This is a genomic window from Pseudoalteromonas sp. FUC4 (assembly GCF_008370255.1).
In the GTDB taxonomy this organism is placed as follows: Bacteria; Pseudomonadota; Gammaproteobacteria; order Enterobacterales; family Alteromonadaceae; genus Pseudoalteromonas.
In genome coordinates this window covers 519042-576712 of record NZ_SEUI01000001.1, presented here as the reverse complement: position 1 = coordinate 576712, position 57671 = coordinate 519042, and the positions used below count along the sequence as shown (strand labels likewise).

51 protein-coding genes and 1 pseudogene (2 of these 52 cut by a window edge) are annotated in these 57671 nt (G+C 39.1%); 24 read left to right on the top strand and 28 right to left on the bottom strand.

Going from position 1 to position 57671, the window contains the following annotated elements:
• The 7 genes from EU510_RS02635 to EU510_RS02605 all read right to left on the bottom strand — a co-directional run.
• A protein-coding gene (locus EU510_RS02635) for a molybdenum cofactor guanylyltransferase (RefSeq protein WP_149592133.1) crosses the window boundary here: on the bottom strand, positions 1 to 546 show its 5' portion. Its footprint begins 135 nt before the window's first position; only the first 546 of its 681 coding nucleotides appear in the window; the start codon lies at positions 544 to 546; its stop codon lies off the left edge, out of view.
• A gap of 1 nt (position 547) precedes the next feature.
• Complete coding sequence (gene moaA / locus EU510_RS02630; RefSeq protein WP_149592132.1) at positions 548 to 1519, bottom strand: GTP 3',8-cyclase MoaA; 972 nt, start codon at positions 1517 to 1519, stop codon at positions 548 to 550.
• 16 nt (positions 1520 to 1535) lie between these two features.
• Positions 1536 to 4232: a nitrate reductase gene (locus EU510_RS02625; RefSeq protein ID WP_149592131.1), complete on the bottom strand. Its 2697-nt coding sequence runs from the start codon at positions 4230 to 4232 to the stop codon at positions 1536 to 1538.
• A 29-nt stretch (positions 4233 to 4261) separates the two neighbouring features.
• The gene (locus EU510_RS02620; protein WP_149592130.1) at positions 4262 to 5785 is read right to left on the bottom strand and encodes an FAD-dependent oxidoreductase; all 1524 of its coding nucleotides are present in this window, start codon (positions 5783 to 5785) and stop codon (positions 4262 to 4264) included.
• A gap of 227 nt (positions 5786 to 6012) precedes the next feature.
• Entirely contained in the window at positions 6013 to 7206 is a 1194-nt protein-coding gene (locus EU510_RS02615) for an alginate export family protein (protein ID WP_149592129.1), read from the bottom strand.
• Between the two features lie 9 nt (positions 7207 to 7215).
• Positions 7216 to 8973, bottom strand: a complete 1758-nt coding sequence (locus tag EU510_RS02610; protein ID WP_149592128.1) for a bifunctional protein-serine/threonine kinase/phosphatase — start codon at positions 8971 to 8973, stop codon at positions 7216 to 7218.
• 13 nt (positions 8974 to 8986) lie between these two features.
• Positions 8987 to 10456, bottom strand: a complete 1470-nt coding sequence (locus tag EU510_RS02605) for a NarK family nitrate/nitrite MFS transporter (RefSeq protein ID WP_149592127.1) — start codon at positions 10454 to 10456, stop codon at positions 8987 to 8989.
• 288 nt (positions 10457 to 10744) lie between these two features.
• Here EU510_RS02605 and moeB point away from each other — a divergent pair, with 288 nt between their 5' ends.
• Complete coding sequence (moeB, locus tag EU510_RS02600) at positions 10745 to 11503, top strand: molybdopterin-synthase adenylyltransferase MoeB (protein ID WP_149592126.1); 759 nt, start codon at positions 10745 to 10747, stop codon at positions 11501 to 11503.
• Here the strand turns inward: moeB and EU510_RS02595 are convergent, their stop codons facing one another.
• Genes EU510_RS02595 through modA form a run of 3 tightly spaced genes read right to left on the bottom strand, consistent with a single transcriptional unit; the run spans position 11504 to position 13899 of the window.
• Positions 11504 to 12532, bottom strand: coding sequence for an ATP-binding cassette domain-containing protein (locus EU510_RS02595; protein WP_149592125.1), 1029 nt, complete (start codon positions 12530 to 12532; stop codon positions 11504 to 11506).
• Position 12533: 1 nt separating this feature from the next.
• Positions 12534 to 13211 carry a molybdate ABC transporter permease subunit gene (gene modB / locus EU510_RS02590; RefSeq protein ID WP_149592124.1) on the bottom strand — a complete coding sequence of 226 codons (678 nt, stop codon included), beginning with the start codon at positions 13209 to 13211 and terminating at the stop codon, positions 12534 to 12536.
• Entirely contained in the window at positions 13198 to 13899 is a 702-nt protein-coding gene (gene modA, locus EU510_RS02585) for a molybdate ABC transporter substrate-binding protein (RefSeq protein ID WP_149592123.1), read from the bottom strand. Before modA ends, modB begins: the two co-directional genes overlap by 14 nt.
• 96 nt (positions 13900 to 13995) lie before the next feature.
• Between modA and glp the strand changes: the two genes are divergently transcribed.
• Positions 13996 to 15213 (top strand): gephyrin-like molybdotransferase Glp, encoded by a 1218-nt coding sequence (glp, locus tag EU510_RS02580; protein WP_149592122.1) that lies wholly within the window; start codon positions 13996 to 13998, stop codon positions 15211 to 15213.
• Between the two features lie 54 nt (positions 15214 to 15267).
• Here glp and EU510_RS02575 read toward each other — a convergent pair whose 3' ends face one another.
• Complete coding sequence (locus tag EU510_RS02575) at positions 15268 to 15720, bottom strand: hypothetical protein (protein WP_149592121.1); 453 nt, start codon at positions 15718 to 15720, stop codon at positions 15268 to 15270.
• 111 nt (positions 15721 to 15831) lie between these two features.
• The gene (locus EU510_RS02570) at positions 15832 to 17256 is read right to left on the bottom strand and encodes a sodium-dependent transporter (RefSeq protein ID WP_149592120.1); all 1425 of its coding nucleotides are present in this window, start codon (positions 17254 to 17256) and stop codon (positions 15832 to 15834) included.
• A gap of 189 nt (positions 17257 to 17445) precedes the next feature.
• Between EU510_RS02570 and EU510_RS02565 the strand changes: the two genes are divergently transcribed.
• The 6 genes from EU510_RS02565 to EU510_RS02540 all read left to right on the top strand — a co-directional run bounded on the left by EU510_RS02565 (position 17446) and on the right by EU510_RS02540 (position 21773).
• On the top strand, positions 17446 to 17748 hold the full coding sequence (locus tag EU510_RS02565; RefSeq protein ID WP_039488129.1) for a YciI family protein: 303 nt from the start codon (positions 17446 to 17448) through the stop codon (positions 17746 to 17748).
• Positions 17749 to 17910: 162 nt separating this feature from the next.
• A complete protein-coding gene (locus tag EU510_RS02560; protein ID WP_149592119.1) occupies positions 17911 to 18168 on the top strand; it encodes a PepSY domain-containing protein in 258 nt (85 codons plus the stop codon).
• Between the two features lie 3 nt (positions 18169 to 18171).
• Positions 18172 to 18846, top strand: a complete 675-nt coding sequence (locus EU510_RS02555; protein WP_002959806.1) for a response regulator transcription factor — start codon at positions 18172 to 18174, stop codon at positions 18844 to 18846.
• A complete protein-coding gene (locus EU510_RS02550) occupies positions 18840 to 20177 on the top strand; it encodes an ATP-binding protein (protein ID WP_149592118.1) in 1338 nt (445 codons plus the stop codon). The genes EU510_RS02555 and EU510_RS02550 overlap by 7 nt, the downstream gene beginning before the upstream one ends.
• Positions 20164 to 20574, top strand: a complete 411-nt coding sequence (locus EU510_RS02545) for a hypothetical protein (protein WP_149592117.1) — start codon at positions 20164 to 20166, stop codon at positions 20572 to 20574. The genes EU510_RS02550 and EU510_RS02545 overlap by 14 nt, the downstream gene beginning before the upstream one ends.
• 119 nt (positions 20575 to 20693) lie before the next feature.
• Positions 20694 to 21773 (top strand): flavin monoamine oxidase family protein, encoded by a 1080-nt coding sequence (locus EU510_RS02540; protein WP_149592116.1) that lies wholly within the window; start codon positions 20694 to 20696, stop codon positions 21771 to 21773.
• A gap of 68 nt (positions 21774 to 21841) precedes the next feature.
• Here EU510_RS02540 and EU510_RS02535 read toward each other — a convergent pair whose 3' ends face one another.
• Positions 21842 to 22879 carry an AI-2E family transporter gene (locus EU510_RS02535; protein ID WP_149592115.1) on the bottom strand — a complete coding sequence of 346 codons (1038 nt, stop codon included), beginning with the start codon at positions 22877 to 22879 and terminating at the stop codon, positions 21842 to 21844.
• Positions 22880 to 23050: 171 nt separating this feature from the next.
• Between EU510_RS02535 and EU510_RS02530 the strand changes: the two genes are divergently transcribed.
• Together EU510_RS02530 and EU510_RS02525 are read left to right on the top strand one after the other, a co-directional pair.
• Positions 23051 to 23941 carry a TIGR01777 family oxidoreductase gene (locus EU510_RS02530; RefSeq protein WP_149592114.1) on the top strand — a complete coding sequence of 297 codons (891 nt, stop codon included), beginning with the start codon at positions 23051 to 23053 and terminating at the stop codon, positions 23939 to 23941.
• Between the two features lie 155 nt (positions 23942 to 24096).
• On the top strand, positions 24097 to 25260 hold the full coding sequence (locus tag EU510_RS02525) for a GGDEF domain-containing protein (protein ID WP_149592113.1): 1164 nt from the start codon (positions 24097 to 24099) through the stop codon (positions 25258 to 25260).
• Between the two features lie 87 nt (positions 25261 to 25347).
• Here EU510_RS02525 and EU510_RS02520 read toward each other — a convergent pair whose 3' ends face one another.
• Positions 25348 to 27900 carry a glycoside hydrolase family 3 protein gene (locus EU510_RS02520; RefSeq protein ID WP_149592112.1) on the bottom strand — a complete coding sequence of 851 codons (2553 nt, stop codon included), beginning with the start codon at positions 27898 to 27900 and terminating at the stop codon, positions 25348 to 25350.
• On the bottom strand, positions 27900 to 29174 hold the full coding sequence (locus EU510_RS02515) for a sugar MFS transporter (RefSeq protein WP_149592111.1): 1275 nt from the start codon (positions 29172 to 29174) through the stop codon (positions 27900 to 27902). Before EU510_RS02515 ends, EU510_RS02520 begins: the two co-directional genes overlap by 1 nt.
• A 268-nt stretch (positions 29175 to 29442) precedes the next feature.
• On the opposite strand from EU510_RS02515, the gene EU510_RS02510 reads away from it, so the two are divergent.
• The 3 genes from EU510_RS02510 (at position 29443) to EU510_RS02500 (ending at position 33207) form a co-directional block, all read left to right on the top strand.
• Positions 29443 to 30771, top strand: a complete 1329-nt coding sequence (locus tag EU510_RS02510) for a GH1 family beta-glucosidase (protein WP_149592110.1) — start codon at positions 29443 to 29445, stop codon at positions 30769 to 30771.
• Between the two features lie 46 nt (positions 30772 to 30817).
• Positions 30818 to 32140, top strand: a complete 1323-nt coding sequence (locus EU510_RS02505) for a glycoside-pentoside-hexuronide (GPH):cation symporter (protein WP_149592109.1) — start codon at positions 30818 to 30820, stop codon at positions 32138 to 32140.
• Between the two features lie 62 nt (positions 32141 to 32202).
• A complete protein-coding gene (locus tag EU510_RS02500) occupies positions 32203 to 33207 on the top strand; it encodes a LacI family DNA-binding transcriptional regulator (protein ID WP_149592108.1) in 1005 nt (334 codons plus the stop codon).
• A gap of 84 nt (positions 33208 to 33291) precedes the next feature.
• On the opposite strand, the gene EU510_RS02495 is transcribed toward EU510_RS02500, so the two are convergent.
• Entirely contained in the window at positions 33292 to 33960 is a 669-nt protein-coding gene (locus EU510_RS02495; protein ID WP_262501181.1) for a DUF2987 domain-containing protein, read from the bottom strand.
• Positions 33953 to 34759 (bottom strand): glucosaminidase domain-containing protein, encoded by an 807-nt coding sequence (locus EU510_RS02490; RefSeq protein ID WP_149592107.1) that lies wholly within the window; start codon positions 34757 to 34759, stop codon positions 33953 to 33955. The genes EU510_RS02495 and EU510_RS02490 overlap by 8 nt, the downstream gene beginning before the upstream one ends.
• 184 nt (positions 34760 to 34943) lie before the next feature.
• Here EU510_RS02490 and EU510_RS02485 point away from each other — a divergent pair, with 184 nt between their 5' ends.
• Positions 34944 to 36236: an anti-phage deoxyguanosine triphosphatase gene (locus EU510_RS02485; protein ID WP_149592106.1), complete on the top strand. Its 1293-nt coding sequence runs from the start codon at positions 34944 to 34946 to the stop codon at positions 36234 to 36236.
• A gap of 88 nt (positions 36237 to 36324) precedes the next feature.
• Here the strand turns inward: EU510_RS02485 and EU510_RS02480 are convergent, their stop codons facing one another.
• Positions 36325 to 38481 (bottom strand): prolyl oligopeptidase family serine peptidase, encoded by a 2157-nt coding sequence (locus tag EU510_RS02480; protein ID WP_149592105.1) that lies wholly within the window; start codon positions 38479 to 38481, stop codon positions 36325 to 36327.
• 163 nt (positions 38482 to 38644) lie between these two features.
• Here EU510_RS02480 and EU510_RS02475 point away from each other — a divergent pair, with 163 nt between their 5' ends.
• Both EU510_RS02475 and EU510_RS02470 read left to right on the top strand, forming a co-directional pair.
• Entirely contained in the window at positions 38645 to 38959 is a 315-nt protein-coding gene (locus tag EU510_RS02475; protein WP_149592104.1) for a DUF962 domain-containing protein, read from the top strand.
• A 715-nt stretch (positions 38960 to 39674) separates the two neighbouring features.
• Positions 39675 to 42245: a TonB-dependent receptor plug domain-containing protein gene (locus EU510_RS02470; RefSeq protein ID WP_149592103.1), complete on the top strand. Its 2571-nt coding sequence runs from the start codon at positions 39675 to 39677 to the stop codon at positions 42243 to 42245.
• A gap of 79 nt (positions 42246 to 42324) precedes the next feature.
• On the opposite strand, the gene EU510_RS02465 is transcribed toward EU510_RS02470, so the two are convergent.
• From EU510_RS02465 to EU510_RS02455, 3 genes are all read right to left on the bottom strand, one after another.
• Positions 42325 to 43326, bottom strand: coding sequence for a branched-chain amino acid aminotransferase (locus tag EU510_RS02465; protein ID WP_262501086.1), 1002 nt, complete (start codon positions 43324 to 43326; stop codon positions 42325 to 42327).
• A 191-nt stretch (positions 43327 to 43517) separates the two neighbouring features.
• Positions 43518 to 44570 carry a fatty acid desaturase family protein gene (locus EU510_RS02460; RefSeq protein ID WP_024595642.1) on the bottom strand — a complete coding sequence of 351 codons (1053 nt, stop codon included), beginning with the start codon at positions 44568 to 44570 and terminating at the stop codon, positions 43518 to 43520.
• Positions 44567 to 45610 carry a flavin reductase family protein gene (locus EU510_RS02455; RefSeq protein ID WP_149592101.1) on the bottom strand — a complete coding sequence of 348 codons (1044 nt, stop codon included), beginning with the start codon at positions 45608 to 45610 and terminating at the stop codon, positions 44567 to 44569. Before EU510_RS02455 ends, EU510_RS02460 begins: the two co-directional genes overlap by 4 nt.
• 266 nt (positions 45611 to 45876) lie before the next feature.
• Here EU510_RS02455 and EU510_RS02450 point away from each other — a divergent pair, with 266 nt between their 5' ends.
• From EU510_RS02450 to EU510_RS02415, 7 genes and pseudogenes are all read left to right on the top strand, one after another.
• On the top strand, positions 45877 to 47052 hold the full coding sequence (locus EU510_RS02450; RefSeq protein ID WP_149592100.1) for a PQQ-dependent sugar dehydrogenase: 1176 nt from the start codon (positions 45877 to 45879) through the stop codon (positions 47050 to 47052).
• Positions 47053 to 47210: 158 nt separating this feature from the next.
• Positions 47211 to 47390, top strand: a complete 180-nt coding sequence (locus EU510_RS02445) for a DUF6435 family protein (RefSeq protein WP_007375469.1) — start codon at positions 47211 to 47213, stop codon at positions 47388 to 47390.
• A 450-nt stretch (positions 47391 to 47840) separates the two neighbouring features.
• Positions 47841 to 49178: a HEPN domain-containing protein gene (locus tag EU510_RS02440; protein WP_149592099.1), complete on the top strand. Its 1338-nt coding sequence runs from the start codon at positions 47841 to 47843 to the stop codon at positions 49176 to 49178.
• A gap of 31 nt (positions 49179 to 49209) precedes the next feature.
• Complete coding sequence (locus tag EU510_RS02435) at positions 49210 to 49827, top strand: hypothetical protein (RefSeq protein WP_149592098.1); 618 nt, start codon at positions 49210 to 49212, stop codon at positions 49825 to 49827.
• Between the two features lie 55 nt (positions 49828 to 49882).
• Positions 49883 to 50694, top strand: a pseudogene (locus EU510_RS19995) (transposase).
• Positions 50695 to 51060: 366 nt separating this feature from the next.
• Positions 51061 to 51456, top strand: coding sequence for a DUF3465 domain-containing protein (locus EU510_RS02420; protein ID WP_149592097.1), 396 nt, complete (start codon positions 51061 to 51063; stop codon positions 51454 to 51456).
• A gap of 44 nt (positions 51457 to 51500) precedes the next feature.
• Entirely contained in the window at positions 51501 to 51839 is a 339-nt protein-coding gene (locus EU510_RS02415; protein WP_149592096.1) for a hypothetical protein, read from the top strand.
• Between the two features lie 106 nt (positions 51840 to 51945).
• Here EU510_RS02415 and EU510_RS02410 read toward each other — a convergent pair whose 3' ends face one another.
• From EU510_RS02410 to EU510_RS02380, 7 genes are all read right to left on the bottom strand, one after another.
• Complete coding sequence (locus EU510_RS02410; RefSeq protein ID WP_149592095.1) at positions 51946 to 52389, bottom strand: GNAT family N-acetyltransferase; 444 nt, start codon at positions 52387 to 52389, stop codon at positions 51946 to 51948.
• Between the two features lie 53 nt (positions 52390 to 52442).
• Positions 52443 to 53036, bottom strand: coding sequence for a DUF2238 domain-containing protein (locus tag EU510_RS02405; protein WP_149592094.1), 594 nt, complete (start codon positions 53034 to 53036; stop codon positions 52443 to 52445).
• Between the two features lie 61 nt (positions 53037 to 53097).
• Entirely contained in the window at positions 53098 to 53889 is a 792-nt protein-coding gene (locus EU510_RS02400) for an SDR family oxidoreductase (protein WP_149592093.1), read from the bottom strand.
• A gap of 59 nt (positions 53890 to 53948) precedes the next feature.
• Positions 53949 to 54452, bottom strand: a complete 504-nt coding sequence (locus EU510_RS02395; RefSeq protein ID WP_149592092.1) for a DUF962 domain-containing protein — start codon at positions 54450 to 54452, stop codon at positions 53949 to 53951.
• A gap of 84 nt (positions 54453 to 54536) precedes the next feature.
• Positions 54537 to 54944, bottom strand: coding sequence for a hypothetical protein (locus tag EU510_RS02390; protein ID WP_149592091.1), 408 nt, complete (start codon positions 54942 to 54944; stop codon positions 54537 to 54539).
• A 71-nt stretch (positions 54945 to 55015) separates the two neighbouring features.
• Positions 55016 to 55690, bottom strand: coding sequence for a Crp/Fnr family transcriptional regulator (locus tag EU510_RS02385; RefSeq protein WP_149592090.1), 675 nt, complete (start codon positions 55688 to 55690; stop codon positions 55016 to 55018).
• A 3-nt stretch (positions 55691 to 55693) separates the two neighbouring features.
• Positions 55694 to 56353: a hypothetical protein gene (locus EU510_RS02380; RefSeq protein ID WP_262501180.1), complete on the bottom strand. Its 660-nt coding sequence runs from the start codon at positions 56351 to 56353 to the stop codon at positions 55694 to 55696.
• A gap of 688 nt (positions 56354 to 57041) precedes the next feature.
• Here EU510_RS02380 and EU510_RS02370 point away from each other — a divergent pair.
• Positions 57042 to 57671, top strand: the 5' portion of a protein-coding gene (locus EU510_RS02370; protein WP_149592088.1) for a TonB-dependent receptor. Its footprint extends 2337 nt past the window's final position; the window shows 630 of its 2967 coding nt (coding positions 1-630); it begins with the start codon at positions 57042 to 57044; the stop codon falls past the right edge of the window.

The window sequence follows — 57671 nt, the reverse complement described above, 5'->3', positions numbered from 1 at the left end:
AAACTGTTTTATTGATTTGTGACTGTTTGCGTTTGTGAGTATGTGTTTTAAATGATTTTTTACACTGCTTGTATTACGAATATACAGCGGTAGCGGTTCATTTTCAAAGTGCCAAGCATGTATTTGTGACTGATTTAATTGATTGTTCATACTTTGTACGTTATTTGTCTGAGAAGCCAGCACTATTGTGCTTAACAAACTACTCGTAAGTAGTGGCATATCTACCGCAGTAATAAGTAAGTCGTGCTCAGTGGCTATTAATGTTGAGTAAATTCCGCCAAGGGGTCCACTATTTGGGTATATATCTTTAACGTACTTTTCTGAGGGATAATCGCTCGGCGAGTAATGGCTCGATGATTTGACTGAATTTGTAACGTTGCGGCTTATAAGTATGTTTTTAGCGCCTGCGTCTTTTAATAAATCACACGCACTGTGCAATAACGTTTTATTTTTTAAAACTAAATCGGCTTTGTCTGTGCCCATTCTTGATGACTTACCACCAGCAAGCACAACACCTGTAAAATATCGCTTAGCCTTTGCTTCCATTTTAGCCGCCTAACATAGCTAAGTGAGTTGTCGCACCTGTTAGGCGCTTATCTAGCTCATGACTTATTTCTTTATTGCCCATAGCAGCTTGAATTGCCTTTACGGTCGCTGCAGTATCATCCTCGTTGAGTAGCTCGCGTAAATCTATACCTTGTTCGGCAAACAAGCATAAGTGTAATTTACCCAGCGCCGACACCCTTAAGCGATTACAACTTTTACAAAAATCTTTACTGTACGGCATTATTAAACCAATACGACCATCGTAATCAGGATGACAAAATTCTTCTGCAGGTCCATTTAATTTCCCCCTCACGACTTGTAACCAGCCTTGAGCTAAAAGCTGGGCTTTCACCGTTTGCCCACTTAAGTGATTTTCTTCAAAAAAGGTTGCGCCGTCACCGGTTTCCATTAATTCTATAAAGCGTACCGTAACTTTGTGGTGCTTTACCCACGCTAAAAAATCCTTCAATTGGTTTTTATTAAACTGCTTGGCAAGCACTGCATTTATTTTTATATCTTTTATGCCCAGCTCTACCGCGCGTTCAATCCCTTTTAAAATAAGGGTAAGTTTGTCGTGCCCTGTTATGAGTTTAAACATACTCGGATTTAAACTATCAATACTGACATTAAGCGCATCTAGCCCTGCTTCTGCAAATTCATCAATTTTCTTTAATAAATTAAAACCGTTGGTAGTAATGGCTACTTTTTCTATGCCTGGCGTATTTTTACAGAGTTTTATAATATCGGTTACGTCGTTTCGTAAGCATGGTTCGCCACCTGTAATGCGCACTTTTTTAGTACCTAGCTCTGCAAACGCATTTACCAGCGTGCTAATTTCGTTTTTATTTAAAAAATTACGAGGCGTATCGCACTGATACCCGTTTGGTAAACAATAACTACAACTAAAATTACATACGTCGGTTATTGAGAGGCGCAAATAGTTAAACTGCCGACCAAATTGATCATTAAGCATATGCTTCCTTTTTTCTTTACATTACAACCGCAACATCAATGCTGCTAAAACCTGCTTTGTAATGTTGTTTTATTAATTGGCTTAATTGTGTTTTACACGAACCACAGTTCGTTCCACATTTAAGTTCAGACCCCAGTTGCTCGACGGTGTTTGCACCGTTTTTAATGGCGTTTATAATTGGCTGCTCTCTTACTTTAAAGCAGCTACACACTTGCATGCCTTGGGTAAATTCTTCATCTGGGGTTGCATAAAGCAAAGACTGTAACTGTGTAAATGTCAGTAATGGCTCTGCAAATAAATGGTTTATCCACTCAAGTGATATTTCTTTTTGCTCGTTAGAAATAACACCAACGAACGCTAATTGATCGTTTTGAATACACTGCACATGCATGGCTTTTGCCGTATTCATAGCCGACCACTGCCCTTGTAAACCAGTTAAGGTTTGGCAGTAATACAGTAAATCACTTTGTGGCTCATTAAGCGCCAATTGGTAATTAAAGCAATTACTTGCATTAACTTTGAGCCAAAAATCACTGTTTATAACAAGTTCGTTTTTAGCAAACAGCTGCATATATTGCACAAAGGGTGCTTTAACTATATTAACGGCGCCATGTTTACACTCAGCCTGACCAGATAGAGGGTCAACTACCGATTGATACAACCCACTTACTGTAGCGGATGATGCAAATTGCTTATTCCAATGAATAGGCATAAAGCATTCACCTTTTCGCACGGCATCGGTTATTTTTGCATGCGCGGTAACGTGCCCTGTTTGGGCAATTGCATTTATTAAATCGTTTTGTTTAATTGCTAATTTACTGGCATCAAGCGGATTAATTTCAATATACGGCCGTGTAATATGCGATGAAAGCGCAGTGCTTTTACCCGTACGGCTCATCGTATGCCATTGGTCACGTATACGCCCTGAGTTCATTACAAACGGGTAATCACTTGATGTTTTTTGTACCGGTAATTGCGGTGTTATAGGTATAAAACGCGCCTTTTTATCAGCGGTGCTAAATTGGTTATTTGTAAAAACCTGACCATTTTTATAAGGCTCGTTTTTAACAACAGGCCACATAATGGGTTTTAAATTATCATACTGATCTTGTGTGAGCCCAACTAAACCAGAGAGGCTTAATAATCGGCTGCCATTATTTTCAAAGTCGGTTAATTGTGCCCATTCTTCAAAAATGCCACTTGGATCTGTAAAATCAAATCCTTCAAAGCCCATTTTTTTAGCAACATCGCACATAATTTGCCAATCGTTTTTAGCTCCCGAATAAGGCGCTACTAACGGGCGCTGCCTTGATATTCTGCGCTCTGAGTTAGTTACTGTGCCGTTTTTTTCGCCCCATCCGGTTGATGGAAAAGCAACATCGGCAAATTTTAACGTATCACTTTTTGCAATACAGTCAGATACAACCACCAGCTCGCAGGTCTCTAATGCTTTTTTAATAGCGGCGTTATTGGGCAAGCTCACCATTGGGTTTGTAGCCATAATCCACACTGCTTTTATTTTGCCTGCGGCTATGTCATCAAACATATCAATGGCATTACTACCTGCTTTTTTAGCGATCGTTGGCGAGAGCCAAAAGCGTTGTACAAGTGATTGATGCGCTTTGTTTTCAATATCTAAATGCGCCGCTAACTGATTAGCCAAGCCACCGACTTCGCGCCCGCCCATCGCATTGGGTTGCCCAGTAATCGAAAACGGACCACTGCCTGGCTTAAGTAATTTACCTGAGGCTAAATGTGCATTAATAATGGCGTTGCATTTATCTACACCCGAGCTTGACTGATTTATACCCATTGAATAAAAGCTAATCGCACTTGGGCTGTTAGCAAATAGCGTGTAAAACTCAGTGACTTGCTCAATTGCTATATCGCAAAAGTCGCTAACTGCCTCACAGCTCCACTTTTGTGCCTCTTGCAGTGCGCTTTCAAAGCCGTTTGTGTGCTGAGCAATAAATTGCGTATCGAGGTGGCTATGCTCATTTAAATAATTAAGTAAGCCGTTATAAAGTGCGGCGTCACTGCCTGGTTTTATATTTAAAAATGTGTCGGCAAGCTCAGCGGTGTCGGTTTTACGCGGATCAATAACCACTACTTTCATATTTGGGTTAAGCTGCTTTGCACGCTCCATTCGCTGATACAAAACCGGATGCGTCCATGCAGCATTTGAGCCAATTAAAATAAGTAGCTCAGTTTGCTCTAAATCCTCATAGGTACACGGCACTACGTCTTCACCAAAAGCACGTTTGTAACCTGCCACAGCAGATGACATACACAGGCGCGAATTTGTATCAATATTGCCTGAGCCTATGTAGCCTTTCATTAATTTATTCGCGATGTAGTAATCTTCAGTAAGTAACTGCCCTGACACATAAAATGCCACCGCATCAGGTCCGTGTTTTTGTATTACGTCGTTAAATTTATTGGCAACGTGGTCGGTTGCTTCATCCCACGTAACGGCTTGATTATTAATAAGAGGCGACGTTAAGCGATTATCACTGCCTGTTGTGTCGAGCAAATGAGTGCCTTTTACACATAAACGACCAAAGTTTGCGGGATGCTCTCGCATGCCTTCAAGCTTGGTTGGCACATTATTAAAAAGTGAAATATCAACACCACACCCTACACCACAGTAAGCACATGTTGTTTGTTTTAAACTCGTTTTATTTATAGTTGGTGACGTGTTTGCGGTTGTCATACTACTGCTCTCTTTTAGTGTGCTTTAATTTATGCAGGCTGTTTTACAGGCTCATTAAGGGTAACTACATTAATAGTGTTACTTGCTTTAGCGAGTGCGCTGCTTATTACATTTTGAACGAGTTTTTCACACCCTCCACAACCTGTACTGGCCTTAGTGCTTTGCTGCACACCTGCCAAATCTATAAAGCCTTTAGAAACTGATTGTTCAATGGTGTGTTTGGTTACTTTATGACACGCGCAAATAATGGCGTCATCAGGCAAGTCATCGGCCCTTAGCTCTGCTATGTCGCCGCCAAGAGGCATAATGAGCGCTTCGGGAACGGTGGTAAGTTCAATGTCGTTTAAATGATATTGCAGCAAATTATCGTAATCGCTGGTATCGCCAACAAGTACCGCGCCAATCAGCTTATTACTTTGTGAATTGGTGACTATTTTTTTATAAATACCATTGGGTAGATCTTCAAAATAATAGCTTATTGCGCCTTCGCTGCGTGCATGTGCATCGCCAATAGAGCCTACTTCAACACCCATTAATTTAAGCTTGGTGCTCATATCGGCACCACTAAATTCATCGGTTTTATTATCTGAGCCAGTACTTTGCAAAGTACCTTGCTGCGTATCTTGTAAAATATGCCCAACCGCTATTTTAGCCATGGCGTAACCAGGTGCTACTAAGCCAAAAATAAAATTATTCCACAGTGCACATTCACCAATAGCGTATATGTTTTTATCGCTCGTTTGGCAGTGATTATTAATTACAATACCGCCGCGCTCACCTATCTCTAAATTAAACTCGCGGGCTAAATTATCATAAGGGCGAATACCCGCCGAAAATACAATCATGTCGGTTTCAAGGGTTTTACCGCCTTTAAAACACATTTTGTAACGGCAGTTCTCACCCTCTACTATTTCCTCGGTTGCTACCGATGTATGCACAGTAACGCCCAAGTCTGTAATTTTGTTTTTTAGTAACCGACCGCCACCCGCATCAACTTGTACGCCCATAAGTTGCGGTGCAAATTCTATTACGTGAGTCTGTAAACCCAGTTGCTTTAATGCGTTTGCAGCTTCAAGCCCCAGTAAACCGCCACCAATTACCACGCCTACTTTACTGCCGTGGGCTGAGTTTTTTATTGCGTGTAAATCGTTAATGGTGCGATAAACAAGGCAATGCTCGCGATCTTTACCCGGTATAGGCGGTACAAATGGAAATGAACCTGTAGCAAGCACAAGCTTGTCGTATTCAAACAACTCCCCTTTAGCGGTCGTTACAGTTTGCGCATCACGATTTATATCAACCACTTTAGAATGAGTATGAAAGCGTACTTGCCAATCGTCATAGGTTTTATTACATGTAAGTGCGAGGTCGTCTGCGGTTTTGCCTTTAAAAAAAGACGATAGCTGCACGCGGTCATACGCTAAACGGTCTTCACCGCTAAGTACTGTAATTTCAAATTGCTCATCAGCTTGATTTTGAGAAACTAGCTGCTGCACAAAATGGTGCCCCACCATTCCGTTTCCTACTACTACAACACGCTGCTTGCTTAGCATTTACCCACCTTAAAATGATATCTACTTTAGTGATTGACTAAAGCTAACATCGAATAATTTGTTATAGGATTGTTATAGCAATATGTAAGCCAAATATATAAGCATTTAAAATCAGCAAGTTGCCTATATTGGTGCAGAGGTGAAAAGCATAAAGCCCCACAAGATGGTGCAATTGCACCATCTTGTGTCGCTATAAATTACAAGAGGATTTTAGAAGATAGTGAGGGTTAAAATTTAGCGCTCATCCATACCCACAATTTTTGAGTATCGACTTTATTAGCAGCAGTATCGCCCGCTGAGTAATCAGCGTATTTTACACCTACTGCATATTGTTTATTAATAGGTTTAACGTATTGTACGTTTAGTTCACTGCCTAAATCGTCAACCCCATTTGATTGCTCATTAGCATCAAAACTGTGATAAGCCACCAGCCATTTTCCGTCAAACGCTTTACCGTTTAAGCTTATATAAGTGTCGTCCAAGCCTTGTGCGGGTGTATTTAAAAACGTATCTGTCCAACCATTAAATTTATGTAACGTGGCAAGCGGTGTTGCAAACCCGTAATCGCCATTGTCTGAGCCAAGTGACTCTACGCCGACTTTTAATGTTACTGTTTTTATTCCCAACCCATTTAAATCGACAGCGCCTTCAAGTGCATAGTAATCGGCATCAAAATCACTCACGCCTGTTGAAGCAGACTGCGTTGCATACTCCGCTTTGTAATAAAATTTTATGTCGTTTAGGGTTTTATTACCGTTAAAAGAAACACCATAAGTGTCTAAACTGTCGTCTTGTAGTGCATCGTCACTTAATAAGTAACTGTATAAAACCACTTCACCGTAGTCTGTTTTAAAGCTTGCATTAATTAGATGATCGGACGATTTAATGTCTTTATCGTCAGCAAATATGCGGTTACGCTTATTTAAATAACTGTACTGTAAATCTATGTTATTAAATGCGTAATTAATGGTTGCTGCATCAAAGGTTTGTCTGTCTTGGCGCCAACCTACGTGACCAACAAAACGCTGCCCATCAAGGGCTATTACTTGGCGCCCTACTTTTAGCGATAGGCCATCGCGGGCATATTTAACAAAACCTTGGTCTATTTCAGTGTTTTCTGGGTCTGCAATAACAGAATAATTAGTGTTTTTCCCCACCGTATTGTTGTAATCATCTACGCCCAATAGGCTGCGAGTGTCTTCTACTTCAATAAGGGCTGAAAAACCATTTACCTCATCGGTTTGATGCGTTAAGCGGGCTCTAAGTGTTAAGCCGCTTGCATCTTTTAAAGCATTGTTTTGATCAACGCTTTCAAAACGTAGTCTAAAATCAAGATCAGTTTGCGAAGCTTGGCTTATTGAAGGCGCAGTGAAGCAACCCAGTATAAAAATAATAGGTAAGTTGTTCTTATAGTTAAGCATTTTGGTTCTCTAAGTTTTAATTATTAATACACATACCAAAGCAATAAATAAACACAGCGAAATACATTTCCACACCATAACTGGATCGCGTTTCATTATTGAACTTTTATTAGCGGTACTTTCTAAATAAGGATTAGGTTTGTTGATATCGTTTATAAACTCAGAAAAAGCTTGGTATCTGAGCTCAGGTTTAGGGGCAAGCGCTTTCATAAGGGCTTGATCTAACCAAAACGGAATATCGGCTCTGTATTTACGAATACTTGTGTAATGCCAATGGCTGTAATCTTTTGGCGCTACGTGGTTAAGTGGCAGTGGTTTATAAGGCAATTTTGAGCACAATAACTCGTATGCAATAACGCCAAGTGAAAACAAATCACTTTTAAAATCGGCGTGCATAGTAATAAGTGTTTCGGGTGCGGTGTAGTCGGCAGTGCCTTGCGGGCAATCATCCGCAATTTGTTTAACCGACTCGTCCATAGCTGCAACACTTACTGTGCCGTAATCAATGAGCGTTACTTTTCCGTGCGCATCTATCATTACATTATCGAGTTTTAAATCGCGATGCACCATATCGAGTCGCTGAAACGCCCTTAGTGCATGTACTATTTGTTCAATAATACTGCGTACTTGGGTTATTTCTGGGTGCGGCACGTCGTGCTTCCAATCACTGAGTGTTTGCCCGTCCATGTACTCACAAATATGATACAAAAAACGACTCTGCGATTGCGTACTCAGTACTTTCATCACGTTTAAATGGTTTATGCGTTGCCCTACCCAGCCCTCTCTTATAAAGCCTTGAAGGTAGTGCACATCGTCTTCAAAATTAACCGAAGGTGCTTTTAAAACCACTGGCGGTATATCGGGCGCTTGTTGCACTAAATAAATGTGCGAGCGACTACTGGCATGTAATTTACGAATAACCGTGTAGTCATCAATTTTTTGCCCAACATTAAGCGCAGGTGGGATTTTTCGTCGTGTTAGCGAATGATAAAGCTCATCTAACTTTTGCTCGGCAATATTTTCTACTTTTACCAGTAAACAACTTACGTTGTCGTCACTGCCTCGCGCTAATGCAAGTTCGGTAATTGCTTTAGCTGCATGCTCTAAATTAGTGGGCTCTAAATTAGCGTGCTCATTAATTAATTTAGCTATGTCGCTGCTTGGGAGCACATCGTGTACGCCATCACAGGTTAATATATAAATATCGTCTGCTTTTAGGTCAACTTCGTATACATCTATTTCTTGATGAAGTTGTGCGCCAAGTGCACGCGTTAGCGTATCGTTTACTTTGTGATCCCGTGTTATCGCCTCTATTTTATTTCCTCGCAAGCGAGTAATACGCGTATCACCTAAGTGAAATATATAACCCGTTGCCGACTTTAAAATAAGTGCTGTAAAAGTCGTCATCCAATCGGCTTGGCGCTGACCTAAGTGATTGTAATTAACCGATTGCGAATAAAGCCACTGATTTAAACTTGCTAACACCTTCGACACTGACTTTTTAACCGCCCAACTTTCGGGGGTATTTAAATACTCATTTATAAAATGAGTAACCGAAAGTTGAGACGCTTGTTTAGCATTTTTTGCTGATGAACACCCATCGGCTAAGCAGGCAATAACGCCTTTAGACTCTTTTTCTTGCGCTTTGGTATTGAGAGCAGCAAACGCATCTTGGTTTTCTGCTTTTAACCCTTTAGCGCTGTGCCCGCCAAATGAAACATTGAGTTCATTTTCAAGCGCTTTAGCGTGGTGTGTTTCATCAAACATAGTCAATAATGCCTTAAGTCACTGAAATAAGTTCAACGGTGCCGTCTTCATTTACTTCGGTAATATGTCCATCTGGTTCTTTCATAAAAAACAGTGCAGCTAGGCCAAGTAATGCACTACCCGCAATAATGAAAAAGAAGGTTTGATAATCAACAAGTGACAATGCCGTTAAGTAAACTACTGCACCAACATTACCATAAGCCCCTGTCATACCTGCAATTTGCCCAGTTAAACGACGCTTAATTAGCGGTACTGCAGCAAATACAGCGCCTTCACCTGCTTGCACAAAGAACGAACATGCCATAGCCGCAACAACTGCAAGCCATAAAGGCCAAGATGCATCAACCAAGCCCATAACAAAATAACCAACAGCAAGACCCGTTGTAAGTACAATAAGTGTTATACGACGACCTAATTTATCTGAAATCCAACCGCCACCTGGACGAGAAGCTAAATTCATAAATGCGTAAGCAGAGGCTAAAATACCCGCGTACACCATATCAAGACCAAACACATCCATAAAAAACAGTGGCAACATAGATACAACCGCCAGCTCAGAACCAAAGGTTGTAAAATATAAAATATTTAAAACAGCTACTTGCTTAAACTCATAACGATGCGACTCAGGTACAGGCTCTTTAAAGATATGACCATTTACGTCAAAGGTTTTATACACTTCGTAAATATAAAGCAGAACTAAAAAAGCATACACGGCAAGTACAAAATTAGCCGAAATTAGGTTAGCACCGGTTGGTGAAAGCTTCCAAGTAAGTAATGCTAATGCGCCGTACATAGGAATTTTCATAATAAGCAACAATACAAAGTCGCCTTTACTGGTTACTTCCATTGCGCCTACTTTTTTAGGTTTAAAGTATGTACCGCCTTTTGGTGTATCGGTTACATTTAAGTACCAAATAATACCAAATATAACGCTTAATACCCCCGTTAAACCTACTGCGTAACGCCAACCATCTTCGCCACCAAACATAAGTGCAATAATTGGCAGTAACATAGCCGCTGCTGCTGAACCAAAGTTMCCCCAACCGCCATAAATACCTTCTGCTATGCCCAACTCGTTAGCTGGAAACCATTCACTCACCATACGAATGCCCACAACAAAGCCTGCACCAATAAAACCTAGCGCAAAACGCGCTATTGCGGCTTGCTCAAATGTGGTTGCCATAGCAAACATAAAACACGGAATACTACAGGTAATAAGTAGTGCCGCATAAACAATCCGAGGGCCAAATTTATCGGTCAGCATACCCACCACAACACGGGCTGGAATAGTTAACGCTACATTTAAAATTAGTAATGTTTTAACTTGTGCCATGGTAATACCAAGCGAGCCCGCAATTGCACCTAATAAAGGAGCATGGTTAAACCATACAAAAAATGACACAAAAAAGACCATCCAACTCAGATGTAATACTTTCATTTTTCCTTTGAAGGATATTAAGTTAAATCCAGAACTCGGTTGCATGTTTATTTCCTCGTAAACGTATTATTGTTTTGTAAATGCCCCACTCTTTTATATGAGTAGTTGCCCAATTTTTGTTAAATTTTAGTTAACCCAATACAGCAATTACTGAGCCACTAATTAAAAACCATATATTTCAGTTGGTTATATGTATTTATTTTTTTAATGCGTTATAGTTGCACTATATGAGTGAGGGGATATGGGCTGTTACAGTGCAAATAAAAAGCGTTACTACTTGCTCTAGGATTTAACAACTTGGTATTGTTCAAAAAAAGTATGAGAAGTTTGAAAATGCAAAAAACACCGCTAACTTACCAGCAGCAACTGCGCTATTCTCGGCACATTATGCTCCCGCAGCTTGATATAGACGGACAAGAGCGACTATGGCAATCGCATGCTTTAATTATTGGTGTGGGTGGGCTTGGGTGTGCAGTAGGTCAATACTTAGCGGCATCTGGCGTTGGCACGCTTACCTTAGTTGATAACGATGAAATAGACGTGACCAACCTGCAAAGGCAAATACTCTATAAAGAAAGTGATATTGGTAGCTCAAAATGCTGTGCTGCTAAAAAACAGCTCAGCGCACTTAATAGTGAAATAAATATAAATACCATAGAGGCATTTTTTGATGCAAGTACCTCTACAGAACAATTATTTAATAACATTGATATAGTGATTGATTGCTCAGATAACCTAGCAACGCGCAATGCACTTAATAGCGCCTGTTTTAACGCTAAAGTTCCGCTAGCGTCAGGCTCTGCAATACGTATGGAAGGACAAGTCGCGTGTTTTACTATGGATGAAAACAGCCACTGTTATGGTTGTTTATCGCAATTTTTTAGTGAACAAACACAAAGCTGCTCTGAATCCGGCGTACTCTCCCCTATTGTGGGGCTAATAGGCAGTATTCAGGCAACTGAAGCGCTAAAAATGCTTGCTGGTTTGCCAAGTGGTTTAAGCGAGCACTTATTGCTGGTGGATGGTTTAAGCATGGAGTTTAATCGTTTTAAAATAGCTAAAAACAGTCAATGTGCGGTGTGCAGCATTTAGTTATTCTAGATTACTGATTGTTGTATAAAGCACATCGCCCACTTTAAAGTCGTTTTTGTCCCACAATCGTCTTGAAGCCAAGCAATACAAAGTTTGCCCATCTACATTAAGCGTTAGCTGCCACTTATTATTAATAAGCTCAGCCTGAATTAATACCGACCTTAAAACATTACTGTGCGTTGTTTGCTCAGGCTTTAACGCACTAAACGACATTTGCTCACTTTCTATAATTAGCTTATTACTGCTATCTACAAGTGCAGGAAGCACAAAAAGCGGTTGCTCACTTTGCTGTAATTGCAGTTGATATAGCCCGTAGTCTTCATCAAATTTAACCACATCGTAATTAATTAAGCTCAGCGGTGTTTGCCTATCGTTTGCGTAAATAGCTTTTGCAACGTGCGCACTTGCACCTTGGTTTATCACCTTACCTTTATCAAGCTGAATAAGGGTATCGCAGCAAAATAGCAGCTCTTTTAATGAGTGACTTACTATTATAAATTTAATATTAAACTTAACGGCTAACTCATTGAGTTTAGTAAGCGTTTTAAAACGCAATGACCAATCAAGCGCACTAAAAGGCTCATCGAGCATTATAAATTTTTGACCGGCAAGCAAAGTGCGCGCAAATACTACACGCTGGCGCTCGCCACCCGATAAGCTTTGTACATCGCGATTTAGTAAGTCTTGTAATTCAAGTGTTTTAACAACGTATTGAAGCGTTAAGCTGGTTTGTTTATTCCCGCAGTGTTTTTGTGTAAACGCTAAATTACCTGCCACATCTAAATGAGGAAACAACGGACACGATTGCAACTGAAGCGTAATACCGCGTTTATCGCTTGGCAACTCATGCACTGGCTGATTATTAATATGAACACTTTTTGCAGGCTCTAAACCGCTAATACAACGCAGTAATGTTGACTTACCTGAGCCAGAAGGCCCGTAAACACCGAGTACATTAAACGACTCAAGCTCAAGGTTTATATCTAAATCAAAATTATTGAGTGCTTTAAAAAGGCTTAACTTAATCATGTTATTGCTTAACCCCAACGATGCTTTTATTAAACTTAAATAACAGCACTAAACAGGCAAACGAAATTGCCAGTAAAATAAGTGAAAGCTGATGCGCCGCCGTATAATTTAATGATTCAACATGGTCGTAAAGCGCAATAGACACCACCTGTGTTTGCCCCTGAATATTACCGCCAATCATTAATACCAAACCAAACTCACCCAATGTATGCGCAAAGCCTAAAGCAAATGCGCTACCAATACTGGGTTTTAAAAGCGGAATAATTAAATGCACAAAGCGTTTAAACGGGCTTAACCCAAGCGCAATGGCAGCTTCGTTATAGGTTTGATTAATATGCTTAAACCCAGCCACAAGAGGCTGCATTACAAAAGGCAGCGAATAAAAAAGCGAGCCTATAACTACGCCCTGAAAACTAAACGCAAGCTGCGTACCCGTTAGCCAAAACCAAAACTGCCCAAAAACGTGATCAGGCGAAAATAAAACAAGTAAATAAAACCCTAATAACGTAGGCGGTAGCACTAAAGGCATTGCAATTAATGCCTCTAAAAATGGTTTAAATTTACCGTTATAGCCAGCGAGCTTGTAAGCCACTGGAATACAAAAAACAAGAAGGAGCACTGCGGTTATAAAGGCAAGTTTTATAGTTAACCACAGTGCGGTTAAATCACTTTGAAGCATTGTTGTCCTTTATTCTGTAACCTAATTCAATTAACTGCTGCTGCGTAGCGTCCATCATTAAAAATTGCATAAGTTGCTTAGCGCTAGCATGCTTTTTAGTTGAGCTAATAATAACACCTTGTTGAATTATATCGGGATATTGATTGGTAGGCAGCACGGTATAATCTAAATATTTTTGATCTCGCGTGTTACTGTAAGCCGCCTTTAGCGATGATACAGCCACCAGCCCTACTCCTACATTACCACTTTGCACAAACTGAAACGCATGCGTAATATTATTCCCGTACACATAATTTATTGGTTTTTTAAAATGGTTATTAGCGTAATGCTCTGAGGCACGTCCGTATGGTGAAAAACGCGGATTAGCAATGGCTACTTTATCATTTACTTTTTCAGCTTTTGGTTGCCACAAAGCAAGTTCGCCTAACGCGTAAGTAATTAAACTGCTTTGCTCGGCATAGCCTTCTTTAATAAGCGATTGCGGGCGAAAATCGTCAGCTGATAAAAACACATCAAATGGCGCGCCATGCACTATTTGCGAATATAAAACACCGCTAGAAGCGGCTGATATTTTCACGTCAACATTAGGTAATGGGGATTTTTTTAGTAGGGTTTGCAATACAGTTTTAAAATTACTTGCTACGGCTACTTGCAGCGTTTCTTTTGCGTTTACGCTGCACGAAAACATGCATATCACACACAAAAAATAACCCAACCATGTATTGTAAAGCTTTGACATTATAAGTATTGTTTCAAAATAAAATGATTTAAGTAAGCAATATATATGAACGATGTTTGCAATGCACCCGGTTTATTACCAATTGAAACTGCAATACAAAATATACTTGGCACAATAACGCCTATTAAAGACGTTGAAACCATTTCTATAATGCAAAGTGTTGATCGCGTTTTAGCAAGCGATGTTAAATCAACTATAAACGTACCCGCTCATAACAACTCTGCAATGGATGGCTATGCGCTGTGTATTTCAGATAAAAGCTTAACCTACACACAAGTAGGTAGTGTGTTTGCAGGTCAAGTTTTTGAAGGAACGCTTACCCCAGGGCAATGCGTAAGAATAATGACCGGCGCCGCCATTGCACCAGGCGCTAACGGCGTTGTAATGCAAGAAAATGCCTCGGTTGATGGTGATAAAATTACGTTTACCGCGCAACCAAAACTAAACGAAAACGTGCGTTTTGCTGGCGAAGATATTGCGATAGACGACGTTATTTTAAAAGCAGGTGATAAATTAAAAGCCGTTGATGTGGGATTACTTGCGTCTTTAGGAATTGCCAATATAGACGTGGTAAGAAACTTAAAAATAGCCGTACTTTCTACAGGTGATGAGCTAATTGAACCTGGTCAGCCGCTTAAACAAGGCGCTATTTTTGAAAGCAACCGCGCTGTTATTATTAGTGCGCTGCAACAAAAAAATATAGACGTGCTTGATTTAGGAATTATCCCTGATGATAAAGAACTCATCACCAATACATTTTTAAAAGCGAACGAACTTGCCGATGCCGTAATAAGCTCAGGTGGTGTATCGGTTGGTGAAGCCGACTTTACCAAAGAAGTGCTCAACGAAATTGGCAATATTCACTTTTGGAAAATAGCCATGAAACCAGGCAAACCTTTTGCCTTTGGTAAACTAGCTAACAGTTACTTTTTTGGCTTGCCAGGCAACCCTGTGTCGGCTGCTGTTACGTTTAATCAGTTAGTAGAGCCTGCACTGCAAAAGCTGTCGGGGCTTGGTGACGTAAATCCTAAAATGCGCTTTAACGCGGTTACTACATCCGTTATTAAAAAGCGCCCAGGTAGAGCTGACTTTCAGCGCGGTACAGCAACAATTAACGAGCAAGGTGACTTGGTGGTTGCCCCGTTTAATAAACAGGGCTCGGGTGTACTTTCGTCGCTTAGTAAAGCTAACTGCTTAATTGTAGTGCCAGCACAAAGCGGCAATATCGAAAAAGGCGCAACAGTAAGCATTGAGTTGCTATAAAGCCTAACATGCTACAGCTAACTTTATAATTTAGCTGTAGCACGATTGCAAACCTTAAAATATTTTTATATTTAATGTTTGAATTAAACAATTTAACTTTTCGCTACGCCCTACAAACTCTTCTTTGCTTAATCTATTAACGCACTTCAGCGCGTTTTTAGTCGCAAAATATCTGTCATAACTTAGGCTTCTTTGGCATTTAACACTATACGTTGAGGGCCAAGAGCCACCGGCACCCGTTGCTATGCCAACAACGTTACATGTAGCATCTATATACTGCTCCCATGCTGTTATTTGGGCTTTAACTGCGTCTACTTGGTAATCATCAGTTAGTTGAGGGTAAATTTCATCCATCATTTTACTGATTTTAGTTTTGTACCTATTACCCTCTAAATTATAAGTAATGCCGGTGTGCATTGCACCGCCTTCAGGCCAACCATCAGCACTTTGTGCAAGTGCGCCGAATGATGAGATAGCAAAAGCAAACCCAATAATAATTTTATTCATTTTAAATCCCTTTAATAGTTAGATCAGATACCTGTAAAAAACACCTATAAAAAATGCCGCTAAGCTTAACTGAGCGGCATTATATTATTCAACAAGTTTTAAAGAGGTTTATTAAAAACCAAATATTTTTAAATCAAAAAACTTAGTCGCCACTGTATTAATAAATATCACAGCTAAAATAACAGGAATAAACGTTGAAAGTGAAAAGTTAACGTATTTTTCCATAAAGCTTCCTGCATAATTAGGCGAACCTAAGCTTAGCTCTTGTGTTAAGCGTGCTTTTTTCCAGCGATACATAACAAACAAACACACCATTAAACCATTAAGCGGTAAAATTGTGTCGTAAAATACATCAACAATAATATCAAAAAAGCTCTTATTAACACCGCCGTAGCTTGTCACTGATGTAAGGCTGTCAATCATACCAAACGACGTTGTACATAAAATAGTAAGTACACCGGTTGAAAGTGTAAGAATGCCCAATGCTTTTTTACGGCTAATACCTTTGCGGTCACTTAGGGTTGCAGTCGGGACTTCTACTATTGAAACAAGCGAGGTAATCGCTGCAAAAAATACTAATAAGAAGAACGAAAATGCAACAATAGATGCACCTACATAGCCAATATCATTTTGCAGTGCTAATAAAATTTTAGGTAAGTAAACAAAAATCATGGATACAGACGAGTCAGAAAGTGCTGCAGGGTCTGTATTTGGATCAAAACTAAATATAGCGGGTAGCACCATTAAACCCGCTACAAACGCAACGAGTGAGTCAGTAATAGCAACCATTTTAGCGCTACTTACAATGTCATCCTTTTTAGAAATATACGACGCGTAAGTCATTAGGATACCCATCCCCAAAGATAGTGAGAAAAACGCTTGGCTTAATGCGCCATTTAAAACACTTGCATTCATTTTAGAAAAATCAGGAATAATATAGTATTTAACGCCAGCCATTGCGTTATCAAGCGTTAATACATAAATAACGAGGGCGAGCAGCATAACCAATAAAGCGGGCATTAAAAACTTAGCGGCTTTTTCTATGCCCTGCTTAACACCGCCTAATAAAATTAAGTTCACCATAATAACTACAACGGCCATATAACCGAACACAGTGTAACTATTAATAAAAACACCAAAGTGGCCGGGATCTGCTAATAAGTCTAAATTACCTAGGCCTGTTTGCGTTAAATAGCCAAAAATCCAAACCGTAATTACCATATAAAATACAGCAATCATAAATGGTGTAAGCACAGCTAAAAAGCCTGCAAACTTCCATTTTTTATCGTTATTTGATAATAGTTTATACGAACCAAGTGGATCTTTTTGAGCGTTACGACCCATTGCCATCTCAGCCATCATGACTGGTAAACAAATGAATACGACAAATAAAGCGTAAATTAATAAAAATGCGCCGCCGCCATTTTTAGTAGCAGAAACCGGAAAGCCAACTAAATTACCAATACCAACAGCCGAACCTGCTGCCGCTAATATGAATCCGAGACGGGAACTAAATCGTTCTCTATTTTCGCTCATGCTTAAAACCTTTTTATTATTTTGTATATTTCAGGGACTCTACCAGTGTTACACAGAGATTTTCAAGCAATTACAGTGTAAAAATAAAATCGATGTGTAAACCTGTGTAAATACGCTTTTAATTCACCAATTTTCAACGCTGTGGTAGTATTGCGTTAATCAAATTTAACAATTTTTATGAGATTACTTATGTTGTACATGATTCACTCAACAGATGTTGAAAATAGCTTAGAGCTCAGAAAAGCAGCACGCCCAGCACATTTAGCACGCCTGAGTGAGCTTGATTCTCAAAATCGTTTACTTACCGCAGGTCCGTTTCCGGCAGTCGATAGTGAAGATCCTCAAGAAGCAGGTTTTACCGGTTCATTAGTTGTTGCGGAGTTTGAGTCAATTGAAGCCGCTCGAGAATGGGCAGCAGCTGACCCTTACGTTGCCGCTGGCATCTATGAAAATACAGTGGTAAAACCTTTCAAAAAAGTGTTCCCTGCTTAAAAGTGTATTAAACCCTAAGAGCGTGCGTTGCACTGTAATTCAGGGTTTGTTCACAAGATTTTAATTAAAATTACCAAGATAAAAGCGAATTTAGCGTTTTTACTTGAATTTTAGTAACTTAGTTAATTAAACTAAGTGGGTCTGGTCTAGGAGTTTTCCATTATGCGCGTATTATTAAGCCTCGGTTTTATTGCTTGTGTTAGCTTAGCTAACTTTGCTCAAGCAGCGACGGCCGCCCAAGCATCTCATGCTAAGGTGGACAAAAAGAAAGCCGTAATACTTGCAAAGAAAACAATAGGCGGTAAGACCTTAAAAATTACCGAAAAAACAGATTTTTATACCGTACGAATACTCAAATCTGACGGCCACGTCGTTGATTTACATATAAATAAAAAAACCGGCGAAGTGAAAAAGGATTAACAAATGCGAATTTTAGTTATTGAAGACGATTTACATTTAGCAGATAACCTACGTAATGCTTTAGAAAAAGAACGTTACAGCGTGGATTTATGCCACGACGGTGAAGCAGGTCTTTTCCACATTACAGAATACCCGCTTGATATGGCCGTAGTTGATTTAGGTTTACCTAAAATAGACGGTATTGAGCTAATCAATAAAGCACGAGCACAAGGCATTACTATTCCTATTTTAATCTTAACAGCGCGCGACCGCTGGCAGGACAAAGTAGAAGGTTTAGATGCAGGTGCTGATGACTACCTTACCAAACCATTTCATGTTGAAGAACTTATTGCACGTTGTAATGCATTAATTCGTCGCAGTGCTGGTAAAGCAAATCCAGAAATGACTGCGGGCCCAATTAAAATTCATACACGTTCACAACAAGTATGGGTTGATGATAAAGAGCTTAGCCTTACAGCTTACGAATATAAAGTACTTGAATACTTAATGGTAAATCCGCAAAAAGTAATTTCTAAATCAGAACTTACTGAGCATATTTACGACCAAGATTTCGATCTTGATTCAAACGTAATTGAAGTATTTGTACTACGTTTGCGTAAAAAGCTTGACCCTGATGGTGTGCTCAATCCAGTAGAGACATTACGTGGGCGTGGTTACAGGCTTAAAAGCCAGTGGTAATACCGCAAATATCGTTAAAAATAAGGCAAGGATTTATCCTTGTCTTTGTTTTATTAGTCGCACTCCCTATCTTATTTTATTCAATTGGCAAAGCGTATTACGCTTCACTTGTTGATGCGACAGAAAAAACTCTCGAAGCACAGCTTTACTCGCTAATATCTGAAGTCGACTTTACTGAGCATGGTATTATTATGCCCAGCACTATTTTAGCGCCTGAGTTAAACAGATTAAATTCAGATACCTACGCAATGATTTACCGCGATGATGACCCTGTTTGGAACTCAGAATCGGCTGTAAATTTAAACTATGTACCAGAGCAAATAGAAACCAAAGCCGGTGCCGCCGATTTTAGGCGCGTGGAGTATAATAACACCGCGTACTGGCAACTTAGCCTAACAGTAATTTTAAATAACATAGACCAATCAGAACAAGCTCGTTTTATATTAGTTAAACGTAATGACGCTCTACTTCGTTTAATGGATGGCTTTAAGCAAACCCTTGTAGATTGGATGTTTATAATGGGCATTGCAATTGCAGGCCTGATGGCGATTGGTTTTATTTGGAGCGCTCGCCCACTCCAACGACTCGATAAAGAAATAAAAGCGATTGAATCGGGTGATATTCAAGAAATTAAAGGCCTTTACCCTGTAGAACTGCAAACAATAAAAGCAGACCTAAACTTGCTACTTGAGTCGCAACAACGCCAAAAAGAACGTTATAGAGCCTCATTAAGCGACCTCGCTCATGCTCTTAAAACACCGCTTGCGGTACTTAAATCAAGTCCATTGGCAAACGATGCCGATGCACAAGAACAACTCGACCGCATTAATGTGATGATCGAACACCAATTAAAACGTGCTGCAACGGGTGCGTCAGATACCTGGAAAAAACAAACACCAGTCAAGCCTGTACTTGATTCAATACTCAGTGCTATGGTAAAAGTATACCGTGATAAAGATATTATTTTTACCTGCACCGTAACCGAAAAAGATTACTTTTTAGGTGACCAAACAGATTTAATGGAATTACTCGGCAACCTGATTGATAACGCTTGTAAAGCGTGTCGCTCACAAGTAGCAATACAAGTTATTCAAAGCAAAACTTTGTGTATTGGAATTAGCGATGATGGCCCTGGCGTACCAGAGGACAAACGTGAATCTTTACTTACACGCGGTACTCGCCTCGATACATACGAAAGCGGACATGGCGTAGGCATGGCGATTGTATCTGACTTAGTTAAGTCTTATCACGGAACACTTACCATTACTGATGCTGATAACTTAGCTGGCGCTCAATTTATTTTAGAGTTTAATTACAATGACAAAAAGTAGCTGGTTATTAAAACTCACTGCTATTGTGCTATTAGCTTCAAGCCAGTACAGCTTTGCAGATGAAGCATGTACTTTAGCTGCTAAAGCAACAACCGATGAAGCTAAGCGGTATATTCAATGCTTAGACACCCAGATTGATAAAGCAAAGCAAGCACAAGGCAGTTGGATACAAAAGCGCAAATATGAGCTAACTAAATCACAAGAAAGCACAGGCAATACGCAAGTGTTACCGTTATTTATGCGCAGCATTAAAAATAATGAAAAGTATCTTGAGAGCGCCTGCCAATGGCGTTACTTAATAAAACTACCTAATGCGACAACAGCAGCCATTAGCTATAAACTCTGTGAAATTGAGCTTATAAATCAATTTACGGAATCACTAAAACACCCATTTTAACGTAACTTAGGCAAACCCAATTAGTTGCGTTTGCAGCTCTCTCTAGCCTACTTGACAATTTATTTGTATCGAAACAAACTATCTACTAGTAGATTGCTAAAAAACTAATGAGTTAACAAATGACTAAACCAGTAATTATTATAGGTGGCGGACTTGCTGGCTTATACAGTGCATACAAGTTGCAAATACTTAATATTCCTTACTTATTGCTAGAAGCTAAATCGCAATTGGGTGGTAGAATTTTTGCCGCGCAATCACAAATAAATAACGATATTAGTTTTGATTTAGGCCCTACGTGGATATTTCCCCATCAGCCAAAAATTCAAGCGCTAGTAAAGTCACTCCATTTAAGTATATTTGAGCAATACAACAAAGGTGATGTGTTATATCAAGCACCTAACTCCGGGCAACCTCAACAAATTGCAGGTGCTGGAGATATGCAATTATTTAGACTCAAACACGGCATGAATACCTTAATAACTGCCTTGTATGAGCAACTTAATCCCGATTCAGTGTTGGTAGATAACAATGTCACTGAGCTTAAAAAGAGCGATAATAGCTGGCAAATTACGGTTAATCACTTAGGCAATATAAAGCACTTTACAACTGAAAAGCTAATTTCAGCAATTCCTGCTCGTATGGTTACAACGCATTTAACACCTGAACTATGGGCGACTCCAACACTCATAAACCGCCTTAGCAGCGTACCTACATGGATGGCAGGACAAGCCAAATTTATAGCTACTTTTGAACATGCATTTTGGCGTGATAAAAACTTATCAGGGCAATGCTTTAGCCGCGTAGGCCCTATGGTCGAAATTCACGATGCGAGTGCTGAGGATAGCAATTACGCCGCATTATTTGGCTTTATAGGTTTGCCCTACTTATCACGAAACCAAGTAACTCAAGAGCAATTAATTCAAGCCTGTGCCCAACAGCTTAGCTATTTTTATGGTAAGGATGCTGAAAAGGCAACGGGATACTTTATTAAAGACTGGGCAGAGGATAAATTTGTAGCTAATAGAGACGATCAAACTCAGCCTTCACAGCATCCAGAATTTGATTTTTCAAACTTGGATGAGCAATTAAGTAACCTTAATATTCATTTTGTAGCGAGTGAGTTTGCAAAACAAGAAGCAGGATATTTAGAAGGCGCAATAAACGCTGTGGATGACGCTATTAAGTCGTTTATTAATTAATAGCTCTGTATTTACTGATAACTTAACCATCAGGGCTTTAATTCTACAGCCCTTGATGGTTATAGATATTAGTTGTTTTTAGTAACCTCTTCACCACTGCCCAGTAAAGTGGCAACCCACTTACCTTCTACACTGGCTTCTAGGGCTATTTTTACAATCATCGTTAATGGAACAGATAAAAGCATACCCACAGTACCTAATAACCAGCCCCAAAATATCAATGATAAAAACACCACTAACGTTGAAAGACCCAACCCTTTACCCAAAAATTTAGGCTCTACAATATTACCCATTACCGTATTTATTGTTAAATATCCTGCAGCAACAAGTCCTGCCACTAATGGGCCTTGAGTAATTAGGGCAAGTAATACAGCTGGTACCGCCGCAATAATGGAACCTATATTTGGAATGTAATTGAACATAAATGCCAACACGCCCCAAAGCACAAAGTAGTCAACGTCTAAAATCCATAAGTAAAACGCAGCAATAATACCCGTCCCTAAACTTACTAGCGTTTTAATTGCCAAGTATGAATTAATAGACTCTAAAAAGCGGTCAATTTGCTTCATTTTACTATCAGGGTCTTCAAGTGCCATATGTATTTTCTTGCTCAGCATTGGCCCTTCAAACAGCATAAAAACAACGGTTAAAATAATTAAAAACATGTTTGCCATTACGCCACCTAATCCAGTGAGCATATTAGTGGCCACATCAACCATTTTGCCGGGGTCGAACATATTAATTAGCTGGTCTTTATTGATCAGTATGTTGTATTGAGATGCTAAATCGACCAGCCATACAAATTCTTCTTTAAGTTGTGCTTTATACTCAGGAAGTTGCTGAGAAAAATCGTTGATAGATTGCCCTACAAGCCCACCTAGGCTTACACCTAAGCCAACTATAATAAGCACTACCAGCATAACAGCAATGCCTTTAGGAATTTTGTAGCGCGCAAAAAACTTGATAAGCGGGTTACAAATAATGGCAATAAATGCCGCCAAAATAAACGGAATAATAATTACACTCGCGGCTTTTATTCCGGCGAGTACCACTACTAAGGAAGCAAAAACTATTAAGCTTTTATTCACTCCAGTTAAACTTGCCAATTTATTAATCCTTTTATTAACTATATCGCCCCAGTGTAAGGCAAAAGGTAATTAAATGAAATAATTACGAAGTGATCATAAAAGCCTGTTGTACGTATAAATTTGCAAAGCCGTTTGCTAGCGAGTATGTTTTTTTAATCACTTGCTTCTATTTTATTGTAAGGATTAATAATGCATATATTTATAACTGGCGCGACCGGATTAATTGGTAAGCACTTATGCCCTTTTTTACTTCATCATAATACTGTTACTGTACTTAGCCGCAATCCAACTAAAGCAAATGTATTATTAGGCCACAAAGTTAAAGCCGTAAGTGACATTAGTGATGTTGATTTTAACACTGTTGATATCGTTATTAATCTTGCTGGCGAGCCGATTGTAAATAAACGCTGGAGCGACAAACAAAAGCAAATAATACGAAACAGCCGTATTGATATTACACAGCAAATTAGTGAAGCTATTAAAGCCTGTAGTTCTCCCCCGCATACCTTTATATCTGGAAGTGCCGTCGGTTTTTATGGTCGACAAAATAGTAACCCTATTGATGAAACGTTTGAGAGCCCACACAATGAATTTAGCCACCAGCTTTGTAAAGACTGGGAAAGTGCAGCACTACTTGCACAATCAGAACAAACTAGAGTATGCCTTTTGCGCACCGGTATTGTTTTAGCTAAAAAAGGAGGTGCACTTGGAAAAATGTTGCCTGCTTTTAAATTGTGTTTAGGCGGCCCGATTGGTAACGGCGAGCAAGGTATGTCGTGGATACACATCGACGATATGATTCAGCTAATACTCTTTATTATTAAGCACCCAGAAATATCAGGACCTGTTAACGCTACAGCTCCAAACCCTGTAAGCAATGCTCAATTTAGTAAAAGCTTAGGCGAAGCGCTCTCTCGACCTGCATTTATTCCTATGCCCACTGCAGCACTGAAACTATTAATGGGTGAAATGTCAGACTTACTAACAACGGGGCAATTTGTAGTGCCTAAAAAAGCACTCGTTCATAATTATCGTTTTCATCACCTTGATATTAAATCGGCTTTAGAGAGCTTGGTTTAGCGGGCGTTAATATTCGTTCAGTTAAAATCCCTCCCAAATTAGACGTATGGGTAAATCACTACTTTTTACCCATATTGACCTTTAAACATTAATACATAATAATCATCACGTTTTCCACGCCAACCACGCCTATCTTTAATAAAAGAGAATCTTAAATGCTACACCTGCCTACAGTGATCAGTCTCTCTTTCATTCTTAACGTATTAATAGGCCTATTTTTTTTATCTGTACATAACTTTAAAAAACAAACATCATTTTTATTACTTGGCCTAGCGTGTATCACTTTTGCATTTGCCGAATTACTTGCCTGTTTAAAGTTAGTAATAGACGTGCCTTTTATTACACACTATTTGGCTGATATTTTTATATTACTAAGTCCATTTTTAATTATTGTTGGATTACATAAATATAAACACAGCAAACCATTAAACTTAGTGCCACTGTATTATTTGCTTGGCTTTACAGCGCTGACCTTACTGCCCATATATCCTTATTCAGCAGGGCAAATGCTAACAAGTTTTGTTATTTCGGGCCTATACCTCTACTCAGCTTACATTATTAAAAGTATGAGCTTTGTAGCAACGTTGCAGAAAAAAGCGCTTGTTGTGTGCTTTTTAATTCATACCCTTTTAATGCTCACACAAACAACATTACTCGCAATTCCTTACCTGGGTGCTAATTCAGCTAATTACCTTGAATCACTCCAGTTTATTTTAAGTAGCCATTTAATTTTAGCTACTTGCAGCGCACTTATATTGCCGTATCTGCTGGCTTCGAATACTGAACATACGCTTTCAAGCCTTGCTAATACCGACACGCTCAGTCAATTACTTAACCGCCGTGGCTTTTTTACAAAAAGCAGGGAAGCACTAAGTAAACCTAAAAACATAGATAAAAATGTATCTGTTATTTTGCTCGATATTGACTTTTTTAAACGTGTAAACGATCAATTTGGCCACGAAATGGGCGATCAGGCAATTAAATGGATATCTCAACATATTAAAGAGCAATTTTTAAATGTGGGTATTAGTGCCAGAATTGGCGGAGAAGAATTTGCCATTTTACTGCCTGATTACAGCCTAAGTGCAGCAAAAAATGATGCAGAGCAATTACGAAAAAATATAAGTATCCAGCCTTTTTATCATGACGGACAACACATTAGCCTCTCGGTAAGCGCTGGAGTAAGTAATGCGATCAATGGTGAGGCCACAATAAAAGAGCTACTTGCTTATGCGGATAAACGCCTTTACTTAGCTAAAGAAACAGGCCGAGACAAAGTGGTTACCTTTGATGAAAAAAGCTTATTAATGCAAAGCTAATCGTCAAAGATAAACACGCCCTAATATCTACATAAAAAAAGCCCTTCATTCGAAGGGCTTTGGTATACACACAATAGAGTTTGTAAACTACCTACAAGAAAGTGTAGCCTCGTCCGCTTTATTTGGCACAAACTGAATATTAGCTACAGAAATTGATGCTTTACCATCGCTGTGTAAGCTAAATGGGCTTGTTAGGTTTGCAAAATTAACACCCTTATCAGCAAAACAACCTAAATCAATTGATACTGACTGCCATTTATTTCCAATGGTTTTATCCACTACGTTTGCTAAATCAATGCTTGCACCACACTCATCCGAGCAAGTCATAGCAAGCGCTACATCGCTCGTTAGTGCTTCGTTTAATTTAATATCAAAGCTAATCACACCATTTGCTTCAACATAGGCAATAGTATCTTCTGCAAAGCTTGTTACTATTTCAGCACTGGCTTTTTCTGCACCGCTGAAATTAAATTGGCGCGCGTCTTCTTGTACTGTTTTGTCCTCAGTACGGTATTTAATTGCACCAAATTCATGCGTACTACTTGATACATCTAGAAGCTCATCGCCCGACTTTAACAATAAGCGCCATGGTGCTACAGGAGCACCAACAAGTATATCCATACTCGTAAGCCCTGAGTTATCAAGTTTAGAGTCTTCATCAAGGTCGTCAGCTAGCACGTTTTTATCGCCATACGTTAAACCAAAACCATAAGGAAGTAATGGATCGTAATTTTCATCGCCTTTATTAACCGCAGTTTGTACCGCCGATTTAGGCCAAGAAAACGATAGCTTACCTTTAAAGTTATTTTGAATGGTGCCGTCTGCCGCTTTTAATAAAACATCAGCAATACCTGCACCTTCTGTACCAGGTAACCATGCAGCTACAAACGCATCAGATGCATTAAGTTCGCTGTTAACCCACATAGGGCGACCTGATATAAACACAGATATAACAGGGATACCTTGCTCTTTTAGCGAACTTAAAAGTGCTAATGACTTTTTATTTCCGCGTTCAAACTCAAGGTTATCTTTATCGCCGTGCCCTTCTGCGTATGGTTCTTCACCAAATACAACAATGGCAACATCAGGACGTTGTTCAAACGTACCATCTGCACTTAAAGTAACACTTCCACCTGCTGCAGATATTTGCTCTTCAAGCCCTTTGTAAATTGACGTTGCTCCAGGGAAATCTGCATTTTTGTTATTAGTCCCTTGCCACGTAATACTCCAACCACCCGACTGTTTACCTATGTTATCGGCACCATCACCCGCTACAAGTACGCGTTGATTAGCTGCGATAGGTAATAGGTTATTTTTATTTTTAAGCAATACAAGCGATTCGCGCACAGCTTGACGTGCGACTTCGCGATGCGCTTGCGCGCCAATAAGCTCTGTTTTACCCGAGTAAAGACGCTTAGCCGGACTTGGTTTATCAAATAACCCAGCGCGTAATTTAACGCGTAAAATACGTGCCACCGCATCATCAATGCGGCTCATACTTATTTTACCTGCTTTTACTTGTGCAATTGTATTTTCATATAGCGGCTTCCACGCACTTGTTGGCACCATAAAAATATCAAGGCCAGCATTTACCGCTTCTGGGCAGCTTTCGTTAGTACAGCCTTTAATTTGCCCATGGCCGTTCCAATCACCTACTACAAAACCATCAAAACCCATACGTGTTTTTAATACATCCGTAAGTAAATATTTATTGCCGTGATTTTTAACGCCATTCCAGCTATTAAAAGACGCCATAACAGATTGACTACCCGCCGACAAACCACCTACGTAACCTTGCGCATGAATATCAAATAGCGATTGCTCACTGTCTATATTATTTCCCTGATCATCCCCATCAACGGTGCCGCCATCGCCAATAAAGTGCTTAACCGTGCTAATAACGCGCTTATCACTTAAAAAGTCGCCATCGGCTTTACCTTGCAATCCATTTACAATCGCTGCTGAGTAATCGTGAACAATTTTTGGATCTTCAGAATAGCCTTCGTACGTTCTGCCCCATCGGTCGTCTCGTACTACTGCTACAGTGGGTGCAAATACCCAATCTATTCCCGTAGCCATTACTTCTACTGCGGTAATAGACGCTATTTGCTCTATTAAATCTGGGTTATTAGCCGCGCCTAAACCAATATTATGTGGAAAAAGCGTCGCGCCAATTACGTTATTATGACCATGTACTGCATCGGTGCCCCACATAGTCGGAATTTTGCTGCCATCCACAGAGTCATCAATAGATGCTTGATACATTTTTTCTGCAAGTGCAACCCAATCCTCTGGCGTTGCATGCTTATCGCCATTAGGGAATGCACCACCGCCATTAAGGTAAGAGCCAAAACCATATTTACGCATGTCTTCAACGGTAATATCACGAATTTCTGGTTGAATCATTTGCGCTACTTTTTGCTCAAGCGTCATATTTTCTAAAAACGTGACAATTTGAGCCTCAATAGCAGGGTCTTTTTTCACTGCAATTGAAAGCTTTGGCCAGATTTTCTCTAGCTTTGATTGCGCTTCAACATTTACTTTTTCAACATTGCTTTCGTTAGTACATCCGCTTAGTGCAGTAACACTCCCTACTAACGTTGCAATTGCTAATGCATTAAGTTTAAAAGTCGTTTTCATTATGATGGCTCCTTCACTAATACTGGTTTGCTGCCTTTTAGGCCGTAAAAAACAATGAATATGTAACATAAAATAGGTAAAACATACGAAAGTTGAACACCCACACTGTCAGCAAGCGCACCTTGTAAAAGTGGCACTATTGCACCACCTACAATCGCCAAACACAAAATACCAGAGCCTTGAGCTGTATGCTTACCAAGTCCATTTAACGCTAAACTAAAAATAGTTGGGAACATAATAGAATTGAATAAACCAACCAATAGTATTGACCACATTGCTAATTGACCCGACGTGCTCATGGCAATAATGACTAAGATAATAGCCATAGTTGCGTTAAAGCCAAGTACTTTACCAGCAGGTAGTTTTTGCATTACAGCAGCACCAATAAAACGCCCAACCATAGCACCACCAAAATAATAAGTGATGTAATGAGCTGCGACATTTTCTTTTAGCCCTGCTATATTTTCTTGTGCTAAAAAGCTTACTAAAAAGCTACCAATTGCCACTTCGGCGCCTACATACATAAATATACCCACAGCACCTAATACAAGATGGCGATACTGCCAAGCACTGCCTTCAATTGCATCTGAGTTTTCGGCTTCTGCTTTTTGCTCGCTCATAATGTCAGGTAATTTAAGCCAAGCAAAAATACCGGCTAGTAAAATAAGCATTGCAGCTAAAAGGAGGTAAGGAAGTTGAACTGACTCTGCATTTTGAGCAGGTGTTAAAAAGGCATCCGACGCTGAGTCTAGAATCAACAAAGCACCAAATGATGGCGCAACAGTGGTGCCTAATGCATTAAAAGCTTGGGTAAGCGTAAGTCGAGATGATGCAGTTTTTGGTGAGCCCAACAAACTTACATAAGGATTAGCAGATACTTGCAATAACGTTATGCCGCTGGCAAGTACAAATAAAGCGAATAAAAATACAGGATAACTATGTAAAGACGCTGCTGGGTAAAATAATATACACCCGACCGCTGCAATTAATAATCCAATCACAATGCCTTTTTTATAGCCCACCTTTTTAACTATATAACCACTTGGAAGTGACATTAAAAAGTAAGCGCCAAAAAAGCAAAACTGAACCAACATGGCTTGTACATACGTTAGGTTAAATACGGCTTTTAAGTGTGGGATTAAAATATCATTTAGGCAGGTTATAAATCCCCACATAAAAAATAATGTTGTTAAAGAAGTTAATGCAAAACTGTAATTTTTATCCTGATAGTTTTGCGACTGTGTGTGTGTTGTCACTGGTGCTGAACTTGCCATGTGTTCTCCGTATTTTATTATTATAAATCTATTCTTAAGCTGCTCTGCTTTAGTTTTCAGCTGTCTTTAAACCATCCAGAAGCATTAAAGAGTTGACCTAAGAATTAATAAACACTAACCTTAAATGTAAGCGCTTTCATATGCAATTAAATACGAACAAGCTGTATATTTCAACACTTTTTATTTTTTGTACCACGCATACAGCATTAATTAAGCAAAAACACAGAGCTGATTTCTCTGTAAATGACTAACAAAAGGTTTGTTATTAATGACAAAATTATCACTACCACCCCATTCACCGCTTTTATCTAAAAACTTTGTATACGGTGTGGCTACGGCTTCTTTTCAAATAGAAGGCGGATCACAAGATCGTCTCCCATGTATTTGGGACACTTTTTGCGATACACCCAATAAAATAGTCGATAGCTCAGACGGTCATACCGCGTGCGATCACTATAACCTTTGGCGTGATGATATAGACCTTATTGAGTCACTTGGCGTAGATGCTTACAGGCTTTCTATTTCATGGCCGCGCGTGATGACCCAAGAAGGAAAGTTAAATCCTGTAGGCGTTAAGTTTTATACTGATATTTTAGATGAGCTAAAACGTCGCAATATTAAAGCCTTTGTTACTTTGTACCACTGGGATTTACCGCAGCACCTTGAAGATGAAGGCGGTTGGCTAAACAGACAAACAGCTTACGCTTTCGAACATTACGTAAATTTAATTACTAAAGCCTTTGGCGATCGCGTTCACTCTTATGCCACATTGAATGAACCATTTTGTAGTGCATTTTTAGGTTACGAAATTGGTATTCATGCCCCAGGTAAAGTGGGTAAAGAATATGGTCGTAAAGCAGCGCATCATTTATTATTAGCCCACGGACTCGCTATGAGCGTATTAAAGCAAAACTCGCCTAATACTTTAAATGGCATAGTGCTTAACTTTACGCCGTGTTATAGCCTTACTCAAAGTGATGAAGACTTAAAAGCCACTGCATTTGCAGATGATTACCTTAATCAGTGGTATATCAAACCAATAATTGATGGCCAATATCCTGATATAATTAATCAATTACCATTAAACCATCAGCCTGAGATTTTTGAAGGCGATATGGAATTAATTTCTCAATCTATTGATTACTTAGGTATTAACTTTTATACCCGCCAAGTTTATAAAGCGCACCCTACTGACATTTATGAGCCTATTGCACCTAAGGGTCCGCTCACTGATATGGGATGGGAAATTTACCCGCAATCGTTCACCGACCTGCTCGTATCGCTTAATAAAACATATACCTTACCGCCTATTTATATAACCGAAAATGGTGCAGCAATGCCCGATACGTATAATAATGGTGAAGTTAACGACTTAGACCGTTTAAGTTATTATAATACTCATTTAAACGCGGTTCATAATGCGGTTGAGCAAGGTGTTGTTATACATGGCTACTTTGCTTGGAGCTTAATGGATAACTTTGAATGGGCAGAAGGCTATTTAAAACGTTTTGGTATTGTGTATGTAGATTATAAAACTCAGCAACGCACTATCAAAAATAGTGGCTTAGCTTATAAAGAACTCATCTCTAAAAGATAAGAATATACCCATAACTAAAAACAAGTATAAAGCGGGATAAATAATCATGGTCAGTGTAAAAGAAAAAATAGCGTATGGCTTAGGCGACACCGCCAGTAATATTATTTTTCAAACAGTTATGATGTTTTTAATGCTGTACTACACAGACGTAGTGGGTTTATCACCCGCTGTTGTCGGTACTATGTTTTTAGCAGTACGTATTTTTGATGCCGTAACCGATCCATTAATGGGCAACCTTGCTGACAAAACACATACTCGCTGGGGGCACTTTCGCCCCTACCTACTTTGGCTTTCACTTCCTTTTGCCATTATTAGTATTTTAGCGTTTACTACGCCTAATTTAGAAGGCACCGATAAAATAGTTTACGCCTTTACTACTTACACACTGCTAATGGTGGCTTACACCGCTATCAATATTCCTTATTGTGCACTGGGCGGTGTACTTACAAGCGACGTAAAAGAGCGCGTGACTATTCAGTCTTACCGCTTTGTATTTGGTATGTTAGGCGGTGTAATAGTAGCGGGTTGTACTATGCCAATGGTTGAGTACTTTGGCCAAGGCGATGCAGCCAAGGGCTATCAATACACAATGACTGCAATGAGCATTTTAGGATTTGTACTGTTTTTACTTTGTTTTTTAGGCACAAAAGAGCGTATACAACAGCCAAAAGAGCAAAACATTCCTTTTACACAAAGTGTTAAAGCATTAATTAAAAACGATCAATGGCGAACGCTTTGCTTAGCTGCGTTCTTTTTACTTACCGGTCAAGTATTAAGGCTTACGCTTGCTGTTTACTACGTAAAATACTATTTAGGTCGAGACGATTTAATCACCCTCTTCATGACTCTAGGCGTTGCAGCAAGCATGCTAGGGTGTGCTTTAGCTCAACCGCTTGCAAAGCGCTTTTGTAAAATAAAAGCCTATATAAGCTTACAAGTTATTGCTGCCGCTATTTGCGGATTTAGCTACTTTATTAGTGAAGATCAATTAGTACTGGCATTTACCGCCTTTATTTTATGGAAATTCTTTTTAGATATGGCTACCCCACTGTTGTGGGCAAAAATGGCCGACACTATAGATTACGGGCATGAAAAAACTGGTGTACGCATTACCGGTTTAGTTTATTCAGGTGTCATATTTTTTATTAAAATGGGCGTGGCAGTAGGCGGCGCAATTGCAGGCTGGTTGTTATCTTTTTATAGCTATCAGGCTGATGTAGTACAAACTATTGATACTCAACACGGTATTTTGCTCTCATTTACTGTGTTACCTGCTTTTGGATCTTTATTTGTTGCCTACATAATGAAAAAATATACACTGACTAATCAGGTTGTTGAAAATATTCAATCTAAACTAACAGCTAGTTAAGATATATACTCTAAGGTATTATTTAGCCGAAGTAGTTAAGGATAAGCGAGTGAACAAATAACATGGCAACAATTTATCAAGTCTCAGAGCTTGCGGGCGTATCGTTAGCCACCGTTTCTCGCGTGATGAACAAAAATACCCGTGTAAGCGATAAAACCAAACAAAAAGTGCTTGATGCCATGGAGCAGCTTGGCTACAAGCCTAACTCAATAGCGCAATCTTTAGCCTCTAACTGTACTAACAGTGTCGGTATTTTAGTATCTGAGTTACATGGTCCTTTCTTTGCCCAAATGATGGCAGGTATTGAGTCGGAGCTTCGTGCTGCGGGTAAACACGTTATTATTACCACCGGCCACAGTGAAGAAGACAAAGAACAAGAAGGCATTGAGTTTTTAATTAGCAGACGCTGCGATGCTATTATTTTGCACGTAGAAGCCGTTTCAGACGACTACCTAATAAAACTAAGCCAAGGCTCTACGCCCGTTTATTTAATGAGCCGTTACGTAGAACAACTAAAAGATAACTGTATCAGCCTAGATAATCAATTAGGTGGCTACCTAGCGACTAAATCGATATTAAATCAAGGCCATACAGAAATAGCGTACATTGCAGGCCCGCAGTTTAAAGCCGATGCTTTTAACCGCTTAGAGGGTCATAAACAAGCACTCGCAGAGGCTGGTATTAAATTTGATCCTGCGCTTTTTTATATTGGCGACTTTAACGAAACCGGTGGTAGTAAAGGCTTAAAACATTTTATTGATGAAAAGCTCAGCTTTACTGCGCTGGTGTGCGCCAATGACGAAATGGCGTCTGGTGCTATGAAATATGCTCGAGAGCACGGTTATAATTTACCAAACGATTTATCGATTGTTGGGTTTGATAACGTTATTTTTGCAAACTACCTGTACCCTACACTCACGACCATAGATAATCCTGTCGGGAAAATGGGCGAAATGGCAGCTAAATTAGTGCTTAAAGATGTTTATCAAAATAAAAACCTTGTTATAAATCGCTTTTTTGAACCTACTTTAATGCAGCGCGATTCATCTGCACCACTTATTAAATAAAGACTAAAAGCGATTACTTATTTGGGTACAAAAAAAGCGGCTACATGCCGCTTTTTATATGTAAGCTACTTAGCTAAACGCTGATCACTTAACAATCCAAGGCGTTACTTTAATAACCTGCGATATATCACCAAGTGACGCGGTATCATCCTCCCAGCTATCTTCAACTGCAAAATAACACACCGACTTTTCACACGTTATGCTTTTATCATCAAACTGCATTGGGCTTTWAAATGTAACCGCCACGCCCTTTTGCTCTGGTAATAAAAACCACATTAATTTACTTACAAAAAAGCCCGACAAATCAGTTAACAGCTCATCAAGTTCTTCGTTAATGGTATATAACGACTGCTTTGAAAACGTTAAATCTTCAAGTTCGTTTGCTTCTATTTGAAGTTTTAATTGGCAATCATGATCTGGGTTTTGTGGTTGAATAACAATCACCGCTTTATCGCTATCAAGTTGCTTATCGAACGGTAATAGCAGCTGTGCTTTATCGGTAAAGTTAAGTGGGTACTCGTTTTTTTCAGTTAAAATAGTACCGTTTTTAATGGCACATGCTTCGTTAGTTGCTATATCACTTATATAAAAGTTAACTCGCGCATATTGAAAATCGCCTTTGTTAACCACTTTTAATCGGTCATAAAAGCCGTCATACGACATCACAAATTCTCTGGCATTAACATTAAATGCACTCATGCCCATCAGCACTAACGCAATGGCGTTGGTGCAATTAAAAATGTATTTATTCATCAAAGTAGGCTCTATTTTGGCTAATCATCGTGTTTAGCTCTTCTATATACGCTTCACCGCGCTCAGAGTAAGACATTAAACCGTGTGTAAGTTCAGTCGCTAAAATTGGTTTTTGCTCAAGACGTAAGTTTTCCCGAATTGCGCGTAAATCTTTATAAGCAGGATGCGTATTTATGTTTTTAAAGTAAGAGTTTATAGCCGCTCTTACCGATTTAAACGCAGCAACTTCGTGTGCAGCTCCAGTATTACGGCGTTTTGGTACCATGCCACAACCTTTTGTGTAACACCACTGACCAAAAAAGTTAAGGCCAATACGCGCAAAACGCGATGTGCCCCACGCAGATTCATTTGCAGCTTGCATAAGCGCTAATTCTTTAGGAATTATATCAACACGGCGTAGTGCTTGCGTAAGCACTAGCGTATCAATTGTGGCTGGTAAACCGTACGACTTTAATATTGCTGCAACATCTTTACTTTGCTTTTTTTCTAAAGGTAATTCGTTTTGTAGCATCATGCGTGCTATTTCAAGCTTAGCGCGTTGCTGTAATATTTTTTTGTTTTCGGCTTCAACGTGCGGACGAATAAAGCTAAAAAATGCATGTTTTTTTTCTTTAACATCACTAAATTCTGAAAACTTTGGCAGTTTTACATTATGTAATGGTTTTTCTTTTTTCTTCACTTTTTTTGGTTGTTCTGACGTTTGTTCATCTAGTTCAACATCATCATTTTGTATAAACGGATATGCAAGCGCCCATACAAAAAATACGGTTAACAAAAACTGAAAAATAATTCTTAGCATGTATTCTCTCTTTCAAACAACTAATTATGCATGGTTAATACACAAGCATACGAAGGCACATTATACCTAAGCCACTTTATAAACGCGAATAACGAAAAGTAGTGCATTTGTTCATTCGCAATTTATAAGTCCATGGGTATACTGAGCAAAGTTTAATAATATTAACTATGTGTGAGTAAGCAGTATGGATAAACAATGGCAAAGCCGAATAATAGAGCAATATAAACATCGTCCTAACGATAACCGCTCGCCGTGGCAGGTCGATCGTTCGCGTATTATTCATGCAGCTGCATTTAGGCGTTTGCAAGCTAAAACCCAAATTATGGGCATTGGCCTAAACGACTTTTACCGCACTCGCCTTACCCATTCTTTAGAAGTATCGCAAATTGGTACCGGCATATTGCGCCATTTAAAAGCGCAACATAGCGACTTTACGCACTTTCCATCAACTGGACTGCTCGAAACATTGTGCTTGGCGCACGATATTGGCCATCCGCCTTTTGGCCATGGTGGTGAAATAGCGCTAAATTACATGATGCGCGATCACGGTGGTTTTGAGGGTAACGCACAAACACTGCGCATAGTTGCAAAACTTGAGCCCTACAGTAATGGCCACGGTATGAACCTAACTCGTCGTACTTTATTAGGATTTATAAAATACCCCGCGTTTATTAATACGCTTTGGCATACCATTCCCGATGCAAAAACCGGTCGTGCATTTATTAAAGCTGATGATTGGCGACCTGCCAAAGGGTTATACAACGACGATGCAACCATATTCAATTGGATAGTAGAACCACTGAGTCAAAACGATAAAACGTTGCTTGGCAACCACGCTGCAATTGATAAGTACCGCGCTAAAACAACCTATAAATCGCTCGACAGCGCCATAATGGAGCATGCCGACGATATAGCATACGCGGTACACGACTTAGAAGATGCCATTGCAACCCACGTACTCACATTAGACGATTGGCAAACTCATGCTTTACCTCATTTAAAAGCACTTAACTTTGACTGGTTAAACACCATGCTTGAATCGCTGACCCAGCGCTTGTTTTCAAAAAATGATTATGAGCGAAAAGATGCCATAGGTGAGCTGGTTAATACCTTTATTATTCATATACATTTGGATATTCAAAACGATAACTTTGAATGCCCTATTTTAAAGTACACCGCTAAATTAGATGCCCAATACGACAGTGTGTTGCAAATACTGAAGCATTTTGTGTTTCAACGTTTAATACGCGACCCCGAAATGCAGCAAATAGAGTTCAAAGGTCAAAACTTACTAATAGAGTTATTTACCGCGTTTGCGAGCGATCCGCTGCGTTTATTGCCCGAAACAACACAAGCACAATACATAGAAGCGCAAAAGCAAAACCAAGGGATGCGTATAATTTGCGATTACTTAAGCGGCATGACCGACGAATACGCCTATAAAACGTATCAACGATTGTTTTCACCTATGCAGTAACAATAGTGCCAATTTAAAAAGGCCGAGTAAATTAAATTTACTCGGCCTTTTGCTCAGCTATTAAGTTAGCTATTTTGTTAAAGCGCTTTTATAACGACTCTACGCCCATGTTATATAGCGTAAAACCAAATATATCAGCGTACTGCTCAATTGTTTTACTCGTTGGAGTACCTGCACCATGCCCCGCATTGGTTTCTATGCGAATAAGCGTTGGGTTATTACCTGTTTGCTTTGCTTGAAGCTCAGCTGCAAACTTAAACGAATGCGAAGGAACAACGCGGTCATCATGATCGCCAGTTGTGATCATAGTGGCTGGATACTCAACACCTGCTTTTACATTATGAAGTGGTGAGTAACCTTTAATGTATTCAAACATTTCTTTGCTTTGCTCACTGGTGCCGTAGTCGTATGCCCAACCAGCGCCCGCAGTAAATGTATGGTAGCGCAGCATATCAAGTACACCTACAGCAGGAAGAGCAACTTGAAATAAGTCTGGGCGCTGCGTCATCACTGCGCCAACTAACAAACCACCGTTAGATCCACCGCGAAGTGCTAAGCGTTTTTTAGAGGTGTACTTCTTATCTTTTAAGTACTCAGCCGCAGCAATAAAGTCGTCAAACACATTTTGCTTTTGCAATTTAGTGCCTGCATTATGCCAGTCTTTACCGTACTCACCACCACCGCGAATATTAGCAATGGCGTATACACCACCTTGCTCAAGCCATACTGCATTAACTGGGCTAAAGCTTGGCGTTAAACTAATATTAAAACCACCGTAACCGTATAAAATAGTAGGGTTTGAACCATCAAGCTTAATGCCTGTTTTATAGGTAATTACCATCGGTATTATAGTACCGTCTTTTGATGTGTAAAACACCTGCTCAGACGTGTAATCATCACTATTAAAATCAATAGCCGACTTACGATAAACACCCGATTCCCCCGTAGTTACGTCAAACGTATAAGTAGTACCTGGTGTTTTGTAGTTAGTGAACGAATAATAAAGCGTTGTTTGATCTTTTTTACCGCCAAAACCGCGTGCTGTACCTACGTCTGGCAATGTAATTTCGCGAATTAGCTCACCTTTTTTGTTGTACTGTTTTACCTGCGAAATCGCATCAACCATGTAGTTTGCAAAAAAGGTATCGCCGCCTTTTGTAAGGTTTAGTACGTTTTTGGTTTCAGGAATTAAATCAACCCAATTTTCTGGGCTTGGGTTGCTTGCATCAACCGTCACTACTTTTTTGTTTGGTGCATTAAGGTTAGTAACTAAAAACAGCTTGCTGCCTTCGTTATCAATCACTGATGTATCTGAATCAGTATTTCCAACAACCGTTACAAACTCACTGTTTTGCTTTGTTAAGTCTTTTATAAACAGCTTATTGCCTGAGGTAGATGTACTAGCTGAAATAAGTAAGTATCGACCATCATGAGTTACATCAGCGCCTACATAGCGATGTTTTTGCGCATCAGTTTCACCAAATACAACACTATCAGCTGACTGAGCAGTACCTAACTTATGGTAATACGCTTTATGCTGATCTGTTTTAGCCGAAAGCTCACTGCCTTTAGGTTTTTCGTAACTTGAATAATAAAAACCTTCGTTGCCAAGCCACTCTATGCCACTAAATTTAACGTCAACAAGCGCTTCTTCAACTTGTTCTTTAGTATGTGCATCAATAACTATAATTTTACGCCAGTCGCTACCACCTTCAGATATTTGATAAGCGAGTAATGAGCCGTCTTTTGAAAACGATAAACCCGACATAGACGTCGTACCATCGTCACTAAACTTGTTTGGATCTAAAAATACTTCTACGTCGCCGCCATCTTTACTGCGGTACAAAACATATTGATTTTGCAGACCATCGTTTTTATAAAAATAGGTGTAATCGCCTTCAGTAAAAGGAGGGCCTATTTTTTCGTAGTTCATTAGTTTTTCAAGGCGCTGCTTTAATTTATCGCGATAAGGTATTTGTTCTAAATAAGAAAACGTTAAATTGTTTTGCGTTTTAACCCAATCGGCAGTTTCGCTGCTCATGTCATCTTCAAGCCAACGGTATGGGTCGCTAACCGCTTCTTCAAAGTAGGTATCTACGACATCGCCTTTTTTTGTTTCTGGGTATATAACTGCGTTAACTTGCTTCATAGGTGCTTTTACTTCTTCTTGAGTTACCGTATTAGTTGGCTCTGAACAGCCGCTAAGCGCTACAATTACAGCACACGCTAGAGTATGTTTAAACATCCTGAGTTCCATTCTTATTTATTAATAGTGCGCCTAAGTTATTAACTTTTAGCCCTTTTGTCTATTTAGATGCGTTAAGCGTCATTTATCGCTGTAAACAAATGTAAACTTACGCTTTAATAGCACTACCCTCATAAAATAAAAAACAATAAAAGAGCACACAATGCAAAGTACAAACCCCACATTTAAAAGCTTTAAAGCCTTCTATCCTTATTATTTAAAAGAGCACCGCAACGTGATTTGCCGCCGCTTACATTTTATAGGAAGTGCACTTGTTCTTGCTGTAATCGCAGTAGCATTATTAAAACAACACTACAGTTTATTGTGGCTATTACCTGTTATTGGGTATGGGTTTGCGTGGATTGGGCATTTCTTTTTTGAAAAAAACCGCCCAGCTACTTTTAAACACCCTTTTTACAGTTTGTGGGGAGATTGGGTAATGTTTAAAGATATGCTTGTTGGAAAAATTAAATTTTAACACTATTTTTAGCACTCTTTTTTATACCAATTACTTATAAAAACAAAATTGCTTCATGCTTTAAAGTATAGGCTCGATTAAGTAGTACATAATTTATAAACCATTCGTCAAATGTTAATTAAATTAACAATTGATGAATTTATTTGTATTTAAAATTTTTAAAAATATTTATAGCCAAACAGCTGTTTATTGCTAGGCCAATAGAAATGGCTTCTTACTTGTAATTAGTCATCCCCGCCAGACTCGTCTTACCAGTTAATTAAATGTTAACTTAATTTTTAAATATAATTCATTACCCATCAATTACTTAGCAATTACCTTCGCTATATAACTAAAACAATGGTCATTATAAAAAACAATCAAATGTAATTATAAAAACACCTAAATTAATTGAATGTTATTCAATTGACTGCCTTTGTTAATTAAGTATATGTTCAAGGTAACAAAAAAGTTTATACCAATCCGCTTAATTAGGTGATCTATTTTGAGGATGGAAAAACGTGTTGATAGCTAGGCAAAAAATTCGCTATTTAGTTGTTCTCGGCAATTGCTCCTGCATTGCTCTACCTTCTGCATCCATGCAGTCGTAAATGAGAATTTTTTAACGCAGGTAACGGCACGTTTAGCCCCTAAAAATGATTAAGTATTATTGCGGGTTGGTATTAATCTTTTTGTACAAAAATAAAATAATTCAATGGGTATGGGGAAATACAGCATGAATAGAAAACCGTTATTTAAATTACAGCAATCAGTACCACAAATATTACTCGCAATGAGCGCATCAGCTGCACTACTTGGTTCGCTCTCAGTAAATGCTGCAGAGCAAGACACCAAAGCAGAAGAAAACATCGAACAAATAAGCGTAATTGGCTCTCGCCGATTAGGCCGTACAGTAGAAGACAGCGCAGTACCTATTGATATAATTGGTGCAGATGCACTTAAAAATTCAGGCTTTACTGAAACCAATGCCCTGCTTAGCAGTTTATTACCTAGCTTTAACTTTCCGCAAGCATCACTTACTGATGGTAGTGACCATGTTCGCCCTGCTCAACTTCGTGGTTTAGCACCTGATCACACTTTAGTGCTTGTTAATGGTAAACGTCGCCATAGCAACGCATTACTTAACTTAAATGGCTCAACGGGTCGTGGTTCATCATCGGTTGATTTAAATGCAATTCCAGCAAATGCTATCGACCGCATTGAAGTATTACGTGATGGTGCAGCAGCCCAATATGGCTCTGATGCTATAGCCGGTGTTATTAATATTGTGCTTAAAAGTGCTAGCAGCGGTGGCTCAGTGGCAGCTATATATGGCGCTAACGTAACCGAAATGGACGGTGTACCACAGCTAAAATCAGTTTCTGAAGGCAGTGATGGTAATTTAGCCTTTACCGAAGGGGGCGATCGCTCTTTAACAGACGGCCAAACACTAACGCTGCAAGGTAATATGGGTTTTGAACTTGGCGATAATGGCTTTTTAAACATCTCAACAGAATACCGCGACCGCCATTCAACAAACCGCTCTGACTACGACCAACGCGAAAACTACGCACGATTAGATGATGGCTCCCTCGACCCACGTGAACTTACCGTAAATCGATATAACCATAACTTTGGTAATGGCGATGTAGAAGACTTTTCAGTGTTTTATAACGCGGGGTATCAATTAACAAACAAAGTAGATTTATATTCGTTTGGCTCTTACAGCAAACGCGAAGGCGAAGGCGGCGGTTTTTATCGCCGTGCAAGCGATAGCCGTAATATAGAAGAAGTTTATCCTGATGGCTTTTTACCTGTTATCACCTCAGATATAGATGACTTTTCACTGGCACTTGGCGCTAAAAGTTTTGTAAGTGAATGGAATTACGATGTGTCGGCCGTATATGGTCAAGATGCATTCGAGTTTGGTGTTATAAATAGCTTAAATACCTCTTATGGCCCTACTAGTCAAACAAGCTTTGATGCCGGCACCCTTACTTACGATCAACTTACCTTAAACGTTGATTTTAGCCGCGAAGTAGACGTCAGCTTTTTAGAAAGTTCAGTAAGTGTCGCTGTAGGCGCTGAATATCGCCGCGAAGGATACCAAATAGATGCAGGCGAAGAAGCATCATATGCACAAGGGTCATTTGGCCCAGGCGGCGCAGTAACCGACCCTGTTGATGGCCCATTTGGCGCAGCGGGCGCACAAGTATTCCCAGGGTTTACACCCGAGTCTGAGGGCGACAATAGCCGCCATAACGTGAGCTTGTATATAGACCTTGAAACCTACCTAACCGACGATTGGAATTTAGCGGTTGCCGCCCGTTATGAAGATTACTCAGACTTTGGCGATACACTTAACGGTAAAGTTGCGACTCGTTATTCATTAACTGAAGACCTAGCGCTGCGCGCTTCTGTATCTACTGGTTTTAGAGCCCCTTCTTTGCAGCAACAATACTTTACCTCAGTGGCCACTGTATTTGTTGATGGCGAACCAACCGAAACCGGTACGTTCGCACCAAGCAGCGATGTAGCAAAAGCACTGGGCTCACCTGGTCTTGATGCTGAAGAAGCAACAAACTACGGTATTGGTTTTACATGGTCTACCGACTTTAATTTCAGCTTATCGGTTGATTACTACCAAATATTAATTGATGACCGTATTGTGCTATCAAACAACTTATCGGGCGCTGCTATTGAGCAACTTCTTGAAGGCACAGGCGCTAACCAAGGTCGTTTCTTCTTAAACGCAATTGACAGTAAAACGCGCGGTGTTGATGTTGTAGCTTCTTATAATGTAGCAACCGATGGTTACGGCGATATTGCCTTTAACTTAGGTTATAACTACGGTAAAAATGAAGTTACCGATATAATTGACCCACCAGCAGAGCTACAAGGTGCAGGGTTTGATCAAGACAACTTATTCTCTGGTAACGAACTACGTCGTTTTGAAGTAAGTACACCGCGTAATAAATACAATTTAAGTGCAACATGGACTAACGATGATATTCGTACCACGCTTAGAACAACACGTTACGGAGAAACTCAAGACCCTTCAGATAACCCAGAACGTAACGAAGTGCTAAAACCTAAATGGATAACCGACTTAGATGTTGCCTATTCGCTTACTAGCAACGTATCGCTAAGCGTAGGTGCTAATAACATTTTTGATGTTTACCCAGACGCAACCCGTGAAAATGTTGACGATTTAACAACCTTCTCGCGTTTATTTGCTTACTCTAGCTTCTCAGCTTATGGGTTTAACGGACGCTACGTGTACGGCAAAATAGAAATGAAGTTTTAATAAGCACAGCTTAAAGTAACCAAACACAAAAGCCACCGATTAGGTGGCTTTTTAATGCGAGTTGCTATTAAATCTATAATTAGATTTTAGTTAACCAACCGTGTTTGTCTTCACTTTTACCCCATTGAATATCGTTCAATGCTTGGCGAAGGCGCGCAGTCGTTGGGCCTGGCTCGCCAGTACCTACTTTGTATTCTTTATCGTTATGAATAAACGTACCCACAGCAGTTAGTACTGCTGCAGTGCCCGAAAGCGCAGCTTCAGTACCTGGTTTAGCAGCACGCTCTAGTAGCTCAGTAACGCTAAAGTTACGCTCGCTTACCGTCATACCTAAATCTTTGGCAATGGTTAAAATACTATTACGCGTTACACCATGTAAAAACGTGCTATCAAGCGCTTTAGTAATAATTTCGTTGCCATCAATAAGTATAAAGTTAGCAGCACCGGTTTCTTGAACGTCGCCACCTGGGCAAAACAAAATTTGATCTGCTTGATACTTAGTTCGTGCAGCACTAATAGGTGCTAAAGCACTGGCGTAGTTACCACCACTTTTTACCATACCCATGTGCGGCGCGCAGCGCATGCCATCTTCTTCAAGCAGTACGCGCAGTGCAGTTGCACCACCTGCAAAGTAATCACCTACTGGCGATAGTAACGTATATAAAAGCGAGCTCATTGATGGCGCAGCTGCTTTACCAATTGCCGCCTCAGTACCAATATGAGTTGGGCGAATATACATAGAGCCCGGTGGTAATGGCGTTTCATCTGCGTATTCACGCATAATATCGATAATCATCGTTTTTAGCATATCGCCATCAAAACTCGGTAAGCTTAATAGCGCTGAGCTTTGTTGCATGCGTGCAATGTTTGCATCCATTCTAAAAAGATAAACAGAACCATCTTCATGGCGAAAGGCCTTTAAGCCTTCAAAACATGTACTTGAATAATGAAGAACGTGCGCACCAGCATGAAGTTCAAGTTTATCGGAAGGGACAATTGAGCTTTCGCTCCATTTATTATCAGAAAAACGAGCTTGAATCATCTGCGGCATAAACACGGTACCAAATGCGGCCATTTTAATCTCTCTTGTGTGGTCTATTTTCCTCCATTGTATGACAATCACACGCTATTTAACCATAGCTAAAGTAAGGCTTTTTTAATTAACTATGAGAAATTTTTGCAAGTGCTGTTTACTAATCAACCGCATTGGGTGCTATAAACAAAAAAATCGGCTAATGCAGTTGCACTAGCCGATTCTTAAAGGTAAATAATTTACTTGAACGAATACCTAATAATACGTTTTAACACCGAGGTATACTGTTTAAAAAAGCTACCTGTATGGTAATCAATACCGTGTTTTTTCAAAACGGCTTGTACTTGAGGCGCTACTTCTTGATAGCGCGAAGACGGCATATCAGGAAATAAGTGATGCTCTATTTGGCAGCTCAAATGCCCCGTTAAAACATGAAACCAATGCGACCCTTTAATATTAGACGAGCCCAGTACTTGGCGATAATACCACTGCCCTTGCGTTTCGTTTACGCAGTCTTCTTGTTTAAATGTTTGCGTTTCTTCAGTAAAGTGACCACAAAATATTATGGTCGACGTCCATAAATTACGGATTAAGTTTGCTACTAAATTACCCGCCAATACCCATAAAAATAATGGCCCTGCAAGTAACGGAAATATCGCATAATCTTTAATTAACTGGCGAGCGCCTTTACTAAAAAAGCGTTGCTTTAATGTAGAGTGTGAAACAAGCCCTTCGCGGTTTTCTTTCTTTTTACCAATAAAAACACGCTCTGCAGCCAATTCGTGATACGACACGCCCCACTGAAATAACACACTTAAATTAATATACGTAAAAAACTGCCATACATTTTTAAAGCGCCATTTAAAATCATCGCTTAAACGTAACAAGCCATAACCAAAGTCTCTGTCTTTACCAATAATGTTAGTATACGTATGGTGTTCAAAGTTATGAACGCGGTGCCAACTTTGCCCGTCGCACGCTATGTCCCACTCATAATGTTGTGAGTTAAGTTGCTTGTCGTTCATCCAATCGTATTGACCATGCATTACATTGTGGCCAATTTCCATATTGTCTAAAATTTTAGCAAGCGCTAATAGCAACACACCTGCAACCCACAATAATGGCTGAATAAAACCAAGCATTAGCAAAATTCGCCCGCTCCATTCACACACTCGCTGTTTGCGCACAACAGAGCGAATATAGTCGGCATCTTGTTGGCCAACTTTGCCAAGGGTATCCATTTTAATGGCATCTAGCTCGCTTGCGAGCATGTCATAGTTAATGTTTTTCATAATTGTAACTCCAAATCACTAACAGGTTGGCTTACGCAAAGTTGGATTAATTGCTCGCCGTTATCACTCAATTCACCTGTTTTTAAATTACGTACCACGCCTGACTTTTTAATACATTGGCATTGATGGCAAATACCAATACCGCAACCGCGTTTAACGGGTAGCTTTTTTTCTTCAAACTGAGTCAGTAAAACATCGTTGCCCGACACAACATGGGCACTGGCGTTAATTTTTACATTAAATTGGCTGTCGTCGTTTAAGCTAGGCAACGCTAAACCAAAGGCTTCTTGGTAGTAATTTAGCTTATGCGTTTGAGCAAAATCGCTCACCGTTTGCATAAATGCTGCAGGACCACAGCAGTAAATGTCTGGGTTTTCCCACGGCTTAATATTGGTGGTTATATCGCTTGATTGCTCACGCGTTAATAATAAAAACGAAAAATGCTCAAACTGCGCTGCCAACTCACTTAGCTCATCAACACATTGATGCTCAGTGGCTTTTGCGTAATACACCAACGAGACTTTTTGCGTTGTTTGGCTTAAGTAATCATCAAGCATAGCTAGCATAGGTGTTATACCCGAGCCACCTGCAATAAAAGTGGCTGGCGTATGTGTGTTTTTAAATACAAAATCGCCGCTTGGCGCAGAAATATTGCACCACAACCCCGCTTTTAATGCACTGCTTAGTAAGCCAGTAAAGCGCCCTTGCGCATTTGTTTTGATTAGTAAGCGCACCAAACCTGTATTTTTAAATTGCTGAGCGCTTGAGGCCACGGTAAAAACGCGTGTTAATAATCGCCCATTAATTTCAACCGTTAAACTTATATGCTGCCCTGACGTATGCGCCTGCCATTGTTTGCTTGGCTTAAGTTGCACACTTAAAAAACCGCCACCAAGTACAGTTGTACTAACTACTTGCGCTCTAAACTGCCCTGCACGCCACGCAGGTTTAAACACCTGCATTACGGGCTCTATGTAGCCTGCAAAACTTTGATGGTGTAAAAACCATTTTGAAAATTGGTTTAATACTTGAGTCATCATGGTTAAATCTCTATCAAATCTTAATTATTTTGAACTTACACGTGTACGCCCAAACTTCAGCGCACAAGTGTACGCTCAAATTTTAAGTTTTCAACCCCAATAGAGTAATTATTCAATTTTTATTAGCGCAATTTGCTTAAACAATTTCCTGTGAAGAGATAATTTTAAAATATGTAAGTGTGCATTTTTCATTCAACTCAACACTTAACAAATTCATTTATGCCATGATAAGGTTATGTAAAATTGGATTAATTTTGGAAGCCATAATGATAAATTTAAGGTCACATAACACACTCCCTAAACTAATAATTACGGGCTTAGCCGTTGCTATATTTGCTACTAACGCACCCGCGCATGCAAAAAGCGATTACGTAAAAAACTATAAACAGTTCGATACTTTATCGCTTAGCGTTAACGCAGTAACAGCGGCAGAAGGTGTAGTTATACCTTGGGCTATTGAGCCTTTAGCTAATGGTGATTTACTGATATCTGAGCGCAGTGGAGCGTTATTTTTATTACCTAAAAATACCACTAAATTAACTAAGGTCTCTGGATTGCCTGACATTGACGCTAATGGCCAAGGTGGATTACTTGATTTAGCACTACACAACGATAGTAAGCAAAACCAATGGCTGTACTTTAGTTACTCAAGTAGTGAGGGCAAAGAAAGCGGAAGTAACACCGCCCTAATGCGCGCCAAGCTAAGTAGCGATCATACGCAGTTGTCTGATCAGCAATTGCTATACAAAGGCGAGCATAATAGTACCAAAGGCCAGCACTACGGCAGCCGTATCGTGTTTGATAATGAAGGTTATGTTTATTTTTCAATTGGCGATCGCGGCTCGCGCGACATAAACCCGCAAGATCTCACTCGCGATGGTGGTAAAATTTATCGCTTACACGATGATGGCCGTATCCCAAGCGACAATCCGTTTGTTAAACAAAAAGATGCAAAACATGCAGCATGGTCTTATGGGCACCGTAATCCACAGGGCATGTGGTTTGATAATCAAAATAATATTTTATGGTCTCACGAACACGGACCACGCGGCGGCGATGAACTTAACATAATAAAAAAAGGCGCTAACTACGGATGGCCTTTAGTAAGCTATGGCGTTAACTACAGCGGTACCAAGTTTACCGACATTAAAGAAAAAGACGGCATGCAATCGCCCGTATTACATTGGACCCCTTCAATTGCCCCTTCCGATATGTTGTATGTAACGAGTGATAAATACCCAAAGCTTAAAGGTAAGCTATTACTAGCATCAATGAAATTTGCATTCATTAGCGCACTAGAGCTCTCAAAAGGTAAGGTTGTTAAGCAATATAAAATACTCGATGGAATAGGCAGAGTACGCAGCTTAGCCCAAGGCAGTGATGGTTTTATTTATTTAGGTATTGATGGCCAAGGTATTAAACGCCTAGAGCCAGAAATGTAAACATTAGCCTAGAACTAGCACACAGTACGTTAATAATTACACCGTGTTTACTTTGCGCTTTTAAAGCGCAAAGTAAACATTTTCACCAAACAAAGAACTATTAAGCCCATTAATGCGTACACTAATTAAATATAATTTAATAAATTAAGAGAATACCAATGTTTTCATTTTTAAAGCCTGATCCCGTAAAAAAACTGCGTAAAGAATACGACGTAAAGCTAGAGCAAGGCATGCAGGCACAAAGAAAAGGCGACATTAAAAGCTTCGCTATGTTAAGTGCAGAAGCCGAAAAAATCTGGAGTGAAATAGAAACTCTAGAGGCTAAAAAAGCCAAATAAGTAATAATACTTAAGCGTGTCAGCCTTACTTTAATAGCAGAAAGACACGTTTAGTAAATAATTCATGACCTCGCTTTTACAGCTTCCACCAGCCCTAAACCACCTTTTATAATATGCTTACACAAACAAGTGTGCTTAAAGCGGTTACTTACGTTATCGCTGGCGTTTTTTAGTGACTATTAAATGATTTAAAATCGGATTTGGTTTTCATTTTAAATACTTAATTGCTGCATTTATGTACCGTGCTGGCGTTTTTCCTCATAAGTCAAAAAATGTGGACGTTTTCCTCTTTTCTGCATATTGTTAAAAGAACAGCCCGACTTAAAGTTTAATACTCGCAATGTGTTACAGGATTTGTTATTAATATTAAAAATAATTAAGAGGACATACTTTGCTCATAAAAAGAGGAAAGCCTCCTCGATGAAGATGTTAACTGCCAAGGAGTCACGGGTGAGCAAAGAGGTTTATAGCGCATTTAAAGAACATGAGTTCTTTGGCGAGTTTTTTCATACCGAGACATCTTATGGAGCAAGGTTTGCAGGGAAAGTATATTACTCAACAGAGGAAGGATTAACTCTAGAATATAATATTGCAGATTCAGATGTTCCTAATGAGTGTGAAGAATTAATTGGCGTTTTAAATAATGGGAAAAAATGTACGTTAATAGGTCCGTTTAACTTTAATAATAGTGGTCAACGTTTTGGATCAGTACATACAAAATTTGGTAAGCATGGGTTTACTCATTTATTAATTGGTGACTTTGTTAAATTCGATACTGAATTTCATCATTGTCGTTTCACCTTTCATCACATGCAAGAATTTTTCTACCCTCAAGGCCACATAGGAAAAGCGCCATATATCGAAGGAGTGTTGGAAAAAATAAATGGAGAAGATTGGAGTTTAGAACTTGAAAATAGAGCAACATTTAAAGATGTCACGCATAACTTAATAAATTTAATGAGAACAGATCAAAGTGAAGCAATTGAACAATTGTCACTAGCTTTTGACGAAATAAAAAATAAACACCCTGATGAATCATTTTTATATAGGAACACACTAGAGTTTTTGTTCAAGTATGAAGCGAATACTCCGAAAACATCGAGTGAACTTAGTAAAAACATTAATCGAATATCGTCTTTATTTTCTATATTTATGGATCGACCAACTTTTCCTGACGAGGTTGAGCTTTTTCCAAATATTGAGGCAAAAAATCCTGTTTGCTTATTATCAAGTATTCACCTCGAATCAAGAACTGTTGATTTAGCCAAAAGCAGTCCATCTCATTTTTTTATGCCTATAAATAGAAATAAAGTCGACTTATCAAAAGCGATCTCAACATGGTTAAATTTATATGAAAATTATCGAGTTTTATCAACCACTTTCCAGTATGAAACGAATTATAGAACACTTCACTCTGCTTATAGTGACGTAATACTATTTGCAACAAACATAGAATCAGTGGCCAATGATTTAGGTATGAACACATCTAATAGATATGAAGGCCCAATCGATAAATATGGTTCTGAAGAATTGAAGAAAGCGTTGAACAGTATTTTTTCAAAGCATAATAATAAAAGTTTAGGAACAAACATCAGTGATTTAAGGAATGAATTAGCCCATGTGGGGCGACCGAAAAAATTAATTCAAATCCTCGACATTAATGATTACGTGAATGTAGGAAGAATTTTGAAGCTAGTCGTTGTGTCGCATTTACTAGAAAAGCTTGGTATTTCCTTCAAAAACATACACGATTATCAAAATAAACTATTACCCAGCACTGGCAGTTAACGCGGCGTTAGCCGCCTAATGGAGTATCACGTTGAATAAGCATTTAAATACTATTGAATTTCCTTTGTATCACGGTACATCTTCGATATTCCTCGATTCAATTATGAAAAAAGGTTTAGGAGGTCAAAATATTGGTGACACATATCAACCTCTAAAAATGTTTGCTCAAATAGTAAAAATATTTCAAAGCAAATATAGTGATCAAGAGTGGTGGTCAAAAAATCATTATTTTATGGAGAAAATGGTAAGTAATGATGTTACTCGTGGTGGTTTTAACTTTCGGTACGGAGGTATTTATTTGACTCCTTGTTTACAAACTGCAGCTAAATATGCTAATTCAAATAAATATGGCTCTGAATTAATTTCATATTTCATAAAGGCTTATGATGCACTATTTAAATTTGAACCTGAGAAAGCTGAAGAGATATTCCCTTTAAACCACCCGCTTAGAGATGTTATTTCAGTAGTTGCTAAACCTATAATTCTTGAGATTCTTAATGTGTCAAAGGATAATTTAACTACAGAACAAGGTAAACCAATTGAAGAACAATTAGATTTAATGAAAACATGTCCTAAAGAGTTATGGCAACAATTAAACTTTGAATCAAGTTGCGTTATTCCTCCTGAACAACTTACAGTTCTAAGCTAAAACGGCTAATCGGGTGGCAGGAGGTCTCTAACCTCCTGCCCCCACACAACCCATCATGCGGGTCCGCAATGAAATTAACAAGACACCCATCCTAAATTTTGCACTTTTCGAAGTTAAAGGTCACCCTTTGTTTAGTGCAAAAAGTAAGCAGGGTGAAAAGCTAAGTAAAGTTGAACTCATCTTTTTCAATCAAACGGTTAAACAATACCGCGAACGCCTAGCAAGTATTAGCTGGTTTATGCGGTTGTTAAATGAAGATATTGCGCGCAGAGCAAATAAAGAAGATAACTGCACAGGTAGATTTTATTCGCTGCCATCCATGGCGCTAACCCTTCGGGCCGCCTAAGGCGTTCAAAGTTGTTCCATACAATTTTGTGGGAAGGCAGATTCACATCACAAGCATTACTAGATGAAGCAGCACTTGCCGCTTGTATGGCGTATGTCGATTTAAACCCAATTAGAGCTAAAATGGCTAACACGCCTGAGGAATCAGACCACACCAGCGTTAAACAGCGACTAACATCTGCAAAAGAAGGAAAACAACCAAAACAACTCTTTCGCTTTGCAGGCGTGCCACGTCAGATAATGCCAAAAGGACTCCCGTTTGAGCTTAAATCGTACCTTGAACTTGTTGAATTAACAGGACGTTGTATACGAGAAGACAAACGCGGGTATATTGAAAGTACACACTTACCCTTACTCGAGAGAGTGAATATATCACCCGAAAACTGGTTAAAACTTACAACCCAATTTACGCGCGTATTTCGTGGTGCAGTCGGCAGGCCTGCCTCACAAGAAGGTTATTGTGAAAACTTAAAGCGAAAGCGGCGAGCGAATATCAGTAACTGCGAAAAGCTACTTGCATAAAGCTTAAGCTACTCAGTAAAACTATTCAGTAATAAATCACAACTGCATTATGCAGTTATTTTCATGCGCTTAATTTAGGTTTAAGCGTGATAATAAGTTATTTTATGGATGAAAAGTAAGTAACCGAGTAGTAAAAGATAAATTCTTAACCTAAAAAGTGAATCTAGCCTAGATTGACTTTATTTATTTGGAGTGGCTGTCTGATTTAATAATCTATACAGATTTAGTATTTTTTGATTACTGCCAAGTAAAAGAGTGTCAGTTAAGAATTGATTACACCTCAACTAAAAACCATCATACTATTATCCATACTTCACAGATTATAGCCGCTTTTGTGGCGTTATAGAACTAAGGAAGATTTAATGTATGCGTAAGTTATTAATATATATTTTAGTCGGATTTACTTTTCTACAGTGGTCAAATTTTGCAAATGCTACATCCCTGAATGAAGCATACAAAAATCACCAAAGTAACGTTCAAGTACAAGATTCGGGAATTGTTGTTCGTATATTAAACGATGATAATCAAGGCTCACGTCATCAAAAATTTATTCTTAAATTAAGTACAGGTATTACCATTTTAATTGCACATAATATTGACCTTGCCCCAAGAATTAATTTGATTTCAAAGGGTGATACTGTTCAATTTTACGGTGAGTATGAGTGGAATAAAAAAGGGGGCGTAGTACACTGGACTCATAAAGATCCAAATGGACATCACGTTGATGGTTGGTTAAAGCACAAAGGTAAAACGTACCAATAGCTTCATAACGGTCTCTTCAAGTAAAAGCGCAAGGAAAACGAAAAATGACAATGCAATGGATAGCGATTTTAGCGGCTTTAGGCTGGTGTTTATTACAAGTAATTACCTTGCTTATATCTTCACAATGTATTTTTTTAATGATCGAGTTTCGCTCTGATAATGAGCATAAACTGTATCAAAAACTTCTATCAAACTTTATTATATATCTGTTTTACTCCCTATTTATTTTACCATTCATCTCTCTAAGTCTGTTCATATATGGTGTTATTAACATTACAGAATGGTGTGAGCTTAAGCCTGGATTGTGGGTATTTGCTGCTTGGTGGTTGGCTCTATTTGTACTTTCTTTTTCTCTATCAATGAAGAAAAAATATCGTATTTAAAGGAGTATTAATACCTGCTGTCAGAAAGTTGATAACTTAAAAAATAGCTTACTAATTAGCTATATAATGAATCATCAATAATAATCCCCACTTTAGAATGTATTCTCTACTTACTATTACCATACACATTCTCAGGATTTATTTGCATTAGTAGTGCTGGGTTATCTATAGGTTTAAACCCGTATTGCGCATAAAGGCCATGCGCATCAGAAGTTGCTAATAAAAAGCGCCTGAGCCCTTGCAGCTCAGGGTGCTCTACTATCGTTTTAATAAGTAACTTACTCAGCCCATTACCTTGCAAGTGCGGGGCAATAAATACATCGGCTAAATAGGCAAAGGTTGCTTTATCGGTCACGACTCGGGCAAAGCCAACTTGCTCGTTATGAGCGCTGTAAACACCAAAGCATATTGAGTTATTAATAGCCGATTGCATCACGCTTTTAGGTATGCCTTTGGCCCAATAGCTATTAGCAATAAAGTTATAAATAACGTTAAAGTTAAGTTTGCTTTTGTCTGTGCTAATTGAGTAATTACTAATGTTTGCGGTCATAAGTTAATAGTCTTTTTTTATCAATGTTTTTATAAGCGTTTATATAACTTTTTCTATAAATAATCTTTAACGTTTTTTAGCTGTTTGTCGTGTACTTTTGAAAGTACTAACAATGAGCAAATAGCCCCAAATAACGCCAGCCCCATATCTGATTGGGTATCCCACACGTAACCTTGCGTGCCTAAAAACGCTTCTGCGTTTTCGCCGCTTAACACTGCAACCCACCACTCTATTAATTCGTAAAAGGCGCTAAATGCTAAACATACCGAAATAACAAAGGTGATTAACCAGCCTCGACCATTTACTACTTTTTTGCGCAGTAAAATTTCGCGTGCTAGTAGTGCAGGTACAAACCCTTGAAAAAAGTGCCCTACTTTGTCGTAGTTATTACGCTCGCTACCAAATAGGTTATCGAACAAAGGGACTTCGGCGTAGGTGTAATGCCCGCCAATCATCAGCACTATGCAATGCGCTAAAATAAATGTATGTAAAATAGGGGTAAGTTTAAAGTGGCTATAGGTACTTGCTAGCAGCACTAAACCAATAATTGCGGGGATAACTTCAAGCAGCCATGTAAATTGATCTTTTGGGTTAATACCAGACCAAATTAATACAATAAAAAACAGGCTCAGCCATAAATACTTCATTTAGAATCCTTTTCTAAATTGATCAAATTTACGGCATTTTACGCCTTTGAAATAAACGACGCTACCTATAGTTTGTTTTTGCGCTTAGCCTATTAAACAAAGTAGGAAAAAAGCGCTTAATTGTAGGCGCCCAACCACTTAAACCTTTGCCAATAATCACTTCGTCTTTTTTATTACTAATGGCACGAATCATTTTTGAAGCCGCTACACTTACATCCATGCCATTTTCTATCGACTCTTCTGGTTTATTTTGCGCTATGCCTTGCTCGTTTAATGAGTTATGCGCAATTGTTGTTTTAATAGATCCTGGGCAAATTGTTAAACAATGAATATTATGTTGTGCTACTTCTGCACGTAGGCAATCCATAAAACCAACAACCGCATATTTAGAACCCGAATAACCTGTTCTAAATTTTGAACCAACTTTACCCGCCACACTACTAATAGACACAATTGAGCCACTGCGCCTTGCCACCATAGCAGGCAATACAGCTTTAGTAAGTGCAATTAAGCCAAAGTAATTAACCTCCATTAATTGGCGATACACGTTAAAATCGTTTTCTAAAAATAAACTGCGCTGCGATACGCCGCCGTTATTAATTAAAATATCTATTGCAGGAAGCTCGCTCATTTTTGCTGTTACTGTACTTAGTACCTGCTCTGGCTCGGCTAAGTCCAGCGGCACAACTAAGTGCCCTTCGCCTTTAAGCGTTGCTTTTAAATCGTTTAGTTTATCTACATTGCGCGCCGATAAAATAACGCGCGCTCCAAGCTCGGCAAATTGTATAGCAAGCTCTTTACCAATACCTGATGATGCGCCGGTGATCCACACCGTTTTATTATTATATTGCATGCGTTATCTGCCTTTTATTGTTATTTATTAGGTTTTATTAAAGTACTTAGTAATGTATTTTACGCCTTTGTAGGGCCTGCTATTGCGTTTACTTCATCTTCTAATGTTTTGTAAAAGCCCATTAAAAATAGTAGTTCAACGGTTACGTACAAAGGGCCAATAATTAAACCAATTAGGTCATCTACAAACGCCGGTTTTTTACCTTCGTAATAATGCCCAATAAACTGCAGTACCCAGCCAAATACAAACACACCTACGCCAATACTCAACCAAGGCCAAAACGCCATTGCCGCAATAGGCTGAGCACCAACAAGGAGTAAGGTGAATATTACGGCCATAATAAAGCCAAGCGAAAAGCTCAGCATAAAATAATAAACAATCGACGCTAATACAAAAAGTTGTGCGCCATCAATTACAAAGCTACCAAGGGATATTTGAATACGCGCAAGTAAACACAACGCCGCAAATACAATGAGCGGAATACCAAAGAAGTGCGTTAGTACATTACGCTTAGAACGATGATATAAACCATATTTACCAAGTTGCTGTTGAAGTGTTTTCATTGTTTTGCCTTTATTTTTATATATAAAACTTACTTTAGCAAAAGTAGACACAGCAACAATGTCAGGTATCCGACATTTTGTAAATTAAACAAATGCAGAAATTATTTTACCCGGCTCATGCTCACCTTTTATATCCGTTCGCTCGCGCCCTTTTTGATACTCTTGCTCGAGCATTTTTTGAAGCTCCTCTATTTTATCAGCAATTGCGTCAGGGTCTGCGCCCTCACTTTGCTGTTGATTAATGAGCTCTTCTATTGTCGCTTTTAGTTCGTCTATTTTGTTTTTGTTTACACCTAAGCGCTGATAAACCAGCGCTTCTTGAGCACTTTCTAAAAACGTTGGTTTTTTAGGAGCTGAGGTAATGCCTTTAACATCATTTGTTTTTTCGTTAGGGAGGGTATTAGTTGCCGCAACTTCGCTTAGTCCTGCCGCTTTATTTACCGCAGGAGAGTTATAGTTACTATATTGATTTTTAAAGGTTATTGTAGTCATTAGCTCAAATCCATTGTTGCGTTACATTATCTGTAGCAATTTTGGTTCCAACTAAATAAAAAAGTCTCTATTTAAGCTTGTGTAGCACGCGCCTGTAACTTTTGTTTATCTAAAACAGTTATGCGTTGATACCCCAAACTAATAGCTTGTAGGCTAACAAGCTGTTGCAATATTTGATTAATAGTTTGGCGCGTTAGGTAGGTCATATCAGCAAGTTGCTGCTGAGATAAAACAAGCGGTGTTAAGTGCTCTGTATGCTCGCTGAGCATTAAAAGTCGATTGCATACTTTTTGCTCAGCGCTTAGTAATGCGTGATCTTCCATTGAGGTAAACATTAGGCGTAATTTTTGTGCCAACAATAAACCAAACTCTTGCCAATATTGTGGCTGTTCGTTTAATAGCTGTTCAAGCTCGCGTTGGGGCACGTAAAAAAGTATAACATCAGTTTGTGCATATACGTCATGAGTACGCAGGCCACCATCAAACAAGGTAACTTCGCCAAACCACAGTGATGAATCAATAAAGCTCAATACGGCTTCTTTGCCTTCGTTACTTACGCCACTAATACGCACCACGCCGCTAAGTACGGCATAAATTCCATCGTGCTTATCACCTCGCAAAAATAATGATTGCTGAGCCTTTAGCGAGAGCGTTTTGCCCTGCGTTAATAAAAAGCTTTTTAAATAAGCGCTACGGTTTTTAAACCAATGCCCTTGCTCTATTACGTTTTGCTGCTGTGGAGTCATTATTTACTGCATTTGCTTATTAAATGGCTGTTTTTCGCTAACCAATTTTTTAGGAAAATTTAAATCGGTTGCTATAACAAAATCATCGTAAGGATCATTACCCGAAAACAGCTCAGTTATTAATGCATCGTTTTTATAAACATTAACGGTTACACCGCTGCCCATACCGCCTGAGTTAATAATATAATAATGATATTCGCCGTTACTAAAAAATAAAATACTCTCGCCAATACGCCCTACTTGCCTGTAGTAACTGCCAAATGGTGCATTTGGTGTAGCTTCTTTTTCAAGCCCTATGTCATTAACTCTACCAAATCGATAACTAAGCGATGAGTCATCTTTTGCAACACAAATAGAAAGCACTTTATCGGTAGGCTCTAACTTATAGGCTGTATTTTCATCTGGGTTACGCACAACTTTATGCATTTTTGCGTTAATGTAGGCTGCTTCATTACTATTACAATGTGTTGCTAGCATACCGAGTACTAAAGCGGGTTCGTTTGTTTGAGCTGCTGGAGGTGTGTTTACTTTGAGATTAGAGGGTGAGTTACTTACATTATTATTTAGCTGAGGACTGCCTTGAATTGCCATACTCTGATCTTCACAACCAAACAGAGCAAACAAGAAGAAAGAATAAAAGCTCGCTAAAAATTTAATGCGCATAATAAAATCCATCTATGAGAGAGCCTTTAAAATAGCGATAAAACTAGCTACTCGCAACACCTTATGCGCAATACTTTATAAGTTTATTTTTAAACCATCTTCTGCAAAAACTACGTTACTTTTTAGTGATTTAATTAACGATTTTTTAAACAACTGTTGATTTTTAATGACCGATTCATAAACTGAGATAGAACCGCCGCTTGATGCGTTTTCATCAATTGCGTTTTACATAATCACTACATCGGCATTTTCGCTAAGTTAGCAAATGTACCTATTTTTTGTTGAGAGACCAACGGCCGATTTATTAACTTTAACCCTTACTAAGAACTGATTTAAACACCTTATAAAAGTGTGTAAATAACTAAATTAATCAATAATTAGTTTTCTTATAATAAAATGTTGTTACACCACTATTTCGAGCGGATTTTTATAACTACCTGTAATTTATAATTTAAATAAAATTAAATCTAAAAAACATACATTTTAAAAACAATTTAGTCTCATTTTATTAAAACAATAGTTGACCCTATTTAAAATTTAAACTAGCATTTCTGGAAGCGCTTCCACAAAACTTAGTTAAGCAAGCTTTTCTGGAAGCGCTTCCACACATTTGACAATGTTTATAACTACACAATAACAGCCCCATACAAGCTGTTAATAATAATGATAAAAGCGCGAGGGAAACCGAATGTCCAACCATATTGTAAGAAAAACAAAGATAGCGACCAGCCTATCTCTGATTTTAGGCGCATCAATCTCTTTACCTGTATATGCACAAGAAGCAAATACAGATGTTGAAGTAATCCAAGTTACCGGTTTTAAAAGCAGTATTAAAGAATCGACTCGTTTAAAACGCGACGCCGCCGGTGTTGTAGATGCAATATCAGCTGAAGATATTGGTAAATTCCCCGATACCAACTTAGCCGAGTCGCTACAGCGTATAACGGGTGTGTCGATTGATCGCTCAAATGGTGAAGGCTCTAAAGTAACGGTTCGTGGTTTTGGCCCCGACTACAATATGGTAACCCTAAACGGACGTACAATGCCGGCGGCTTCATTGCCTTCAGGTGGTGGAACACCCAGCTCTCGTGCATTTGATTTTGCAAACTTAGCATCTGATAGCGTTAAATCGGTTGAAGTATATAAAACTGGTAAAGCAAGTATTGCATCAGGTGGTATTGGCGCAACAATAAATATTAATACCGCTCGCCCACTTGATAACCCAGGCTTTGTTTCAAGCATTGGCGTAAAAGCTTTACACGACTCAACAAACCGCGTTGGTGATGACATAACACCTGAGCTTTCGGGCTTAATTAGC

What these genes read in the sequence shown, in the direction of transcription:
- moaA (WP_149592132.1), bottom strand. Translation starts at nt 1,519, where the DNA reads ATGCTTAATGATCAATTTGGTCGGCAGTTTAACTATTTGCGCCTCTCA.
- EU510_RS02625 (WP_149592131.1), bottom strand. Translation starts at nt 4,232, where the DNA reads ATGACAACCGCAAACACGTCACCAACTATAAATAAAACGAGTTTAAAA.
- EU510_RS02620 (WP_149592130.1), bottom strand. Translation starts at nt 5,785, where the DNA reads ATGCTAAGCAAGCAGCGTGTTGTAGTAGTAGGAAACGGAATGGTGGGG.
- EU510_RS02615 (WP_149592129.1), bottom strand. Translation starts at nt 7,206, where the DNA reads ATGCTTAACTATAAGAACAACTTACCTATTATTTTTATACTGGGTTGC.
- EU510_RS02610 (WP_149592128.1), bottom strand. Translation starts at nt 8,973, where the DNA reads ATGTTTGATGAAACACACCACGCTAAAGCGCTTGAAAATGAACTCAAT.
- moeB (WP_149592126.1), top strand. Translation starts at nt 10,745, where the DNA reads ATGCAAAAAACACCGCTAACTTACCAGCAGCAACTGCGCTATTCTCGG.
- EU510_RS02595 (WP_149592125.1), bottom strand. Translation starts at nt 12,532, where the DNA reads ATGATTAAGTTAAGCCTTTTTAAAGCACTCAATAATTTTGATTTAGAT.
- modB (WP_149592124.1), bottom strand. Translation starts at nt 13,211, where the DNA reads ATGCTTCAAAGTGATTTAACCGCACTGTGGTTAACTATAAAACTTGCC.
- modA (WP_149592123.1), bottom strand. Translation starts at nt 13,899, where the DNA reads ATGTTTTCGTGCAGCGTAAACGCAAAAGAAACGCTGCAAGTAGCCGTA.
- glp (WP_149592122.1), top strand. Translation starts at nt 13,996, where the DNA reads ATGAACGATGTTTGCAATGCACCCGGTTTATTACCAATTGAAACTGCA.
- EU510_RS02575 (WP_149592121.1), bottom strand. Translation starts at nt 15,720, where the DNA reads ATGAATAAAATTATTATTGGGTTTGCTTTTGCTATCTCATCATTCGGC.
- EU510_RS02570 (WP_149592120.1), bottom strand. Translation starts at nt 17,256, where the DNA reads ATGAGCGAAAATAGAGAACGATTTAGTTCCCGTCTCGGATTCATATTA.
- EU510_RS02565 (WP_039488129.1), top strand. Translation starts at nt 17,446, where the DNA reads ATGTTGTACATGATTCACTCAACAGATGTTGAAAATAGCTTAGAGCTC.
- EU510_RS02560 (WP_149592119.1), top strand. Translation starts at nt 17,911, where the DNA reads ATGCGCGTATTATTAAGCCTCGGTTTTATTGCTTGTGTTAGCTTAGCT.
- EU510_RS02555 (WP_002959806.1), top strand. Translation starts at nt 18,172, where the DNA reads ATGCGAATTTTAGTTATTGAAGACGATTTACATTTAGCAGATAACCTA.
- EU510_RS02545 (WP_149592117.1), top strand. Translation starts at nt 20,164, where the DNA reads ATGACAAAAAGTAGCTGGTTATTAAAACTCACTGCTATTGTGCTATTA.
- EU510_RS02540 (WP_149592116.1), top strand. Translation starts at nt 20,694, where the DNA reads ATGACTAAACCAGTAATTATTATAGGTGGCGGACTTGCTGGCTTATAC.
- EU510_RS02530 (WP_149592114.1), top strand. Translation starts at nt 23,051, where the DNA reads ATGCATATATTTATAACTGGCGCGACCGGATTAATTGGTAAGCACTTA.
- EU510_RS02525 (WP_149592113.1), top strand. Translation starts at nt 24,097, where the DNA reads ATGCTACACCTGCCTACAGTGATCAGTCTCTCTTTCATTCTTAACGTA.
- EU510_RS02520 (WP_149592112.1), bottom strand. Translation starts at nt 27,900, where the DNA reads ATGAAAACGACTTTTAAACTTAATGCATTAGCAATTGCAACGTTAGTA.
- EU510_RS02515 (WP_149592111.1), bottom strand. Translation starts at nt 29,174, where the DNA reads ATGGCAAGTTCAGCACCAGTGACAACACACACACAGTCGCAAAACTAT.
- EU510_RS02510 (WP_149592110.1), top strand. Translation starts at nt 29,443, where the DNA reads ATGACAAAATTATCACTACCACCCCATTCACCGCTTTTATCTAAAAAC.
- EU510_RS02505 (WP_149592109.1), top strand. Translation starts at nt 30,818, where the DNA reads ATGGTCAGTGTAAAAGAAAAAATAGCGTATGGCTTAGGCGACACCGCC.
- EU510_RS02500 (WP_149592108.1), top strand. Translation starts at nt 32,203, where the DNA reads ATGGCAACAATTTATCAAGTCTCAGAGCTTGCGGGCGTATCGTTAGCC.
- EU510_RS02490 (WP_149592107.1), bottom strand. Translation starts at nt 34,759, where the DNA reads ATGCTAAGAATTATTTTTCAGTTTTTGTTAACCGTATTTTTTGTATGG.
- EU510_RS02485 (WP_149592106.1), top strand. Translation starts at nt 34,944, where the DNA reads ATGGATAAACAATGGCAAAGCCGAATAATAGAGCAATATAAACATCGT.
- EU510_RS02480 (WP_149592105.1), bottom strand. Translation starts at nt 38,481, where the DNA reads ATGTTTAAACATACTCTAGCGTGTGCTGTAATTGTAGCGCTTAGCGGC.
- EU510_RS02475 (WP_149592104.1), top strand. Translation starts at nt 38,645, where the DNA reads ATGCAAAGTACAAACCCCACATTTAAAAGCTTTAAAGCCTTCTATCCT.
- EU510_RS02470 (WP_149592103.1), top strand. Translation starts at nt 39,675, where the DNA reads ATGAATAGAAAACCGTTATTTAAATTACAGCAATCAGTACCACAAATA.
- EU510_RS02460 (WP_024595642.1), bottom strand. Translation starts at nt 44,570, where the DNA reads ATGAAAAACATTAACTATGACATGCTCGCAAGCGAGCTAGATGCCATT.
- EU510_RS02455 (WP_149592101.1), bottom strand. Translation starts at nt 45,610, where the DNA reads ATGATGACTCAAGTATTAAACCAATTTTCAAAATGGTTTTTACACCAT.
- EU510_RS02450 (WP_149592100.1), top strand. Translation starts at nt 45,877, where the DNA reads ATGATAAATTTAAGGTCACATAACACACTCCCTAAACTAATAATTACG.
- EU510_RS02445 (WP_007375469.1), top strand. Translation starts at nt 47,211, where the DNA reads ATGTTTTCATTTTTAAAGCCTGATCCCGTAAAAAAACTGCGTAAAGAA.
- EU510_RS02420 (WP_149592097.1), top strand. Translation starts at nt 51,061, where the DNA reads ATGCGTAAGTTATTAATATATATTTTAGTCGGATTTACTTTTCTACAG.
- EU510_RS02415 (WP_149592096.1), top strand. Translation starts at nt 51,501, where the DNA reads ATGACAATGCAATGGATAGCGATTTTAGCGGCTTTAGGCTGGTGTTTA.
- EU510_RS02410 (WP_149592095.1), bottom strand. Translation starts at nt 52,389, where the DNA reads ATGACCGCAAACATTAGTAATTACTCAATTAGCACAGACAAAAGCAAA.
- EU510_RS02405 (WP_149592094.1), bottom strand. Translation starts at nt 53,036, where the DNA reads ATGAAGTATTTATGGCTGAGCCTGTTTTTTATTGTATTAATTTGGTCT.
- EU510_RS02400 (WP_149592093.1), bottom strand. Translation starts at nt 53,889, where the DNA reads ATGCAATATAATAATAAAACGGTGTGGATCACCGGCGCATCATCAGGT.
- EU510_RS02395 (WP_149592092.1), bottom strand. Translation starts at nt 54,452, where the DNA reads ATGAAAACACTTCAACAGCAACTTGGTAAATATGGTTTATATCATCGT.
- EU510_RS02390 (WP_149592091.1), bottom strand. Translation starts at nt 54,944, where the DNA reads ATGACTACAATAACCTTTAAAAATCAATATAGTAACTATAACTCTCCT.
- EU510_RS02385 (WP_149592090.1), bottom strand. Translation starts at nt 55,690, where the DNA reads ATGACTCCACAGCAGCAAAACGTAATAGAGCAAGGGCATTGGTTTAAA.
- EU510_RS02380 (WP_262501180.1), bottom strand. Translation starts at nt 56,353, where the DNA reads ATGCGCATTAAATTTTTAGCGAGCTTTTATTCTTTCTTCTTGTTTGCT.